Source organism: Pseudomonas sp. TTU2014-080ASC, assembly GCF_001446935.1.
Taxonomy (GTDB): Bacteria; Pseudomonadota; Gammaproteobacteria; order Pseudomonadales; family Pseudomonadaceae; genus Aquipseudomonas.
Window position 1 is genome coordinate 741,058 of sequence record NZ_LKKK01000011.1, and the last position, 57,671, is coordinate 798,728.

Consider the following 57,671-nt stretch of genomic DNA (forward strand, 5'->3'; position numbering starts at 1 on the left):
CACCTGAAGTTCCGCAAGGCCATGCAGGCTAAAGGCGTGGTCACCGAGTTCAAAGCGTTCTGGTATCCGTTCAGCAACTACCTGTGCCTTGCGTTTGTGGTCTTTATTCTGGGTGTGATGCTGCTGATTCCGGGGATCAATGTCTCGGTTTATGCCATCCCAGTCTGGCTCGCTCTGCTGTGGCTGTGCTTCACATTGAAGAACAAGTCGGCTGCCTGACAGCGCTAACAAAAAGCCCGGTGATGACCGGGCTTTTTGTATTTAAGGGCACAGCTTTTAGTTGGGACGATTCAACTGGTCTGCCCATTGCCTGAGCGGTATTTCCACCGATTGATCCCAGATTCGCTGCCACAACAGTTTCAGGCGGCTGTAGTCACCACGATCAACAGCAATCTGCGGGATTGCATCGGGAATCTTCCACTGGCCATTCTCAAACGTAGCAAAGGCGAAACGGAACGGGTGGTAGCCGGTCATGCCCAAACGGATGTCGGTGACAATCAATTGATCCGCAAGCCGGTCGTAACGCAGCCAATTGTCGGTAAACCAAGCCAGTCGCGTATGTGCCCCAGACTCCCTCAGCGCCTGTGCCAGCTGCGGGCTGTGGTGGATGCGCTCCAGTGTGGGCGGCTGTTGATCGAACCAGCTCACCAGCGCTTCGTGGTAATCCGCACCGTCTTTGACCACCACGCGCCAGAGCAGGCTATTGAATGGTGTTGGCGTACTGAACAGAGCTTCGGCCTGTATGCCCTGGCGTTGCAGTTCGGCATTGACCTGGTGTTCGGCCATGTATTTACCGGCAAAGGTCGTGGCCATATACACCGATGACAGCGCCAGCGCACAGCCACACAGGCGTACGCCTTTGCCACCTAAGCCGGCAAACAGACCGAACAGCACAGCCACCAGCAGCGGGATGCTGTACAGCGGATCGATGATGAAGATGTTCGACCAGGCCGTCGGGGTTGGCATTAACGGCCAGAACAGTTGCGTACCGTAGCTGGTGAAGCTGTCCAGAATCGGATGAGTAATCAGCACCAGCCAGAGTGTCCAGAACAGGCGCTGGGTCGAGTAGCCTGGTGAGCTGCGAAAGCGCCTGAACAGCCAAGCCAGCAACAATGCAAAACCGCTGAGCACGAACAGGGAGTGACTGAAACCGCGGTGGTAAGTCATATCGGCGACGGCGTCGCCATAGTCGATCAGTACGTCCAGATCCGGCAGAGTGCCGAGCATTGCGCCGTACAGCAGTGCCTTACGTCCCTGCCAGCGACCCAACAATGCCCCCTGAATGGATGCACCGAGAACAGCCTGAGTAATTGAGTCCATGAAGAATCCCTGAATAACCAGGCGGCTAACTTATCTGACCCTGCAACGCCGTGCTTGGTGAAATTTCAAGGGAACATTTCAGCGCTCAGAACGATGCAATGATGCGCCCCAATACCGCCATTGCCTGTTCACTCCGGGCGCTCCAGGGATGGCCGGAGTTGAGGCGGGCGCAGTTACCAAAGCGGCGGGTGGCGGAGAAAATCGGCCCCGGTGCCAGGCTGATGCCTTGGGCGAGGGCCAGCTGGAACAGCTTGAGTGAATCCACCTGTTCAGGAAACTCAAACCACAGGAAGTAGCCACCGGCAGGGCGAGTGACTTTGGTTTGCGCCGGGAAATGTCGAGCAGCGGAGGCCAGCATCGAGGCCTGCTGCGCCTCTAGCTCGTGGCGCAGTTTGCGCAGATGGCGGTCATAGCCGCCATGTTGCAGGTAATCGGCAATGGCGGCTTGTGCCGGAACTGAGGGTGAAATCGTCGTCATTAGCTTCAGTCGGGTGACATGCTCGGCATAGCGTCCGGCTGCCACCCAGCCAACCCGATAGCCCGGCGCGAGGCATTTGGAGAACGATCCGCAGTGCATCACCAGTCCGTCCCGGTCGAAGCTCTTTACCGGCTTGGGCGGCTGGTTGCCGAAGTACAGCTCAGCGTAAACATCGTCCTCAATCATTGGCACCTGATGCTGTTGCAGCAGGTCACATAGGGCGCGTTTTTTGTCGTCACTCATGCTTGCGCCTAACGGATTCTGCAAGCTGCTCATAAACCAACAGGCTTTGATTGGCAGGCGTTTCAGGCTGTCGGCCAAGCTATCCAAATCAATGCCTTCGCGAGGATGGACGGGTATCTCAACTGCTTTGAGCTTCAGTCGCTCCAATACTTGCAGGCAAGCGTAGAAAGCAGGCGCCTCAATGGCGACAAGATCCCCTGGTTCTGTAACGCATTGCAGGCAGAGGTTCAGCGCCTCCATTGCTCCGTTAGTGATCACCAACTCTTCCAGAGGCAACATGACTCCGCTGACCATATAGCGCAGGGCAATTTGTCTGCGCAGGTCAGGATTACCTTCGGTCATGTCGGCAATCACGGCTTGCGGCTGCATATCACGCAGGCTGTGGGCCATGGAGCGACCGAGGCGGGCGAGGGGGAATAAATCCGGGCTCGGAAAGGCTGAACCAAACGGCACGGTATCTGGGTCTTTCAGTGAGCCGAGCACGGAGAACACCAGCTCGCTGACATCTACATCGCTGGTTTGGGCTTGTTTACTGCTGATTTCAGGTTCATGCAGCGGCTGTTGTGCGTGTTCACGAACAAAGTAGCCAGAGCGCTCGCGGGCGACGATCAGCCCCCGGCTTTCCAGCAGGTAGTACGCCTGGAAAACCGTAGATGGGCTGACGCCGTAGGTGCGGCTGGCGTGGCGCACCGAGGGCACGCGCTCGCCGGCAGCCAGTACGCCTGTGCGGATCAGTTCGGCGATGTCGTCTGCAAACTTTTCGTAGCGTTTCATCTTGTCCTGATTGAGCGCTGCGGTGGGTAAGGTTGCGTACTTTACTGGCTGGCTGGCGGGCATGCGACCGAACTCAGCGATTACGAGGTGAAACGAAGGTGCTGTCGGCGCTGACGTGGATGCTCGCATCGTCTACGGCAACCAATTCAAAGGTCAGCGGCTCGGATGTGCTGGGTGCACGGGCACTAAGCATCGCAACGCTAACCGGTACATCCAGCATCTCCCCGGCTGCTACGGTAATCACTGGGTGCTCGTTGAGCTTAAGTTGTGCATCACTTGATACTGAGACCAGGTAATGCTGAGTGGTTTGCGACTTGTTGATGATCTTCAAGCGGTAGATGTTTTCGATCTGACCTACGCTATTTTCCCGGTACATGCTTCTGTCTTTATGGATATCCAGCGATACCAGTGATCGAGTCTGCAGAGCCCAGACCAGTGCTGCAATCATCAGCAACAACATGGCAGCGTAGCCGAGCAGTTGCGGGCGTAACCAATTGGTTTTACCGCCTGCCATAGCCTTGTCGGAGGTGTAGCGGACCAAACCGCGCTCATAACCCATTTTGTCCATGACGCTGTCGCAGGCGTCGATGCAGGCACCGCAACTGATGCAGTCAATTTGCAGGCCGTCGCGAATATCGATCCCGGTTGGGCAGACCTGCACGCAGAGGGTGCAGTCGATACAGTCACCCAGGCCCTCGGCACGGTAATCGGCACCTTTTTTTCGTGCGCCACGGCCTTCGCCACGCTTGCTGTCGTAGCTGACCAGTAGGGTGCTGTCGTCAAACATCACGCTCTGGAAACGGGAGTACGGGCACATGTGCACGCATACCTTTTCCCGAATAAAACCAGCGTTCATGTAGGTGGCAGCGGTGAAAAAGACGATCCAGAAAACACTGGTGGCGCCAGCTTCCAAGGTCAGTAAATCGGTGACTAGTGGTTTGATCGGGGTGAAGTAGCCGACAAACGTAAGGCCGGTGATAAAGCTGATCGCCAGCCATAGCGTGTGTTTACTCACGCGCCGAAGCACTTTATTTGCTGACCAAGGGGCAGCGTCCAGTTTGATGCGCTGGTTGCGCTCGCCCTCAGTAACTTTCTCGGCCCACATGAAAATCCAAGTCCAGACACTCTGAGGGCAGCTGTAGCCGCACCAGACGCGGCCGGCAACTTTAGTGATAAAAAACAGGCCAAAGGCGCAAATGATCAGTAGGGCAGAAAGCAGAATGAAGTCTTGTGGCCAGAAGGTTGCGCCAAAGATGTGAAACTGACTACCCAGCAAATCCCAGAGCACCGCCTGACGATCGCCCCAGTCCAGCCAGACGGTGCCGAAATACAGCAGCATCAGCGCCCCCGCTCCGTACAGCCGTAAGTTGCGGAACAGTCCGGTAAAACTGCGGGTGTGAATGGTGCCGCCTGCTTGTGATGGTGTCAGGCGAATGGGTTGGCGTGGGTCGATGGTTTCAACGATCTTCGCCGGAATGCGGTCGGTCACGGTGTGCGCCCCCTCTGGGCTGGTTCAGGCGGGGCGAATGATCGGCGCAGTGGTGTTCTGAAAACAGAAGCAGGTTTTCAAATAAAAACCGTATCAGATGATTTTAAGAGCGCTTCGTGTTTAATTTATATCGATATAAATCAATGGGTTATGTATTTATTAGCGGCTTTTAGTGTTGGGCAAACAGACTTTGCCTGTGCGCCTTTGTCGCGCCTTAAGGGGTAAAGCCTGCGAGCAGGGACTAGGCAGAGTATCCTTGCCATCCTTGTTCTGAGCCGATGTTTATCTATGTTGCTGATCTCCAATAGCGTCCACTTACCTGACGACGAAATCGAGCTAACCGCCATCCGGGCTCAGGGCGCTGGTGGTCAGAACGTCAACAAGGTCTCTAGTGCGGTGCATTTGCGCTTTGATAGTCAGGCCTCATCGCTGCCGCCTTTCTATAAGGAGCGCCTGCTGGTGTGGCGCGATAACCGTATCACCAGCGATGGAGTGATCATTATCAAGGCGCAGCAGTACCGGACCCAGGAGCAGAACCGCGCGGATGCGCTGGAGCGGCTGGTGGAGCTGATCAAGGCTGCGGCTAAAACTGAGAAAGCGCGCCGTCCAACCAAGCCTACGCTGGGCTCCAAAAAACGCCGCCTGGACGGTAAGAGCAAACGCGGGGAAATCAAAGCAGGTCGCGGTAAGGTTAGTTTCTAGGGCTGATTCCGCACACTTGAATTCAGGAAAGTCGCTCATCGACCTTTCATCCCGGGATGGACGCTAATGCCATTTGTTCGGTTAGGTTATGGACTCGGGTCATACCCGGTCCGTTACGCCGCGCCCGCACAGTTTGAGGCCGCTTGCTAAAGCGCCAGAGCAGGTTGCAGGGTCCTGGGGTTTTCAGGTCGACCCGTTGCGGGCCTGTATCGAGTGGTTCAGGGCTCCCAGTCGAATGTCTGCTGGCAGTGATACTGAGATAGGCCAGTTGTTTGGGGTGGATGATTTTGCTGCTGAATTCACTCCTGAGTTACGCCGGCAGGGTACGTGAAGGCGTGCTCAGCTCGGTCTTCCATGTGCGAAGGAGGCGTAGTGATGAAGCTAAATCCCTATCTGAACTTTGACGGCAACAGTGAAGAGGCTTTCACCTTTTATGCTCAGGTATTGGGCGGAAAGCTGGAATTGATGCGTTTTGCCGATAGTCCGGAGGCGAATAATTTTCCTGAGGAAATCCACCGGCGGGTTATGCACGTGTCGCTGACCTCAGGGGATATGGTGTTGATGGCATCCGATACATTTCCCGGTGAGCCCTACGAGGGGGTTAAGGGCTGCTCAATCTGCTTGCAGGTCGGCAATGTGCCCGAGGCAGAGCGCCTGTTTTCCGAGTTGTCGGCTGGCGGTCAGGTGGTGATGCCCTTGCAACAGACATTCTGGGCGACTCGCTTTGCGGTGTTGACGGATAAGTTTGGCATCTCCTGGCTGATCAACTGTGAAGTGGACAGCCAGACAGGTTAGCCAGGCTGGCTGCCGCCGTACGTGTTTGGGCTAGTAGCTGATCAAGGCGAGCAGCCCAGCGTACCTTTGACGCGTTCGAGTCTTATTCCTCGCAGACACTGGCAATAGCGCTGGCCAGTTGATCAATGTGTGCACTGTTAATACCGGTGATATTGGCGCGCCCGCGACCGACCATATAAATGCTGAACTCGTCTTGCAGGCGCTTTACTTGCGCAGCGCTCAAGCCGGTGTAGGAGAAAATACCTCGCTGACGGGTGATATGTTCGAAGAGCTGGCGCAGGTCATGCGCTGCAAGCGCCTCAACCAAATCGTGGCGTAAGCCGAAGATGCGCTGACGCATGCTTTCTAACTCCCTCGTCCACTCGGTGCGTAACGCCGGATTGCTCAGGATGTGTGTGACAACGGCTGCTCCGTGGGAGGGAGGGTTGGACCACAGATTGCGTGCGGCGACAGCCAGTTGGCTGCGAATCGCCTGAAGCTGTTCGCCAGTCGCCGCGCAGGCGATCAGTGCCCCGGTGCGTTCGCGGTACAAGCCGAAGTTTTTCGAGCAGGAGTGGGTGATCAGCAATTCTGGCAGCTGTTCAGCAAACAGGCGCCCAGCGAAAGCATCCTGCTCCAAACCTTCAGCAAACCCCTGATAGGCGAAGTCGAGCAGTGGTAACAGTTCACGGCGTTTGATCACCTCCAGCAGGCGCGTCCACTCTTGTGCTGTCAGGTCGAACCCGCTGGGGTTGTGGCAGCAGGCGTGCAGCAGCACGACGTCGCCTTTGGGGGCTTGGCTGAGGGTGGCGATCAGGCCATCCATGTCCACCTGGTTAGTGTCGCCAATATAGGTGTAATGCCTGACGGGGACGCCTGCGGCTGCAAACAACGTCTGGTGAATCGGCCAACTGGGGTCGCTGATCCAAATGCTGCGACCCGGCAGGTTGTGAGCGATAAAGTCAGCTGCCAGCCGCAGTGCGCCGGTGCCGCCCGGGGCTTGAGTGGCTGCTGCGCGCTGAGCCAGGAGTGGGCTGTCATCGCCCAGCACCAAGCGGGTGATCAGTTCATTAAACAGCGGATCACCATGGCTGCCGATGTAGCTTTTGCTGCGCTCGTGCTCCTGCAAGTGGCGTTCGGCAAGTTTGACGCTGTTGAGAATCGGCGTGTTGCCGTGCTCATCCTTATATACGCCCAGCGCCAGTTCCATTTTTCCCGGTGCCGGATCGTTGTGATACAGCTCTTGCAGGCCGAAGATCGGATCGCCGGGTACGGTTTTAACCCCTTGAAAGTGCATCACTTACGGCCCTCAGCTTGTGCCGCCAGTTCGTCGGTACGAGCGGCCATGATGAAGTCGTTACGGTGTAGTCCGCGCATCTCGTGGCTCCACCAGGTAACCGTGACTTTGCCCCATTCGGTCAGCAGCGCTGGATGATGGCCGACCTCTTCGGCAATGACGGCCACGGCGTTGGTGAAGGCCAGGGCGTGACGGAAGGTCCTGAACAGAAACACGCGTTCAAGCTCCATGTGGTCGCCGCGCACTTCAATGTTCCAGTCAGGAATGTGGCGGATTAGCTCGGCCAGCTCTTCTGGGGAGACTTTAGGGGCGTCAGCGCGGCAGGCTTCGCATTGGGCTTGGGCAAGGCTCATGAATGTTCTCCTTATGAATAACAGGGCAGTGGGATCAGGCCGCCTTGGGCGCGAATTTAGGCGGGTGAAGCCCAAGCTGTCGGGCTTGTTGCAGTAACGCCATGATGTCTTCTTGAGCAAGCTGATACAGGCGTTTCATCTCTGGCAAGACGAAGTAGAGCGGCTGCAGGATGTCGATTCGATAAGGTGTGCGCATGGCTTCGACGGCATCAAACGGCAGGTGTTGAGGCTCGTGGCTTAGGCAGTATTGTGTCTCTTTGGGTGAGGACAGAATGCCTCCGCCATAGATTCTGCGGCCTTGTGGTGTGTCGATCAGGCCAAACTCAATCGTCATCCAGTACAGGCGAGCCAAATACACGCGCTCCTCTTTACTGGCTTTGAGCCCCAGTTTGCCGTAGGTGTGGGTGAATTTGGCAAACCACGGATTAGTCAGCAACGGGCAGTGACCGAAAATCTCATGAAAAATGTCCGGTTCCTGTAGGTAATCCAGATCCTCGGGCGTGCGGATAAAGGTCGCGACGGGAAATTGCTTTGTGGCCAGCAGTTCAAAAAATGTCTGAAACGGAATTAGGGCTGGGACCCGGGCTACGCTCCAGCCCGTTTTAGCCTGTAGCACACGATTAATTTCGCCAAGTTGCGGAATGCGTTGGTGGGGCAGGTTGAGTTGTTCGATTCCATCTAAGTACTCAGCGCAAGCGCGACCCTGAATCACCGATAGCTGCCGGGTGATTAGGGTGTGCCATACCTCATGCTCGGCTTCGGGATAGTGAATAAAGCCATCCGCATCAGGCTCGCGGGCCAGATAGTGGGTAGTCGACATCGTCGCCTCCAAACGGCGTTTTGTTGTTGTGATGTCATCAGTGATACGCCTTCATAGGCTGCAATGGGCATGAAGTCGACCTTTCCAAGGGAGAATGTAAGGAGTTATTTGTAACGTAAACCTTACGCGGTGGTGGGAATGGCCTCCCGTTTAGATCTTCTTCCGGCTCTTCGTCACATATTCTTGACGGGCAATTGAGCCGAGTTCATCGTTATGCAGCGTGCGGCCCATAACAAATTCAAAAGAGCCTTTTCCATGCGTATCAAGATTCATTGCCAAAACCGGATTGGTATCCTTCGCGACATTCTCGAACTGCTGGTGAGCTACGGCGTAAACGTGGCCCGTGGTGAAGTCGGCGGCGAGCAGGGCAATGCGATTTACATGCATTGCCCGAACATGATCAACATGCAATTACAGTCTCTGCGCCCTCAGATTGAGAACATTGCCGGTGTGTTTGGCGTGAAGCGCGTAGGCTTGATGCCCAGCGAGCGCAAGCATCTGGAACTCAACGCGTTGCTGGGGGCTCTGGATTTTCCTGTGCTGTCCGTGGACATGGGCGGCAGCATCGTGGCAGCCAACCGCAGTGCTGCTCAGCTCCTGGGCGTGCGGGTGGATGAAGTGCCGGGAATTGCCCTGTCGCGCTACACCGAAGATTTTGATCTGCCCGAACTGGTTCGGGCTAACAAGGCGCGTATCAACGGGGTGCGGGTGAAAATCAAAGGTGATGTCTTTCTGGTCGATATCGCGCCTCTGCAGACCGAGCATGAAGACAGTGAGGCCCTTGCCGGGGCCGTACTGACCCTGCATCGGGCGGACCGTGTCGGTGAGCGTATCTATCAGGTGCGTAAGCAGGAGTTGCGCGGTTTTGACAGCATCTTCCAAAGTTCGAAGGGCATGGCAGCGGTAGTGCGGGAGGCGCGGCGAATGGCACCGCTGGACGCCCCTCTATTAATAGAGGGCGAAACCGGAACGGGTAAAGAGCTGCTCGCTCGTGCCTGCCACTTGGCCAGTCCACGCGGGCAATCGCCGTTTATGGCGCTCAACTGCGCGGGTTTGCCGGAGTCCATGGCGGAAACTGAACTATTCGGTTACGGCCCAGGTGCATTCGAAGGTGCGCGCCCCGAAGGCAAGCTGGGTCTGCTGGAGCTCACCGCTGGCGGCACGCTGTTTCTGGATGGTGTCGGGGAGATGAGCCCGCGTCTGCAGGCCAAACTGCTGCGCTTTCTGCAGGATGGCTGCTTCCGGCGGGTGGGTAGTGATGAGGAGGTCTATCTGGATGTGCGGGTCATCTGTGCCACCCAAGTCGATCTATCCGAGTTGTGTAGCCGGGGGGAATTCCGTCAGGACCTTTACCACCGCCTGAACGTGCTCAGTCTGCATATTCCGCCTCTGCGCGAATGTTTGGACGGGCTATTACCGTTAATCGAGCACTTTCTTGATCAGGCCTGCCGACAAATTGGCTGCCCGCTGCCAAAGCTGCATCCGGCGGTGCTGGAAAAGCTCAGCCACTACCATTGGCCGGGCAATATCCGTCAGCTGGAGAATGCATTGTTTCAGGCTGTGTCGCTTTGTGAGGGTGGAACCGTTAAGTCTGAGCACATTCGCTTGCCTGATTACGGCGCGCCGCAACCTTTGGGCACATTCTCATTGGATGGAAGCCTGGAAGCTATCGTCGGTCGATTCGAAAAGGCCGTTTTGGAGAGCCTGTTCCATGAGCACCCCAGCAGTCGACTGCTAGGTAAACGGCTAGGTGTTTCGCATACAACCATCGCCAACAAACTGCGGCAATACGGCGTTACCCGGGATTAGGTGAAGACTAAAGTGCAAGGATGCGCACAAAATCACGCTAAATGGGGCTGTGAGGCTCAACAGAAGTTGAGCTTGACTCCCGATTAATACCCCGTCTATAGCCCTGAAAGGCGCGATTTACCTGATCCTGATCGGCTTGTCATTGTTCACCATTGAATGACGCCTGTTACAGGGTGACTTCTTGAAAATCAGCCACTAGAATGCATGCCCTTGATTATTGGGGTCGATTAACGGCCGGCTTATGTCTGTGCAACGAGGATTATCCATGCAAGTTTCCGTTGAAAGTACTTCTTCCCTCGAACGCCGCATGACTGTAGGTGTACCTGTTGAGCGCGTTGAGACAGAAGTCAACAAGCGTCTGCAACAGACTGCCCGTCGTGCAAAAGTTCCTGGCTTCCGTCCTGGTAAAGTGCCGATGAGCGTTATTCGTCAGCGCTATGAAGACTCCGCTCGCCAGGAAGTTCTGGGCGACCTGATTCAGTCCACCTTCTACGAAGCCGTTGTTGAGCAGAAGCTGAACCCGGCTGGCGCGCCTTCGGTTGAGCCGAAGACCTTCGAGAAGGGCAAGGACCTGGAGTACGTTGCTACTTTTGAAGTGTTCCCGGAAGTGAAGGTTGAAGGCCTTGACTCCATTGCTATCGAGCGTCTGCAGGCCGACGTGGCCGACTCTGATGTCGATAACATGCTGGAAATTCTGCGCAAGCAGAACACCCGTTTTGAAGCTGTTGAGCGTGCTGCCGAAAACGGCGACCAGCTGAACATCGACTTCGTTGGCAAACTGGACGGTGAAGCGTTCGCCGGTGGTTCCGCCAAGGGTACTCAGTTGGTTCTGGGCTCCGGTCGCATGATCCCAGGCTTTGAAGAAGCCCTGGTTGGCGTTAAGGCGGGCGAAGAGCGCGTCATCAACCCAACTTTCCCGGCTGACTACCAGAACCTGGACCTGGCAGGCAAAACTGCTGAGTTCACTGTTACTGTTAACAGTGTTTCCGCACCTCAACTGCCAGAACTGAACGACGAGTTCTTTGCGCTGTTCGGCGTGAAAGAAGGTGGCGTTGAAGGCTTCCGTGCCGAGGTTCGTAAGAACATGGAGCGCGAGCTGCGTCAGGCCATCAAGTCCAAGGTGAAAAATCAGGTAATGGACGGCCTGCTGGCTGCCAACCCGATCGACACTCCGAAGGCGTTGATCTCCAATGAAGTAAACCGTCTGCGCGTGCAGGCCGTTCAGCAGTTCGGCGGCAACATCAAGCCGGATCAACTGCCAGCCGAGCTGTTCGAAGAGCAAGCCAAGCGCCGTGTATCTCTGGGCCTGCTGGTTGCTGAAGTAGTTAAGCAGTTCGAGCTGAAGCCAGACGACGCCCGCGTTCGCGAGATGATCGAAGAAATGGCTTCCGCTTATCAGGAGCCTGAGCAAGTTGTAGCTTGGTACTACAAAAACGACCAGCAACTGAACGAAGTGCGTTCTGTTGTGCTGGAAGAACAAGTTGTAGATACTGTTTTGCAGAAGGCTAAAGTGACTGATAAAGCAGTCTCTTACGAAGAAGCAGTGAAGCCGGCCGAAGCGCCAAAAGCTGACTGATTTCTTTAGCTTGTCAGAGCACGCATAAGCCAGCCTTCGTGCTGGCTTATGCGCATTTGATGTATGACTACTTAGGGAGCGAGTGCCGAATGTACCGCAATCCAATTTTCCCGCAGGTACCAGAAGTCCAGGCCGCTGGTGGCTTGGTACCCATGGTGGTTGAGCAGTCAGCCCGCGGTGAGCGCGCTTACGACATTTACTCGCGCTTGCTGAAAGAACGCGTCATTTTCCTCGTTGGTCAGGTTGAAGATTACATGGCCAACTTGATTTGCGCTCAGCTCCTGTTCCTTGAAGCCGAGAACCCGGACAAGGATATCCATCTCTATATCAACTCTCCGGGTGGTTCTGTCACTGCAGGTATGGCGATCTATGACACCATGCAGTTCATCAAGGCAGACGTTTCGACCACATGCATCGGTCAGGCCTGCAGCATGGGCGCTTTCTTGCTGTCCGGTGGTGCCAAAGGCAAGCGTTTTTGCCTCCCGAATTCCCGTGTGATGATTCACCAGCCGCTGGGCGGCTTTCAGGGGCAGGCATCTGACATCGATATTCACGCCCGTGAAATCTTGTTTATCCGTCAGCGTCTGAATGAGCTGCTGGCTCAGCATACTGGTCAAACACTCGAGACTATCGAGCGTGACACCAACCGTGACAACTTCATGAGCGCCACTCGTGCGCTGGAATATGGAATTGTCGATGCCGTTCATGAAAAGCGGCAAATGCCGGTTTAACTCCGGTGTAAGGCGGTAAAAGCCGGGCTTATTCAAGTGTGAGTGGTTTACACCCTTGAAAATGCCCGGATTTAGCCCCATCTTGTGTTTTAAGCCTACCGCATTGGATTGAACGAATGACTGACACCCGCAACGGCGAGGATAACGGCAAGCTGCTTTATTGCTCCTTCTGTGGCAAGAGCCAACATGAAGTGCGCAAATTGATCGCGGGCCCCTCAGTTTTTATCTGCGATGAGTGTGTTGACCTGTGCAATGACATCATCCGCGAGGAGGTGCAGGAGGCACAGACCGAGAGCAATGCTCATAAATTGCCCGCACCTAAGGAAATCAGCAGCATCCTTGATCAGTATGTAATTGGTCAGGAGCGCGCCAAGAAGATTCTGGCTGTCGCTGTTTATAACCATTACAAGCGCCTGAATCAGCGCGACAAGAAAGATGAAGTGGAGCTCGGCAAGAGCAACATTCTTCTGATTGGTCCGACTGGTTCCGGTAAGACGTTGCTGGCAGAGACTCTGGCTCGTCTGCTCAATGTGCCGTTCACCATTGCTGACGCAACCACCCTGACTGAAGCCGGTTACGTGGGTGAGGATGTTGAAAACATCATCCAAAAGTTGCTGCAGAAGTGTGATTACGATGTGGAGAAGGCCCAGATGGGTATCGTCTACATCGACGAAATCGACAAGATTTCCCGCAAGTCTGACAATCCGTCGATCACCCGTGACGTGTCCGGTGAGGGCGTGCAGCAGGCTTTGCTGAAACTGATCGAAGGCACTGTTGCCTCTGTTCCGCCACAAGGTGGGCGCAAGCATCCGCAGCAGGAGTTCCTGCAAGTGGATACGCGCAATATCCTGTTTATCTGTGGTGGCGCGTTTGCGGGCCTGGAGAAGGTCATTCAGGGGCGTTCCGCGAAAGGTGGCATTGGCTTCGGCGCAGAAGTTCGTAGCAAGGAAGAGGGTAAGAAGGTTGGCGAATCTCTCCGCGCCGTAGAACCGGATGATTTGGTTAAATTCGGTCTGATCCCTGAGTTTGTTGGTCGACTGCCGGTAATCGCCACCCTCGATGAGCTGGATGAGGCTGCCTTGGTGCAGATTCTTACCGAACCGAAGAATGCGCTGACTAAGCAGTACGGCAAGCTGTTCGAGATGGAAGGTGTGGAGCTGGAGTTCCGCCCGGATGCGCTGAATTCAGTTGCCCGTAAGGCACTTGAGCGCAAAACTGGTGCCCGTGGCCTGCGTTCCATCCTTGAGGGCGTGCTGCTGGATACCATGTACGAGATTCCGTCTCAGACAGGTGTAAGCAAGGTTGTTATCGATGAAAGCGTAATCGATGGCACATCCGAGCCTATCCGCATTTACGAAAGCAGCGAGTTGCCAGCCAAGGCGTCCCCGGACGCCTGATAGGCTCGTAGCTGTGAGTTAAAGGGGCCTTCGGGCCCCTTTTTCTTTTCCAAGGCAAAGCTTGTTTTTTGCGTAGGCAGCCCCCATCTTAAAGGTAAGGGTAGTCCCAATCGTTTACGGCCATATGGCCGCCGTAGAGCCGAAATCATGAAAACAACCTTTGAATTGCCTCTGTTGCCACTGCGTGACGTCGTTGTTTATCCGCACATGGTTATTCCGTTATTTGTCGGGCGCGAGAAGTCTATTGAGGCTCTAGAGGCTGCGATGGTGGGAGAGAAGCAGATCCTGCTGCTGGCTCAGAAGAATCCTGCTGACGATGATCCGGCTGAAGACGGTCTGTACCGTGTGGGCACGGTCGCAACTGTTCTGCAGCTGCTCAAATTACCGGATGGTACTGTCAAGGTGCTGGTTGAAGGTGAGCAGCGGGGCGAGATTGCGCGCTTCATTGAGGCTGAAACCCATTGCCGGGCAGAAGTGCAATTAATCGATGAAGCTGACGTTGCAGAGCGTGAGGCGGAGGTCTTCACGCGCACACTGCTTAGCCAGTTCGAGCAATATGTTCAGTTAGGCAAAAAGGTACCGGCTGAAGTTCTGGCGTCCCTCAACGGCATTGAGGAGCCAAGTCGTCTGGTCGACACCATGGCTGCGCATATGGTGCTGAAGATTGAGCAGAAGCAGGAAATTCTCGAGATCACGGATCTGAGCGCTCGTGTTGAACACGTTCTGGCCCTGCTCGATGCGGAAATCGATCTGCTGCAGGTCGAAAAGCGTATCCGTGGTCGTGTCAAGAAGCAGATGGAGCGCAGCCAGCGTGAGTACTACTTGAATGAGCAAATGAAAGCCATTCAGAAGGAGCTCGGCGATGGTGAAGAAGGTCACAACGAAGTCGACGAGCTGAGAAAGCGTATCGACAACGCAGGTATGACTGAAGAGGCATTGAACAAGGCTAATGCCGAGCTGAATAAGCTCAAGCAAATGTCTCCGATGTCAGCTGAGGCCACTGTCGTACGTTCTTACATTGACTGGCTCGTTAACGTGCCATGGAAAGCTCAGAGCAAGGTGCGTCTGGATCTGGCACGCGCTGAGGCGGTGCTGGATGCCGACCACTACGGTCTGGAAGAGGTCAAGGAACGTATTCTTGAGTATCTCGCTGTACAGAAACGTGTGAAGAAGCTTAAGGGGCCTGTGCTGTGTCTCGTAGGGCCGCCTGGTGTTGGTAAGACTTCACTCGCGGAATCTATCGCAACGGCGACCAATCGTAAGTTTGTACGTATGGCTTTGGGTGGCGTGCGTGACGAAGCAGAAATTCGAGGTCACCGTCGCACCTATATTGGTTCAATGCCGGGTCGCCTGATCCAGAAAATGACCAAGGTTGGAGTGCGTAACCCTCTGTTTTTGCTCGATGAAATCGACAAAATGGGCCAGGACATGCGGGGCGATCCTGCATCGGCGCTACTTGAGGTTCTCGACCCGGAACAGAACCACAACTTCAACGACCACTACCTTGAAGTTGACTACGATTTGTCCGACGTGATGTTCCTCTGCACTTCGAACTCGATGAACATCCCAGGTCCGCTGCTCGACCGGATGGAGGTTATTCGGCTGCCTGGTTACACCGAGGCCGAGAAAATTAACATCGCCACGAAATATCTGGTGCCAAAACAGATTCAGGCTAATGGTCTGAAAACCTCTGAGCTGGCGTTCGAGGAAGACGCTATTCGCGACATCATTCGTTATTACACGCGTGAGGCAGGGGTGCGTGGTCTTGAGCGTCAAATTGCCAAGGTATGCCGCAAGGTCGTGAAAGAAAATACGGGGAAAAAACGCTTCAGCGTAAGCGTTGTTGCGGACGCACTCGAGCACTACCTGGGCGTGCGCAAACACCGCTACGGACTTGCCGAGCAGCAGGATCAGATCGGTCAGGTGACAGGTTTGGCCTGGACTCAGGTCGGTGGTGAGCTGCTGACTATTGAGGCTGTAGTAGTACCGGGCAAAGGCCAGTTAATCAAAACTGGCTCCTTGGGTGACGTGATGCTTGAGTCGATCACTGCTGCTCAAACTGTGGTGCGAAGTCGCGCCAAAAGTTTGGGAATTCCAGTCGACTTCTACGAAAAACAGGACCTGCACATTCACATGCCGGAAGGCGCTACACCGAAGGATGGCCCCAGCGCTGGCATTGGTATGTGCACCGCATTGGTGTCGGCTTTGACCCAGATTCCGGTACGTGCAGATGTGGCGATGACCGGAGAGATCACCCTGCGCGGGCAGGTGCTGGCGATCGGTGGGCTCAAGGAAAAACTGCTGGCAGCACACCGTGGCGGAATCAAGACGGTGATCATTCCTGAGGAAAATGTGCGTGATCTGAAGGAGATTCCCGAGAATATTAAGCAAGACCTGCAGATTAAACCGGTTAAATGGATTGACGAGGTCCTGCAAATTGCGCTGCAATACGCCCCGGAGCCTTTACCTGATGCGGCTCCGATCGTTGCAAAGGATGATAAACGCGAGTCTGATTCCAAGGAGCGAATTAGCACGCATTAGGCCGGGGTGCTTCCTTGACACTTTTTTAAAGCCCTTGTTATAAAGCGGCTCAACGGTGTCAGCAGGCTCTCTAGCACTAGCTTCGCTTACATTCAAAAGCAAGAAATAAACTCAACAGATATTAAGGGGACTTAAGAGTGAACAAGTCGGAACTGATCGATGCTATCGCAGCATCTGCTGATATCCCGAAAGCTGTTGCCGGCCGTGCGCTGGACGCAGTGATTGAATCCGTTACTGGCGCTCTGAAGGCTGGTGACTCCGTTGTGCTGGTAGGCTTCGGTACTTTCGCTGTTAAAGAGCGCGCTGCCCGCACTGGCCGTAACCCGCAGACTGGTAAGCCAATCAGCATCGCTGCAGCTAAGATCCCTGGCTTCAAAGCTGGTAAGGCCCTGAAAGACGCTGTTAACTAAGCGTTTTCGGTTTGCCCGAGGATCGCATAGCAGATCCTTGGGTTAGCGAATCGATTAGTGGCTGGTATTCGGGATAGATGTACGAGACAGTCAGATAGCCAATTCGCTACGCCAGTTACGAGAAGGCGCATCTACTGATGCGCCTTTCTTCTATCCAGACTTTACCCACACTGCGCGATTGCATTTTTCTACAGTCGTTCTGGGGGACGCATGCTGCAGAACATCAGGGACAATTCACAAGGTTGGATTGCCAAAACCATTATCGGTCTCATTGTCGTGTTGCTTGCACTGACAGGTGTTGAGGCGATGTTTACCGGTCCTAATAACGGTAAATCGGTAGCCGAGGTGGATGGCCAGGAAATCAGCGCCAACGCCCTCACTCAAGCTGTAGAGATGCAGCGCCGCCAGCTGCTTCAGCAGCTCGGCAGGGATTTTGACCCTGCGATGCTGGATGAGAAGCTGCTGCGTGAGGCATCACTTAACGGGCTGATCGAGCGGACATTGCTGCTCAACAGCGCCAAGGATTCCAAATTTGCATTTTCTGAACCGGCTCTGGATCAGGTTATTCTGAGCACGCCTGAATTTCTGATTGACGGTAAATTCAGCCCTGAGCGTTTCGATCAGGTGATTGCACGCCTGGGTTACAGCCGTATGCAGTTCCGCCAGATGCTGGAAGAGGAAATGCTGATCGGCCAGCTGCGTGCTGGTATTGGCAACAGCGGTTTTGTGACTGATGCCCAGATCAAGGCTTTTGCTGCACTTGAGAAGCAAACTCGTGATTTCGCGACGCTGACACTGAAGGCTGACCGTGATGCGGTCACTCTGAGCGATGACGATATCAAAGCTTACTACGATGCCCAGGCCAGCGAGTTCATGACGCCTGAGCAAGTCGTGCTGGAGTATGTGGAGCTCAAGAAGGACGCTTTCTTTGACCAGGTTGAAGTCAATGATGACGACTTGCAGAGTGCTTACCAGAGTGAGATTGCAGGCCTGAGTGAACAGCGTCGCGCTGCGCATATTCTTGTTGAGGTGTCTGACAACACCTCTGATGAGCAAGCCAAAGCCAAGATCGAAGAGATTCAGAAGCGTGTGCAGGGGGGCGAAGACTTCGCCAAGCTGGCTAAAGAGCTGTCTGATGACAAAGGTTCAGCCACTGAAGGTGGTGACTTGGGCTTTGCCAGTAAAGGCGTGTATGACCAGGCATTCGAAGATGCTCTTTATGCTCTGAAAGAGAATGAAGTATCTGCTCCGGTTCGCTCTGAATTCGGCTGGCACCTGGTTAAGCTACTGGCCGTGCAGGCTCCGGAAGTCCCGACCTTCGCCAGTCTGGAAGACAAACTCAAGCGCGACCTGAAAACCCGCGAGGTTGAGCAGCGTTTTGTTGAGGTCTCCAAGACACTTGAAGACTCTGCTTTTGAGTCCTCTGATCTGGCGCAGCCAGCTCAGGAACTTGGCCTCAAAGTACTTACCAGTGAGCCGTTTGGTCGCCAGGGTGGTGCTGAAGGCATTACTGCAAACCGTCAGGTAGTGCAGGCTGCATTCAGTGATGAAGTGCTTGAGGATGGTAGCAACAGTGGTGTGATTGAACTGGATCCGAACACTGTTGTTGTGGTTCGGGTAAAAGAGCATCTTAAGCCGCAGCAACTGCCGCTGGAGCAGGTTTCTGACAGTATTCGTGCGCAGCTGGTAAAGGTTCGTGCCGCTGAGGCTGTAAAGGCTAAAGGCGAAGAGCAGCTGAAAGCACTGCGCAGCGGCAAGACTCCGGTCGAGCAGGCTCAGCAGGGTGAGGCTTGGCAGGTTGTGGAGGCCGCCACTCGCAGTCAGGAAGGTGTTGAGCCAGTTGTACTGCAGGCACTGTTCCGCATGAGCAAGCCTGAAGCAAACGATAAACCGACATTCTCCGGCATCAGCCTGAATAACGGTGATTATGTGATCATCCGTCTCAATGGCGTAAGCCAACCGGATGCTGCGCTTAGCGATGAAGAGAAAGCCATGTATGGCCGCTTCTTGGCTTCGCGTGTCGGTCAGCTCGATTTCGATGCTTTCCGTAAGCAATTGGAAGCTGATGCTAAGATCGAGCGGTTCTAATCGCTCTGTATAAAATAGGCCGCTATATGCGGCCTTTTTTATTTCCGTGAGTCTGTTGTGATTTCGCCAGAGGGGTTTCCGCAGTTGCGCAGACAAACAAAAACGCCCGGTGCGATGCAGCGGGCGTTTTTGTATACGGCAGTTACAAAGCGTGATCAGCTCACTCTTCGATGTTGCCCATTGCTGTGGTGTTGAAGCCACCGTCAACGTACATGATTTCGCCGCTGACGCCGGATGCCAGGTCGGAGCAGAGGAAGGCTGCGGCATTGCCGACTTCTTCAATGGTCACGTTACGGCGCAGCGGAGTCTGCTTCTCGTTGGCTGCCAACATCTTGCGGAAGCTCTTGATGCCGGAGGCAGCCAGGGTGCGGATTGGACCTGCCGACACAGCGTTAACGCGGGTGCCTTCTGGGCCGAGGCTGCCGGCCAGGTAACGGACACCGGCTTCCAGGCTGGCTTTAGCCATGCCCATGACGTTGTAGTTAGGCATAGTGCGCTCTGCGCCCAGATAGGACAGAGTCAGCAGGCTGCCATTGCGGCCTTTCATCATTTCACGGCCCGCTTTGGCCAGAGCTACAAAGCTGTAGGCGCTGATGTCGTGGGCGATGCGGAAGCCTTCACGGGTGGTGACGTCGGTGAAGTCGCCATCCAGTTGGTCGCCCGGGGCGAAACCAACGGAGTGAACGATGCAGTCCAGGCCGTCCCACTTCTTGCTCAGGGCTTCAAAGACTGCAGTGATGTCGTCGTCATTGGCAACGTCGCACGGGAAGCACAGTTCTGGGCTGGAGCCCCAGCCTGCGGCGAATTCTTCCACGCGGCCTTTGAGCTTGTCGTTCTGATAGGTGAAGGCCAGTTCGGCGCCTTCACGGTGCATCGCTGCGGCGATACCTGAGGCGATGGACAGCTTGCTGGCGACACCAACGATCAGAACGCGCTTGCCGGTTAGAAAACCCATGTGTGTGATTCCTCTTCCTGTCTACAAGGATTAATTAGCTGGGGCCAAGAAGGCCGCTTCCAGTAACTGTTGTGTATAGATGTTCTGTGGCGCTGCGAAGACACTTTCTGCTGGTCCCTGTTCGACAACTTTACCCTGTTTGACCACCATCACTTGGTGGCTGAGGGCTTTTACTACGGCCAGGTCGTGGCTGATGAACAGGTAAGTCAGATTGTATTTAATCTGCAGGTTGCGCAGCAGTTCGACCACTTGGCGCTGTACTGTGCGATCCAGTGCGGAGGTTGGCTCATCCAGCAAAATTAGCGCTGGTTTGAGCACTAGAGCTCGGGCGATGGCTATGCGTTGGCGTTGTCCACCAGAGAACTCGTGGGGGTAGCGGTGCCGGGTTTCAGGATCGAGGCCTACTTCTTTCAATGCCTCAATGATGGCGGCTTCCTGCTCATCTTCGCTGCCAATCTGGTGGATACGGAGGCCTTCTCCAATGATTTGGCCTACAGACATGCGTGGGCTCAGACTGCCGAAGGGGTCCTGAAAGACTACTTGCATTTGACGTCTGAGCGGGCGCACATCGGCCTGTGAGAGGTGTTCGATCGGCGCACCGTTGAAGCGTATGCTGCCTTTACTGCTGATCAGGCGCAGGATGGCTAGCCCCAGTGTAGATTTACCTGAGCCGCTCTCGCCGACAATCCCCAGCGTGTGCCCTTGTGGCAAGCTGAAGTTGATGCCATCGACTGCTTTGACATGGTCAACAGTGCGGCGTAGCAAGCCTTTTTTGATTGGGAACCAGATTCTCAGGTTGTCGACTTCAAGTAGGGGGCTTCCAGCTGGCTGATCGGCAGCGGTTCCGCTTGGTTCGGCATCCAGCAGCAGTTTGGTGTAAGGATGCTGTGGCGCGGTGAACAGCGTCTCGCATTCAGCCTGTTCGACGATTTCACCTTGTTTCATCACGCACACACGATTGGCAATGCGCCGGACCAGGTTTAAGTCGTGGCTGATCAGCAAAATAGCCATACCCAAGCGGGTTTGCAGGTCTTTGAGCAGGCCGAGAATTTTTAATTGAACGGTCACGTCCAGGGCTGTTGTCGGCTCGTCTGCAATCAGTAGTTCTGGCTCGTTAGCCAGTGCCATGGCAATCATTACGCGCTGCCGCTGGCCACCTGAAAGCTCATGCGGGTAAGACTTAAGGCGCTTTTTCGGTTCAGGAATGCCGACTAGTTCCAGTAACTCCAGCGTGCGCTTGGTCGCTGCTTGTTTGCGCAGGCCTTTGTGTAGGTAGAGCACTTCGTTGATCTGCTTTTCAATGGTGTGCAGCGGATTGAGCGAGGTCATCGGCTCTTGAAACACCATGGCGATGCGGTTACCGCGGATGCTGCGCATTTGCCCTTCGTTAAGGGTTAGCAGGTCTTTTTGCCGGTAGTGGATGCTGCCGCTGGGGTGCTGGGCAAGCGGGTAGGGCAGCAGGCGCAGAATCGAGTGGGCGGTGACGGATTTACCTGAGCCGCTTTCGCCGACTAAGGCGACTGTTTCACCGCGTCGGATAGAAAAATTGACACCTTTGACGACGCGCTGCTTATTTTCGCCGTGGCTGAATTCGACGGCCAGATCCTTGATTTCGATCAGATTGCTGGATTCGGTCATCTTATTTCCTTGGGTCAAAGGCATCACGAGCGGCCTCGCCGATAAACACCAGCAGGCTCAGCATCAGGGCCAGAATGACAAATGCACTCATGCCCAGCCACGGCGCCTGCAGGTTGGATTTGCCTTGGGCGACCAATTCGCCCAGCGACGGTGCTCCAGGCGGCAGGCCGAAGCCCAGGAAGTCCAAGGCGGTCAGGGTGCCGATGGCGCTGGTGAGGATGAACGGCATAAAAGTCAGCGTCGAGACCATGGCATTGGGCAGGATGTGGCGGAACATGATGGCGTTGTTCTGCATCCCCAAGGCCCGTGCAGCGCGCACATATTCGAGGTTACGCCCGCGCAGGAACTCGGCACGCACCAGATCGACCAGGCTCATCCACGAAAACAGCAGCATGATACCCAGCAACCACCAGAAGTTGGGCTGCACGAAACTGGCCAGAATGATCAGCAGATAGAGCACTGGCAGGCCTGACCAGATTTCCAGAAACCGCTGACCGATCAGGTCAATCCAGCCTCCGTAGAAGCCCTGCAAGGCACCGGCAATCACGCCGATGATGGAGCTGATGATGGTCAGGGTCAGGGCAAATAGTACGGAGATGCGGAAGCCATAGATGACCCGCGCCAAGACATCACGGCCTTGATCATCGGTGCCCAGCCAGTTTTCAGCGGAAGGCGGGGCCGGGGCCGGTACTTGCAGGTCGTAGTTGATGCTGGAATAGCTGTAGCGAATCGGCGGCCAGATCATCCAGCCTTGCTTTTCCTTGATCAGCTCTTGGAAGTACGGGCTTTTGTAGTTGGGTTGAAGGGGGAATTCACCGCCAAACGTGGTTTCGGGGTAACGCTTAAATACCGGGAAATACAGTTCGCTGTCGTAGCTGACAACCAGCGGTTTGTCGTTAGCGATCAGTTCCGCACCCAGGGTGATGACGAACAAGGTCAGGAAGATCCACAGCGACCACCAGCCTCGTTTGTGGGCCTTGAACAGTTGCAGGCGACGTTGCGCAATTGGAGACAATTTCATCTGCTTACTCCCGGCTCTCAAAGTCGATACGGGGGTCGATCAGGGTGTAGGTAATGTCGCCAATCAATTTCACCACCAGGCCAAGTAGCGTGAAGATAAACAGGGTGCCGAACACCACCGGATAGTCCCGGTTGATAGCCGCTTCAAAACTCATCAGCCCCATACCGTCGAGGGAGAAGATCACCTCAATCAGCAAGGAGCCGGTAAAGAAAATGCCCATAAAGGCAGCAGGGAAACCGGCAATGACAATCAGCATGGCGTTGCGGAACACATGGCCATATAGCACGCGGTTCTTGGTCAAGCCCTTAGCCCTGGCAGTGACGACATATTGTTTGCTGATCTCGTCGAGAAAGCTGTTCTTGGTCAGCAGGGTGAGGGTGGCGAAGTTACCGATTACCAAGGCGGTAACCGGCAGCGCCAAGTGCCAGAAATAATCCAGAATCTTGCCGCTTAGGCTGAGCTCCTCAAAGTTGTTCGAGGTCAAACCGCGTAGTGGGAACCAGTCCCAATAGCTGCCACCGGCAAACAGCACGATCAGCAAGATGGCAAACAGGAAGGCGGGAATGGCGTAGCCGATGATAATGGCCGAGCTGGTCCAGACGTCGAAGGCACTGCCGTTACGTGTGGCCTTGGCGATACCCAACGGGATTGATACCAGATACATGATCAAGGTGCTCCAGAGCCCGAGGGATATGGAGACCGGCATTTTTTCGATGATCAGGTCGATCACCTCCGCGTCGCGGAAGAAACTGGAGCCAAAATCCAGCTGGGCGTAGCTTTTGAGCATCAGCCAGAAGCGTTCCGGGGCTGACTTATCAAAGCCGTACATCTGCTCGATTTCTTTAATCAGGTCTGGGTCCAGACCTTGGGCTCCCCGATAATTTGAACCGGCAACCGAAACTTCAGCGCCACCCCCGGCAACACGACTGGTGGCGCCATCGAAGCCTTCCAGCTTGGCGATCATTTGCTCTACCGGGCCGCCGGGCGCGGCCTGGATGATGATGAAATTGATCAGCAGAATGCCGAACAGGGTCGGAATGATCAGCAGCAAGCGCCGCAGTATATAAGCCAGCATGTTATTGCTCCGAACCGGAAGTCACAGGTTCGGCCGCAGCTGCCTTGGGTAGATCACGGGCCCACCAGGTGTACAGGCCAATGTCGTACTTGGGGCTGGTCGCCGGGTGTTCGAAATGATTCCAATACGCGACGCGCCAGGTTTTGATGTGCCAGTTCGGTACCACGTAATAGCCCCACAGCAGTACACGGTCCAGCGCCCGTGAGCGGGTGATCAGATCCTGCCGGGAGTTCGCCTGGATCAGCGCAGTAACCAGTGAGTCGATAGCCGGGTCTTTGAGGCCGATCAGGTTACGGCTCCCCGGGTTGTCGGCGCTGCTGGAATGCCAGTATTCACGCTGCTCATTACCCGGCGAAGAGGATTGTGGGAAGTTGCCGACAATCATGTCGTAATCACGCGAGCGCAGGCGGTTGATGTACTGGGAAACGTCGACCCGGCGGATCACCATGTCGATGCCCAGGTCTGCCAAGTTGCGCTTATAGGGCAGCAGGATGCGTTCGAATTCGGTCTGCGCCAGCAAAAACTCAAAGCTGACCGGTGTGCCGGCAGCGTCCAGCATCTGATCGCCTTCTACACGCCATCCCGCTTCCTGGAGCAATTGGTAGGCCCGGCGTTGTTGTTCTCGGATGATGCCATTGCCGTCGGTGACAGTTGGCGCATATACCTCGGTAAACACGCTGGGCGGGACTTGCTCACGCAGCGGTTCAAGCAGCTCCAGTTCTGCTTCCGAAGGCAGGCCTTCAGCACCTAGTTCCGAGTTCTCAAAATAGCTGTGGGTTCGGGTATAGGCACTATTGAACAGTTGGCGGTTAGCCCATTCGAAATCAAACAGCAAGGAGAAGGCTTCGCGAACCCGGCGGTCGTTGAATATCGGGCGTCGCGTGTTGAAGATAAACCCCTGCATACCCACCGGGTTGAAGTTGGGGATCTCTTCCTTGATTAATTGACCATTGGCGACGGCCGCTACGTTGTAAGCGGTGGCCCAGTTTTTCGCGCTGTTTTCCTGCCAGAAGTCGAAATGTCCGGCCTTGAGAGCCTCAAGGGCTACGGTGTTGTCGCGGTAATAGTCGAATTGCAGGGTATCGAAATTGTAGAAGCCACGGTTGACGGGCAGGTCTTGGCCCCACCAGTCTTTGACCCGCTCATAGCGGATGGAACGCCCAGCCTGCACCTTGGCGACTTTGTAAGGGCCGCTGCCGAGCGGAATTTCAAGATTGGCTTTGCTGAAGTCGCGATCCTGCCACCAGTGTTTGGGGAGAACCGGCAGTTGCCCGACAATCAGAGGCAGCTCACGGTTGCCAGCATGTTTAAAGATGAATTTGACGCTCTTCGGGGATTCAACTTCGGCCCTTTCAACCTCGGCATAGTAGCCACGGTACATGGGGGTGCCTTTGCTCATGAGGAGGTCGAAGGTGAACTTCACATCCTCGGCTGTAATGGGCTGGCCGTCATGAAAGCGAGCTTTTGGGTTCAGATAAAACCGTACCCAGGAGTTGTCGTCAGCTTTCTCGATTTTCTCTGCCAGCAGGCCATAAACCGTAAAGGGTTCGTCCATGCTGTGGGTGGTCAGGGTGTCGTAAATAAGGTTGATCCCTTCGGCGGAGACACCTTTGCTGATGAACGGGTTGAAACTGTCAAAACTACCGAACCCAGCCTGGCGCAGTGTGCCGCCTTTGGGGGCGTCTGGGTTGGTGTAATCGAAGTGCTTGAAGTTAGCCGGATATTTGGCGGGCTCGCCATACAGCGTCAGGGCATGTTGTGGCGCTGCAAAAGTCAGGCTGGCGGCGCTCAGCAGGACAACACCACTGATGTGAGCAAGTGCGCGCAAGGCAGCGTGGGTCATTCAGCTTTCTCCATGGGCTTGAGCCACCAACTACGCAGGCCCAGCGTGTAGGGTGGTGTGGTGTGGAATGCAAAACGGTTTCGATAAGCCAGCCGATGGTAATCGATATACCAGTTCGGGATGCTGTAATGCTGCCACAACAATACCCGGTCTAGCGCACGGGCGGCTGCAACTTGTTGATCGCGGCTCTGAGCTGCCAGTAGTTGGGCGATTAGCTCATCAACTACAGGGTGAGCCACACCTGCATAGTTACGCCCGCCCTTGACCATGGTCTGGGAAGAATGGAAGTACAGGGATTGCTCTATTCCCGGGCTGTTGGTTTGCGGCAGCGTGGTCAGAATCATGTCGAAATCGTATTGGTCCAGACGCTGCTTGTACTGGGCGCGATCTACCGTGCGCAAATTGGCCTGGATGCCGATACTCGCCAGGTTCTTGGTATAGGACTGGAGAATGCGCTCCAGATTTGGGTTAACCAGTAGGATCTCAAACTGCAGGGGCTTGCCTTTGCTATTAGTAATGCGTTGGCCGGAAGGCTTCCAGCCCGCTTCGGCCAATAGGCTGAGCGCGCGCCGCAGTGTTTCACGGGGGATGCCTCTTCCATCTGTGTGCGGGACGCTAAAGGGTTCTGTAAATAGGCGGGCCTGGAGTTTCTTACGGTGCGGAGACAGTAGGAGCCACTCAGCCCCAATCGGCGTGTCTGTCGCTGAGAATTCACTGTTAGGGAAGTAGCTTTTCGCCCGTGTGTAGGAGCTGTTGAAGAGAGCTCGGTTGGCCCATTCGAAGTCGAACATCAATCCCAAAGCTTCGCGCACTTTGCGCTCAGCGAAGATATCCCGGCGGGTGTTCATAAACAGCGCCTGAGTCTGGGTCGGTATCTTGTGAGGGATTTCCGCACGGATCACTTCGCCTCTGGCCAGTGCCGGGAAGCGGTAGGCCGTGGCCCAATTTTTTGCCTGCTGTTCGATGTAGATATCAAACTCGCCAGCTTTGAAGGCTTCAAACGCGACATTGCTGTCGCGGTAGAACTCGACCTCTACACGGTCAAAGTTGTACTTCCCGCGATTCACAGGCAAATCACTTCCCCACCAGTCTTTGACGCGCTCGAACACTAGGCTGCGGCCAGGGCTGACGTGGGTGATCCGGTACGGCCCATTGCCCAGCGGCGGCTCGAAGGTGGTCGCTTTGAAGTCGCGGTCTTTCCAGTAGTGTTGCGGCAGTACTGGCAACTCGCCCAGACGCAGAATCTGCAGGGAGCTGTTCGGTTGCTTAAGGATAAAACGGATGCTCAAGCGGTTGAGGATGTCTACCCGTTTAACCTCCTGCAAATTGGCGCGGTACAGCGGATGGCCTTCCTTGAGCAGCAGGCGGTAGGAGAACGCCACGTCGTAGGCGGTGATGGGCTTGCCGTCGTGGAAGCGGGCTTGCGGGCGGATATTGAACACCACCCAGCTGCGATCATCACTGTACTCAACAGACTCTGCTACCAGTCCGTAGCTCGAAGCGGGTTCATCTCCAGATGGATCGTAAGCACCGGTTCCCACCATCAGCGGGGCATTCAGCTCGTTTACTCCATACTGAAGAAAATTAGCCGTGCTGATCGGGCTGGAGCCTTTGATGGTGTAAGGGTTGAGCGTGTCAAAGGTGCCTGACGCCATCATACGCAACGTGCCGCCTTTTGGGGCTTTAGGGTTAACCCAATCGAAATGCGAGAAACTGGCGGGGTACTTCAGGTCACCGAACTGAGCGTAACCATGACTTTTATAGACCTCTGCCCAGGCGCTTTGCGTGATAACGATGATCAGTAGGGAAATCAGTGAGAGCAGGGCACGCATTCAATAAAGTATCCGATCCGTGGCGTCTGGAAGGCAGCTGAGAGGCCACATTAACAGCTTGTTCCGGCACGAAAAAGAGTACTTGAACAAGAGTGCCATTAATCATGTTTAGGCCAGGGTTATTCTTGTACTGCCCTGGTGTGCAGGGGCTGCGACAAAAGAATTCAGCCCCGGCCATTAGCGGACTGAAGCGAAATCCAAGTTGCGGTTAGATCTGACCTGTCACATCACAACAGGTTCTGTAATCAGTTGGCTGTATACAGGGTCAGTGTCTGGCCAGGCCTGAGGGATTTACCCGCCCTTGGATTCCAGTCTTGCAGACTGCTCATAGGCACTTTGAAGCGCCGTGCGATCTCGTACAGCGAGTCCCCGGACTGAACGCGATAGTAGGTGATATTTTGCCGGGGCTGGCCGCCAGTGCTGCTGCGCGTAGCTGTCTGGGATTGTGCGGCTGCGGCCTGAATGTTCAGGACCTGGCCGACTTTAAGGCTGTTGCCTGAGAGACGGTTCCAGCGCTGAATGTCACTGACCCGGACATTGTGGCGTTGGGCGATTTGCCACAGGTTGTCGCCACTCTTGACCCGGTAGGTGCGCGTCGCCGGAGTCTGGGCCACCGCCTGCCGTTCACTGCGTTGCTGATAAAGCGGCTCTTGGCTAGCTGCTGTTGCCTGGGCTGGAATGTTGAGGATCTGGCCAACGCTCAGGTTATTACCCGAAAGCTTATTAATGTCGCGCAGTGTGTTGACAGTGATTTGGTTGCGATTGGCAATGCTGTGCAGGCTGTCGCCTGGCTTGACCCGGTATTCCTGCCAATTGACCGCTTCAGCCTTGAGCAACGATAGGCTGGCACTAAATTGCTCGGCTTTGTCTGCCGGTACCAGCAGGTGCTGCGGACCGTCGTGAGTGATGCCCTTCTTGTAGGCCGGGTTCAGTAGTTCGAGTTCGCTTTCGTCGAGGTTGGCGATCTGCGCTACGCGGGCAAGATCCATGCGCTGGTTGAAGGCGACCTTCTCGAAATAAGGCTCGTTAGCGATTGGGGCCAAGCTTACGCCGTAGGCCTGAGGAGTCATGATCACCTGGGACAAGGCGAGCAGTTTAGGCACGTAGTTCTGTGTTTCAGTGGGCAGCGACAGGTTCCAGTAATCCGTTGGCAGCCCAAGCTTTTCGTTGCGCTCAATAGCTCGGCTAACTCGGCCTTCACCGGCGTTATAAGCTGCCAGGGCAAGCAGCCAGTCACCGTTGAACATCTCTTTGAGGCGGCTCAGGTAATCAATGGCAGCCTGCGTTGACGCCATCACATCCCGGCGACCGTCGTACCAGTTGGTTTGGCGCAGGTTGAAGTTGCGTCCAGTGGACGGAATGAATTGCCATAGCCCAACAGCATGGGCGCGGGAATAGGCCAGCGGGTTGTAGGCGCTTTCAATCATCGGCAGCAATGCCAATTCGGTTGGCATGTTGTGCTGCTCTAGGCGCTCTACGATGTAATGAATGTAGGGGCTGCTGCTATTAGCGGCTTTTTCAACGAAGGAAGAGTTACTGACAAACCACAGACGCTGCTGCTCAATGCGCGGGTTAAGGGTGATGTTGTCCTGAAGTTGATAGCCGCCGCGCACACGGTCCCAGATATCTTTGGGCTGGCTGCTGGCACTGCTGGCAGTTTCACTCAACCATTCGGGGGTGCGCTGCAGGCCGACAGCCAGGTCGGTATTACGACCGGTGTCGGCACTTTGCTGTTGTGTCTGACAGCCGGCCAGCACGATGCACATCATCACTACAAAGTGCCGTGCACTTTGTGCGAATACCTTAAAAATCAAGGAGTTGCTATGTGAAGATGACATTGGCTGAGGTGTATTTCCCGTAAAAAAATTCGGGCGATTCTAGGAATCGGTCCAGCCGTGGTCAAGTTTTAACCAGTGTTGTGCGACATAATGTTCATTTCAGAACGTGTCCTTCCAGCTGCGCAACGCGGCAAATACGGCGACGGAATCCTTGAGTGCTGTGTCGCAGTGACGCACCGCTGAAGCAATCACTTCAGGTGTTTCACAGCGTAGAAATGGATTGGTGCTTTTCTCTAGGCCGATTGTAGACGGAAGGCTGATGCATCCTTCTTGGCGCCATTGCGTAACCTCTTCAAAACGCTGTTGTAAACGGCTATTACCGGGCTCTACTGCGACCGCAAAGCGCAGATTGCTGAGGGTGTATTCGTGGGTGCAATAGACGTGGGTCTGCTCAGGCAATTCAGCAAAACGGCTCAGGGAGGCATACATTTGCGCTGGTGTGCCTTCGAACAGGCGACCACAGCCAGCGGCAAACAGGGTGTCGCCGCAGAACAACCAGTGCTGTTCAGGTTGCACATAAGCAATATGGCCAATGGTGTGACCCGGTACGGCCATGACTGAAAAACTCAGGCCCAGAACCTCTAACTGATCACCGTCATTCAGAGCCACATCCCGGGCTGGAATCCTTTCATTGGCTGGGCCGCTAACGCGCGCGCCGGTTGCGGCTTTTAACGACTCAACGCCGCCGACATGGTCAGAGTGGTGGTGGGTGATCAGGATATCGCTGAGCTGCCAGCCCGGGTTTTCATCCAGCCAGGCCAATACTGGCGCAGCGTCACCTGGGTCGACAACCGCGCAGCGGCGGTTGGTCGGCTCTTGCAGAAGCCAGATATAGTTGTCATTGAAAGCGGGTAGTGCGTCGATTTTGATCATGGGATAGTCGCTAATCAGGTCGCAAAGGCGCATCTTAGGATTTGTGTGTCAGAGCGTCGAGCCCGCCAACGGCTTAGCATCAGGCCAGTATGGCGTGATCACGTGAAGGTGAGAGGGTATGTCCGGACATCCAATTGCCAGTGCTGATAAAGAATGGCTAAACCTAAACGCGGCCGCCCGTGCCTGGTTGGCGGGGCCGCATGGTCAGCTGTTGCTGACCCAGGAGCAGCCCTTGCTCGAGGAGGAGCTGGGCCGTCTGTTTGGCGGATTTCTCCTGCATTACGGGCCCGCGGCAGACAATCCGCCAGGCACTGGCATGATTCAGCGCACCGTGCGACTGGGGGCACCGTTCGCTGGTATCGATATTGTTTGTGACGAACATTCCTGGCCGGTCAGCGAGGGAGCAGCTGATGCGGTGTTGCTGCAGCATGGCTTAGATTTCAGCCTGATGCCTCATGGATTGTTGCGCGAAGCGGCTCGCGGCGTCAGACCAGGAGGGCACTTGCTGATACTGGGAATCAACCCGCTCAGCCTGTGGGGCTTGGGTCACACCCTGAAAAGGGGGGATCTGCGTAAGGCACGCTGTATTTCCCCTGCACGAATCACCGACTGGCTGAATGTGCTGGGCTTTGTGCTGGAGAAACGCAGCTTCGGGTGCTATCGTCCGCCGCTTTCTTCGCCGGTGTGGCAGGAACGGCTGGCACCGCTCGAGCGTCTGGGACGTCGCTGGGGCTTGCCGGGAGCGGGGTTTTATCTGTTAGTGGCCCGCAAGCTTGTCCGTGGCGTCAGACCGAATAAAGTGGTCAATCGCCCACCACTGGGCAAGTTACTGCCTTTGCCGGTGGCACAAGTCAGCCGTTATCAACCCGGACAGCCGGACAACTATCAATCGCGGAATGACTGATACATGAGTGAACAGGTCCTTATCTACACTGACGGAGCCTGCAAGGGTAATCCGGGTGTTGGAGGCTGGGGCGCGCTGCTTATTTATAAGGGCGTGGAAAAGGAATTGTGGGGCGGCGAGCCGGACACCACCAATAACCGCATGGAAATGACCGCAGCGATTCGGGCGTTAGCCGAGCTCAAGCGCAGCTGCGACGTGTGTCTGGTGACTGACTCGCAATACCTGATGCAGGGTATTCAGGACTGGATGCCGAACTGGAAAAAACGTGGTTGGAAAACAGCAGCCAAGCAGCCTGTAAAGAATGCGGATTTGTGGCAGCAACTGGACGAGCAGGTGAATCGGCATAACGTCACCTGGCGTTGGGTGCGTGGGCACACCGGCGACTCGGGGAACGAGCGCGCCGATCAGTTAGCTAACCGCGGAGTCGATGATGTGAGAGGGTTGAAACATGCGTAGCGTGGTTCTGGATACTGAAACCACCGGTATGCCGGTGACCGATGGCCACCGGATTATTGAGATCGGCTGTGTCGAATTGATGGGGCGCCGCCTGACTGGTCGTCACTTCCACGTTTACCTGCAGCCTGATCGTGAAATCGACGAGGGCGCGATTGCAGTCCACGGGATCACCAACGAATTCGTACAGGACAAGCCGCGCTTTAAGGATGTAGCCGACGAATTCTTCGAGTTCATCAATGGTGCGCAGCTGATCATCCATAACGCGGCGTTCGACGTTGGCTTTATCAACAACGAATTTGCCCTGATGGAGCAGCACGACCGTGCTGATATCAGTGAGCATTGCTCGATCCTAGATACCCTGCTGATGGCCCGTGAGCGCCATCCTGGGCAGCGCAACAACCTCGATGCCCTGTGTAAGCGTTACGGCGTAGATAACTCCGGTCGTGAGCTGCACGGCGCATTGTTGGATGCCGAGATTCTTGCCGACGTCTATCTGGCCATGACTGGCGGGCAGACTAACCTTTCCTTGGCCGGTGATGGCAGTGAAAGCAATGGTGGTCGCCAGCAAGCTTCGCCAATCAAACGTTTGCCTGCTGATCGTCCGCGCACCCGGGTGATTACAGCCAGCCCGGAAGAGCTGGAGGCGCATCTGGCTCGCCTGGCGATCATTGAAAAGTCCGCAGGTGCACCCTCTCTGTGGGCGCAGATGGAGCAGGGCGAAGGCAACGCCTGAGTCGGTCTCCAGTTATCTGCTAGCGACCTTTTCTTATAAGGCGGCGTGAATGGGGTTCCGCGCAGGCGGTCAAGCCTCTAACCTGATGGGATAGGCAGACACGATCTGCCGCTCATCAGGGACGCCATAATGTATAAAGATCTCAAGTTCCCCATTCTGATTGTTCATCGCGACATCAAGGCCGACACAGTGGCCGGTGATCGCGTCCGCGCCATCGCTGCTGAGCTTGAGCAGGATGGCTTCAGCATCCTCTCAACTGCCAGCTCGGCAGAGGGACGGATTGTTGCCTCCACCCATCATGGCCTGGCCTGCATTCTGGTCGCAGCAGAAGGTGCGGGGGAGAACACCAGTCTGCTGCAGGACATGGTTGAACTGATACGAATTGCCCGCAGCCGTGCACCGCAGCTGCCCATCTTTGCTTTGGGCGAACAAGTTACCATCGAGAATGCACCCGCTGCTGCCATGGCTGATTTGAACCAGTTGCGCGGCATCCTCTATCTGTTTGAAGACACTGTGCCTTTTCTTGCGCGGCAGGTCGCCCGTGCCGCACGCAATTACCTGGACTGCCTGTTGCCCCCATTTTTCAAAGCGCTTGTGCAGCACACTGCGCAGTCAAACTATTCCTGGCATACACCTGGGCATGGCGGCGGTGTGGCCTATCGCAAGAGCCCGGTTGGACAGGCGTTTCACCAGTTTTTCGGGGAAAACACTCTACGCTCGGATTTATCCGTATCGGTCCCGGAGCTGGGCTCGCTGTTGGACCACACCGGGCCGCTGGCCGAGGCAGAAGCGCGGGCAGCGCGTAATTTCGGGGCTGACCACACCTATTTCGTCATTAACGGCACATCCACCGCCAACAAGATTGTCTGGCACAGCATGGTGGGGCGTGATGACCTGGTACTGGTGGACCGTAACTGCCACAAGTCGATTTTGCATTCGATCATCATGACTGGGGCTATTCCGTTGTACCTCTGCCCAGAGCGCAATGAGCTGGGCATCATCGGGCCGATTCCGCTTTCCGAGTTCAGCCGAGAATCAATTGAGGCAAAGATTGCTGCCAGCCCGCTGGCCCGCAACCGCAAGCCCAACCGCAGCGGGGCGCTGGTTAAGCTTGTAGTGGTCACCAACTCGACCTACGACGGGTTGTGCTACAACGCCGAGCTTATCAAGCAGACATTGGGCAACAGTGTTGAGGTTCTGCACTTTGATGAGGCGTGGTATGCCTACGCGGCATTCCATGAATTTTATGCCGGCCGTTATGGTATGGGAACCAGCCGTGCCGACGCTGCACCGCTGGTGTGTACCACGCACTCGACCCATAAACTACTGGCGGCGTTTAGCCAGGCGTCGATGATTCATGTTCAAGATGGCGGTGTACGCAAGCTCGATCATGAGCGCTTCAATGAAGCCTTTATGATGCACATTTCGACCTCGCCGCAGTACGGCATCATCGCCTCGCTGGATGTGGCTTCGGCCATGATGGAAGGTCCGGCAGGTCGCTCTCTGATTCAGGAAACATTCGATGAAGCCCTGAGCTTCCGCCGGGCACTGGCGAATTTGCGACAGAACCTGGAAGCCGGGGACTGGTGGTTCAGCATTTGGCAGCCACCTCAGGCAGAAGGCAGTGAAGGCGTTGTAACCGGCGACTGGCTGCTGGAGCCGCAGGCCGCATGGCATGGCTTTGGGGAGGTCGCTGAAGATTACGTCCTGCTGGACCCAATCAAGGTCACCCTGACCATGCCGGGCCTCACAGCAGACGGCAAATTGGCAGACAACGGGATTCCGGCGGCGGTTGTCAGCAAGTTCCTCTGGGAGCGTGGCCTGGTGGTGGAGAAAACCGGCCTGTACTCCTTCCTTGTGCTGTTCTCCATGGGTATCACCAAAGGTAAGTGGAGCACGCTGCTGACAGAGCTGCTGGAGTTCAAGCGCAGCTACGATGCCAACCTGCCACTGGCTCAAGTGCTGCCTTCTATTGCCCAGGCGGGCGGGCGGGTCTATCAGGATATGGGCCTGCGTGACCTGTGTGAGGCGTTGCATGGCTGCTACCGTGAAAACGCCACCGCTAAAGCGCTTAAGCGCATGTATACAGTGTTGCCAGAGGTGGTGCTGAAACCTGCTGATGCCTACGACCAACTGGTGCGTGGTGAGGTTGAAGCGGTGCCAATCGAGGCGCTTGAAGGGCGCATTGCTGCGGTGATGCTGGTGCCATATCCGCCCGGAATTCCTCTGATTATGCCGGGTGAGCGCTTTACCGCTGACACTCGCTCCATAATCGACTATTTGGAATTTGCCCGTACCTTCGATAACAGCTTTCCGGGATTCGATGCAGATGTGCATGGGCTGCAGAAAATCGATGGGCGCTATTGCGTTAACTGCATCAGAATTTGAAAAGAAGAGAGCCCTCACAATGCAGGCGTGCGGGCTTTGCCTCATCCTGTTTCGGGCTCACTGACAACGGCGGTAATAAAATTCTATCGGCTATGGCGTGTTATGCGTCACATTGAGCAGCATCGACATTTAGCTTCGGATTGTTATAGTTGAGAAGTTTTTAATATAAGAATGATCCCAGAACGCGCCTTGCGCATTTGAATGAGGAACTGCCGTGACCGACTACAAAGCCTTCAATGTCTCTTTGGCTGACAAGGTCGCTCATGTCGTGATTAACCGCCCGGAAAAGATCAACGCAATGAATGCGGATTTCTGGCGCGAAATTATCGATATCTTCCAATGGATTGATGACACGGACGAGGTCCGCGCGGTTGTCATCTCCGGGGCTGGTAAACACTTTTCCTCCGGCATCGACCTGATGATGCTGGCCTCTCTGGGCAGTCAGATGGGCAAGGATGTGGGGCGCAATGCAGAAAAGCTGCGGCGCAAAATCCTTGAACTGCAAGCGTCTTTCAATGCTGTCGACCAATGCCGCAAACCTGTACTGGCTGCTATTCACGGCTATTGCCTGGGCGGCGCGATCGACATGATCGCAGCCTGCGATATGCGTTATGCGACGCAGGACGCGCAGTTCTCAATTAAAGAAATCGATATCGGTATGGCGGCTGACGTTGGCACTCTGCAGCGCCTGCCGCGCATCATCGGTGACGGCATCATGCGTGAGCTGGCTTACACCGGACGAACCATCGATGGCATAGAGGCGCGCAGTATCGGCTTGGTCAACCGCACCTACGAAAGCAGCGAAGAGCTGCTGGCTGGGGTAATGGAGATTGCCCGGGAGATTGCATCTAAATCACCAATTGCGGTACGTGGCACCAAAGAAATGATCCGCTACATGCGCGATCATCGTGTGGATGACGGTCTTGAATATGTCGCAACCTGGAACGCAGCCATGCTGCAGTCCGTGGATCTTCGAGTCGCCATGACGGCTCAGATGAGCAAGCAAAAGCCAGAGTTCGAAGACTGATGCAAGGCTTGCAGGTTACGTCATTAATATTCGGTGGGGAGCGCTAGTTCATGGTTTCAGGGGCCACTTCGCTAAGTCTGGTACGAGATGAGTTGTTCACCACTATGGAAGAGGCGGAAACCTGCCTTGAACACTTCATCGTTGAGCGTGATAACGCCAGCCTGTTGCAGCAGGCTGTCGGCAATCTGCAGCAGGTGCGCGGCACACTCAACCTGATTGAGTTAACCGGTGCTGAGCTGCTTGCGCAGGAGGTCTTGAATCAGGCTGCGGATATTCCTGCTGGAGCCGGTGAAGAGCGCGATGCGCAACTGACTGCGTTGAGTAATGCGCTTCACGTACTGCGCCGTTATCTGGAAAACCTCGAGGCGCATCGCCAGGAAATCCCGGAGCTGCTGTTACCGGCGATCAATGAGTTACGCCACTCGGCCAATCAAACACCGCTGCCGGAAAGCTTCTTTTATACCGTCCGCCTCGACTCAGAGCGCCCGGCCGGCGTGCCGGCCAATCTAGATGCTCCCGTCAGAGCGGAAGCCATCAGACGGATGCGCCACCTGTTTCAGACCGGTTTGCTCGCCTATATTCGCGAAGCAGACCATCAGACCGGTCTAAAGCAGATGGCGCGCGCCCTGACGCGTCTGGACGGCTTATTTCGTAACCTACCGCAAGGTCGGCTTTATTGGGTTGCGGCTGCGGCAGCTGAAGCCCATGGTGATGCTCAGCTGATTCCGCGCCGGAGTCGCAAAGCACTGTTCGCTAAAGTCGAGCGAGAGCTCAAGGCTGTGCTGAATGAGCAGCATGAACCGCCTAAGACACTGCTTAAGGAACTGCTCTATCTGGTTGCCCTGGCAGACACTCAAGGGCCGCTGGCCGTGCAGGTTCGCGAGGCCTTCGGGCTAATGCCGCTGCCCTTTACTGACCATATGCTGGAAGAGGAATACCAGCGCTTGGTCGGGCCGGGCAAAGCAGTCTTGCAATCTCTGAGCTCTGCGATCCGGGAGGAGCTTAACAGCCTCAAAGATATGCTCGATCTGGTCGAGCGCGGCACCTTTGACAAAGATAGCCTGGGTACTCTGCATAGCCTGCTGGCCAAGCTGAGTAAGACCTTGGGCATGGTTGGTCTCAACTCGGCCGGCGCTGCGCTGAACGCGCAACTCTCAGTGGTCGCTGGCTGGACCAATGAGCAAGTGCCACAGAGTCAAGAGCTACACAAAATGGCCGACGCTCTGCTCTATGTTGAGGGCGTGGTGGCTGATTTTGAGCGTGGTGAACGGCGTGAAACGCGGGCCGCGGCACAGCCGGGTAATGAGGCGGACTCGTTTGCTCAGCATCAGCTTAACGAAGCTCGCATTGTTGTTCTTGACGAAGCCCAGGGCGGCTTGGCGCTAGCTAAGCGAGCAATTACCGCGTACTTGGAGTCAGCAGGTGACCGCGTTCATCTGGCTAATGTGCCGTTTAGTTTGCACGCTTTGCGTGGTGGCTTATGGTTCCTCGGTAAGGAGCGCGCCGCAGCATTGGTAGGGGCGTGCGCTGACTACATTCAGCACGCCATGTACGAGTCACCGCAAATGCCGTCTGAGCAAATGTTGGAGACGCTGGCTGACGCTTTGAGCAGCCTCGAGTACTACCTTGAAGGTGGTGCCGATGTGCCGGAAAACGGGCAACCCAATGTGCTGGATTTGGCCAGTGAGAGCGTACGTGCGCTAGGAATGACGCTGGAGGCGTGAAATGCCAGAGTGGCAGCCAAAAGTACTGGACGCCTCCACTTCGGGCGGTTGGGCGCTAGCTCACTGCAAGCAGCAGTTTCTGTCTGACAGCAATGGCGTCCTGTTCCCCCGTGAATGGCTGAAGAAGCAGGATCTGCCTGTGTTGGCTGAGCACGGCGTCGGCCATTTTGGCGATGATGCCATCTACCTTCTGGAGCTTGTAGACTGCATCGAGCTGCCAGGCTGTGTCTGGCAAGGTCTGCGTCGTTTCATGCTCGAAAGTGATGCCGAGACTTATAAGATGCTCGGCTATGCCTCGCAGATTGGTATTTGGGCACGTGAGCATCGCTACTGCGGGGGTTGTGGTGCACCAACGCAGCAGATTCCCGGTGAGCGGGCCATGTACTGCGCAGATTGCGGCATTCGCCATTACCCGCGGATTTCTCCCAGTATGATTGTGCTCCTGACCCGTGGCGATGAAGTGTTGCTGGCCCGATCACCGCGCTACGTGCCGGGTATGTACAGTACGCTGGCAGGATTTGTTGAACCGGGTGAGTCTGCCGAACAGTGTGTGCGCCGTGAGGTGCGTGAGGAAGTCGGCTTGGAAGTCTGCAACATCCGCTATATGGGCAGCCAGTGCTGGCCGTTTCCGCATTCGATGATGATTGGCTTTCATGCGGAGTATGCGGGCGGTGATATCGTGATTCAGGAAGACGAAATCGAAGACGCGCAGTGGTTTGATGTGCGTGAGCTGCCGCCATTGCCTGCTTCTAAGTCCATCGCCCGTTATCTGATCGACAGTTATGTCGCCACTCGCCTGGGTTTACCCCAGCCAGTGTTGCCAGACTAATCTCAACGTCAGCGCCAGCACGACCAGAATAAATACCGGGCGAATAAACTTTGCCCCACCGCCAATGGCGGTTCGTGCACCGAGGTAAGCGCCGAGCATCAGCGTCAGCCCCATGATCAGGCCGACTAGCCAGGCAACCTGACCGCTGAAGATAAAAACACTCAGGGCACAGGCGTTACTGACAAAGTTCATGCTGCGGGCCACACCGCTGGCTCTGACAAGATCAAGCGGATACATCAGCAGTGTGCTGACTGTCCAGAACGCACCTGTCCCGGGGCCCGCCACACCATCATAGAAACCCAGCGACAGCCCTTGCGGCCACTGCCGCTTGCGGGCGATGGGGGCGTCTGTGCTATGGATGGTTGTCGGTGTTTTAGCAAACAGCAGGTACAAGCCACAGGCGAATACTACGATCGGCAGCAACTGGTTGAGCCATTGCGAAGGCAGCCAGTGTGCGATCAGCGCGCCCAATAACGCACCAATCGCAGTTCCGGCCAGCGCGTTGCGCCAATGTGTCGGGTCAAACAGCTTGCGGCGGTAAAAAGTAAAAGCAGCCGTGGCTGAGCCGAATGTGGCGCACAGTTTGTTGGTGCCCAGTGCTAAATGCGGCGGAAGGCCGACGGTGAGTAGCGCGGGCAGGGTGAGTAGACCACCGCCACCAGCAATGGCATCGATAAAACCTGCTAAAAAGGCAACGCCGGCCAGGATCAGCAAGACGCTAAGTTCAAAACCAGGATCAAAAGACAAAAACATCTGCGGCGCTCAATCAGGAAGGGGCAGGCACGATAAGCGTGCCTGAGCGCTGATAATGCCGCAATGCGAGCCTCTGGCATACGGCCTGGGTGATGCCTGCCGAATTCAGGCAACGCTGCGTCGCATTAATAAAAAAGGGGCCGAAGCCCCTTTACTCTGCGTCTGCAGGTCAGGCCAGGATGCCGCCGTCGACATTGAGAGAGACGCCGGTTGTGTAGCTGGATGCATCGCTGGCCAGGTACAGCACGGCACCGGCCATTTCGCTTGGGTCGGCGACGCGCTTGAGCGGAATGCGCTGCAGGGCCATTTTCAGGATGGCTTCATTGCCGGTGAGAGCTGAGGCGAACTTGGTATCGGTCAAGCCGGGCAGCAGCGCGTTGCAGCGGATGCCGAACGGAGCGCATTCCTTGGCGAAAACCTTGGTCATGCTGATCACCGCCGCTTTGGTCACGGAGTAAATGCCCTGAAACTCGCCCGGCGTCACACCGTTGATGGACGCCACGTTGATGATGCTGCCGCCGCCATTGGCCTTCATCAGTTTGCCGGCAGCAATCGACATGAAGTAGTAGCCGCGAATGTTGACATCGACAGTCTTCTGGAAGGCTGACAAATCAGTGTCCAGCACATTGCAGAATTGCGGGTTGGTTGCGGCGTTGTTGACCAGGATATCGAGGCGACCGAACTGCTCTTTGATCTGCTCGAAGACGCTCTGGATCTGCTCCATTTCGCCGATGTGGCAGGCGATAGCAGTGGCTTTACCACCTTCAGCGATAATTGCATCTGCAACGGCCTGGCAGCCTTCGATCTTGCGGCTGGAGACGATCACGTGAGCCCCTTGCTGAGCCAGCAGACGGGCAATGGCCTCGCCAATACCGCGGCTGGCACCGGAGACGAAGGCAATCTTGCCGTCGAGGTCAAACAGAGTTGTCTTGGACATAAGTCATTCCTTTAGCACGAGCGGGCGCAAGGCCGTTTACAGTTTTGATTGGCTGATGACCTTCAGGCTCATCTGTTCCAGCAGCTTGTTCATGGAGATGAACTGAGCAAAGCGCTTGTCCTTGGTTTGGCCATGGTAAAAGCGGTAGTAAATCTGCTGCACAATGCCGGCCAGACGGAACAGACCGTAGGTGTAGTAGTAGTCGAAGTTACTGATCTGGATTCCGGCTTTCTGGGCGTAATAGTCGACGAACTCCTGACGGGTCAGCATGCCAGGCGCGTTGCTGGGCTGGCGTCGCATCAGTTGCACAGGTGCTGGGTCAGTGGCTTCAATCCAGTAGGCGAGAGTATTGCCCAGGTCCATTAGCGGATCACCAATGGTAGTCATCTCCCAATCCAGTACGCCGATAATCTGGCTTGGATTTTCCGGGTCAAGAATGACGTTATCGAGGCGGTAGTCGTTATGCACGATGCCGGGCTTGTGGTGATCGGCTGGCATTTTGTCCTGCAGCCAGGCAATCACCGGTTCCCATAGCGGTGCATCCGGGGTTAGGGCTTTCTGGTAACGGTCGGTCCAGCCGCTGATCTGGCGTTGGACATAGCCTTCTGGCTTGCCCAGGTCGCCAAGTCCGCAGGACTGGTAGTCGACGTTATGAAGTTCGACAAACTTATCGACAAAGCTCTTGCACAAATCGCGGGTCTGCTCTGGGCTGAAGTTCAGCTCAGCGGGCATGTCGGAGCGGAGGATGATGCCGTTAACCCGCTGCATGACATAAAACTCGCAGCCCATGACCGACTCGTCGGTGCAGTGGACATAGGCTTTCGGGCAATAAGGAAAGCCAGCGTTGAGTTGGTTGAGAATGCGATATTCGCGGCCCATGTCGTGGGCTGACTTAGCTTTATGACCGAACGGGGGGCGGCGCAGAACCAGCTCTCTGTCTGGGTAAGTGAGCAGGTACGTCAGATTAGATGCGCCGCCGGGGAACTGGGTGATCCGAGGTTCGCCGCTAAGGCCTGCAATGTGGGCCTTGAGGTATTGGTCGATGACGGTGACATCAAGTTCTTCACCTTCACGAATTTGAGTGGACTGATCAGTAAGCACCATTCTTATACCTTCTACTTATGATGTGGCCCCAGGATGATTTCCTAATCTAATACTGCGCTGCTGGCCCCACAACCTTATGCAGGCTGATATAGATCAGCGTGTTGAGGCCTGATCAAACTGCCTGATTGAGCTTAAAGGCGAAAAAAAACCGGAGTCATAGACTCCGGTTTTGTTCACTGTTGGGTTTGATTAAACCGGGAACAGTTCGCTCAACTTCATAGCCAGCATCATGTCGCCTTCAGCGCGCAGTTTGCCAGCCATGAATGCTTGCATGCCGTCGGTGGTGCCGCTGGTGATGCCTTCCAGGGTTTCGGTGTCCAGGATCAGGGTCACGTTGGCGTTCGGGTTATCGCCTTGCTCAACAGCGCAGGTGCCGTCTTTAACGATCAGGGCGTAGTTCTCACCGTCTTCGATGTTGAATTGGAAAACCAGGTCCAGGCCTGCAGCAGCGCCGGCGTTGAACTTGGAGTGCATGGTTTGGATGATGTCAGCAACGCTCATGATGTTTTCCTTTTTTTAGATTAACTACGCTCATGGGGAGCAGGTCCGGACTCATCGATAGGTGATGAGTTCCGGGGCCTTCAACAGTTGCAAATGCGCGTGGCTGTTGAAGGAAGCCAAACTCACTTGCTTGCCGCGAAACTTCAGGCAACTCAGTGAGGTGTTCACAATTTGCCAGTTCAGCTCGAAAGCCTGGGCCGGCGTAATTCCGGTAATCAGATGCAGCAGGGCGGTAATTGTGCCGCCCGAGGTAAACACGGCGATGTTCTGGGAGTTGTCAGCCTGCTCCAGCAACCGATTGAGTCCGCTCTCAACTTGACTGACAAATCCTTCCCAGCTTTGCAGGCTGGTGGCGCTGTATTCGGCAGCCAGCCAGCGGTTAATCAGTTTGGAGAAAATCCTCTGAAACTCTTTGCGATTAGCGGCGCCGTTACGCATGACATCAAGTGCTTCAGGCTCTTCGCTAAGCATTTCAGGTAAAAGTGCCCGAATTACCGCTTCCGCATCAAATTCATTGAACGCTGGATCAATCTCCAAAGCGGGGGCTTGGCCAAACGCGCTGCGCAGCTGTTCGAGCGCAGAATTGCCAGTGTGCTGCTGGCGGCGTAAGTCGCCACTGATGCTGCGATCCAAGTGGATGCCCAGTTCAGCCAGGTGTGAGCCGAGGATTTCGGCCTGACGTACGCCGATGGGCGAAAGCACATCGTAGTCATCAGCGCCGAAAGAGGCTTGGCCATGTCTGATCAGGTATATACAGCCCACGCGTCCGTGTCCCGGTACGTCTTAAGTTCCGGCGAGGTTATGAGGAAGTGTTAGGCCTGTCAACGAAAAAACATACGCTTGTTTGAAATTCTCGTTTCATGAAGTTTATGACCCCTTTGCTGGCCGATGAAACCTAGCCTCGGTATGCTTGAAAGCATTGTGCGCTGTGATGACAGCGTGATGACGAGACAAGGGGACAGATGTGGAGTTTCTAGCGGAGTACATCGGCTTTCTGGCTAAAACCGTGACGGTCGTGGTGGCTATCCTGGTGGTGCTGGTGACCATTGCTGCTTTGCGCAGCAAGGGCCGCCAGAGTGTCGGGCAGTTGCAGGTGAGCAAGCTCAATGACTTCTTTAAGCAGCTGCAGGAGCGTGTAGAGCACGCTGTTCTGGATAAAGCTCAGCTTAAAGCTGCAGCTAAAGCTGAGGCTAAGGCCGCCAAGCTCGAGAAAAAGTCCGGCAGTACTAAGCCTCGCGTTTATGTGCTGGATTTTGACGGCGATATCAAAGCCTCGGCGACTGAAAGCCTGAGACATGAAATCACGGCTGTGCTGAGCATGGCCACCGCCGAAGACGAAGTGGTTGTACGCTTGGAAAGTGGCGGCGGCATGGTCCACAGCTACGGTCTGGCTGCCTCCCAGTTGGCGCGTATTCGTCAGGCTGGTGTGCCACTGACAGTCTGCATCGACAAGGTCGCGGCAAGTGGCGGTTATATGATGGCATGTATCGGTAACCGCATTATTTCTGCACCGTTTGCGGTACTGGGCTCAATTGGCGTGGTAGCACAGCTACCGAACATTCACCGCCTTCTTAAAAAGCACGACATTGATGTGGAGGTGCTGACTGCCGGTGAGTACAAGCGCACGCTTACAGTGTTGGGTGAGAACACCGAGAAAGGCCGTGAGAAGTTCCAGGAAGACTTGGAAACCACGCACGAGCTCTTCAAAGGCTTCGTGGCCCAATACCGGCCTCAGCTGGACATTGAGCAGATTGCTACAGGCGAGGTCTGGCTGGGCATTGCCGCACAGGGCAAGCATCTGGTCGATGAGCTTAAGACCAGCGATGAATACTTGGCAGATCGAGCGCGCTCGGCTGATTTGTATCATCTGCAGTTTGCACAGAAGAAAAGCCTTCAGGAGCGCATCGGAATGGCCGGCAGCGTTGCGCTGGACCAATTTGTATTGGGCTGGTTGAGCAGGCTCCAGCAGCGCTTCTGGTAAACAGACGATTAAGGAGGGGGAATGAGTACGTTCAAGGCATTACAGGCCCGCGCTACTGAGTCGGGTGGTTTCGAGCAAGTTATTGTATCGCGTGAAACTGAAGAGCTACCGGCTGGCGATCTGCTTATCCGGGTGCACTACTCCTCCCTTAACTTCAAGGATGCTTTGTCTGCGACGGGTAACCGTGGTGTGACGAAGAACTTTCCCCACACGCCGGGAATTGACGCGGCTGGTGTAGTGGAGGCTTCCACTGTGGCCGAGTTCAGTGTGGGGGATGAGGTAATCGTCACTGGCTATGACTTGGGGATGAATACGGCCGGTGGTTTTGGTCAGTACATCAGAGTCCCGGCGCCATGGGCGATAAAGAGGCCGAAGGGACTGTCACTGCGCGAGACTATGGTTCTGGGGACTGCCGGTATGACTGCGGCCTTATGCATCGAAAAACTGGAGCAAGCTGGTCTAACGCCGGATGCTGGCACCGTGCTGGTTACTGGTGCAACAGGAGGTGTCGGTAGTGTGGCAGTGGCTTTGCTAAACCAGCTTGGCTACCGGGTTGCTGCGGCTACTGGTAAGGCAGATCAGGAAGCCTTCTTGCGCCAACTGGGAGCACAGGAAATTGTCAGCCGTGCAGCGCTGGAAGAGGGAACCGATAAGCCGCTGCTAAAAGAACAGTGGGCTGCAGCGGTCGATTGCGTCGGTGGCGATATCCTGTTCAATGTCGTGAAATCACTGCGCTACGGTAGCAGCGTTGCATGCTGTGGGCTGACAGCTGGAACGAGCTTTAAGGGAAGTGTGCTGCCATTTATTTTGAGGGGCGTGAATTTACTGGGGGTCGATTCTGTAGAGTTGTCGCTGGTTGCCAAGGCCTCCATGTGGGACAAGCTCTCTCTGCAATGGAAAGTCGACCTTGAGTCGCTGGTAACTGAAGTTAGTTTGGCGCAATTGCCTGAATCCATTGACCGCATTCTGGCTGGTAAGCAGGTCGGGCGAGTGCTGGTGGATCTCTCCTGATACGGTAGATGGCCCTGCTGGCGTGGGGCTATGTACGCTAAGGCTATTCATAATCTAGAGCGAGGCTGGGAAGGCGATCTCTTGATCGTCCTTTGGCTGGCTCTGTGTTCTTCAAGTTAGTCTGTATTCCTCTAGTTGTAGCCAGTTTTAACTTTTCTGATGGAAACAAAACGCCCGGTACGATGGCCGGGCGTTGAGGGATCTTGCGATCTATCTGAACAGGTTCTGTTGCCTGTCTCAGGGAGACAACCTCAACCTCGGCCGCAGCGTTGGTTGAGGTGAGCCAGCTCTTAGTGGAACTGGTTCATGGTGTTGTCTTTACCGCTTGCTTTCAGAGCAGCTTCACCAGCGAAGTACTCTTTATGGTTGTCACCGATGTCGGAGCCAGCCATGTTCTGGTGCTTAACGCAGGCGATACCCTGGCGGATTTCCTGACGCTGAACGCCTTTCACGTAGGCCAGCATGCCTTGATCTGCGAAGTAACCTTTGGCCAGGTTGTCGGTGGACAGCGCGGCAGTGTGGTAAGTCGGCAGAGTGATCAGGTGGTGGAAGATACCGGCGTGAGCGGAACCATCGCGCTGGAAGGTACGGATCTTCTCGTCAGCAATCTTGGCCAATTCAGTTTCATCGTACTCAACGCTCATCAGCTTGGTGCGGTCGTAGGCAGAAACGTCTTTGCCTTCAGCAACGAATGCATCGAACACTTGCTGACGGAAGTTCAGAGTCCAGTTGAAGGACGGGCTGTTGTTGTAAACCAGCTTGGCATTCGGAATCACTTCGCGGATGCGGTCAACCATGCCTTTGATCTGGCCAACGTGTGGTTTCTCGGTTTCGATCCACAGCAGGTCAGCACCGTTTTGCAGGCTGGTGATGCAGTCCAGTACGCAGCGGTCTTCGCCAGTGCCAGCGCGGAACTGGAACAGGTTGGACGGCAGGCGCTTCGGACGCAGCAGTTTGCCTTCGCGCTTGATTACGACGTCGCCGTTGCCCAGTTCGGCTTCGGAGATTTCTTCGCAATCCAGGAAGCTGTTGTACAGGTCGCCCAGGTCGCCCGGCTCGTTGGTTACAGCAATTTGCTTGGTCAGGCCAGCACCCAGGGAGTCGGTACGGGCAACGATCACGCCGTTGTCGATACCCAGCTCCAGGAACGCGTAGCGAACTGCAGCGATCTTGGCCAGGAAGTCAGCGTGCGGAACAGTTACTTTACCGTCTTGGTGGCCGCACTGCTTCTCGTCAGAAACCTGGTTTTCGATTTGGATGCAGCAAGCGCCTGCTTCAATCATGCGCTTAGCCAGCAGGTAGGTGGCTTCCGGGTTACCGAAACCAGCGTCGATGTCAGCGATGATCGGTACGATGTGAGTTTCGTAGTTGTCGATCTGGTTCTGGATTTCAGCTGCTTTGGCGGTGTCGCCAGCTTCGCGGGCTGCGTCCAGGGCAGTGAACAGCAGGTCCAGCTCACGGGCGTCAGCCTGACGCAGGAAGGTGTACAGCTCTTCGATCAGGTCGGAAACTGCAGTTTTTTCGTGCATGGACTGATCCGGCAGCGGGCCGAAGTCAGAACGCAGCGCTGCAACCATCCAGCCGGACAGGTACAGGTATTTTTTGTTGGTGGTCTTCAGGTGCTTCTTGATCGAGATCAGCTTCTGCTGACCGATGAAGCCGTGCCAGCAGCCCAGGGACTGGGTGTAGACAGAAGAATCGGCATCGTACTCTTCCATGTCTTTACGCATGATATCGGCGGTGTACTGAGCGATCTCCAGACCGGTCTTGAAGCGGTTCTGGGCGCGCATACGAGCCACGGATTCCGGGTTGATAGCGCTCCAGCTGCTGCCGAATTTCTCTTTCAGAGCGGCTACGGCCTTAATATCGTTTTGATAAGCTGACATGGTCAATCCTTCAAAGTGTGTGTTTGTTGAGCACCGGCTTTCCCACTTAACACCTGTGTTGCCGGGTTGTTGTTGCTCACTTCGCAGGACGTCGAGATGTCGACTTGAGACGGAGATGATCCGGGAGGAGGGTGGACGATATCAGCAGAAGATAGGCTTACAGGGTGCAGACGTTGTGGTCTGCTGCTGTCTGGCTCGTGGTTGCCGTCTAGCAATACTTCCTGATGTTTCTACTTCGGTTTTGCTGTCAAACGCTTCCCCGTCCCTCAGGACAACTTCGTTCCAGTCGCAATCTCATTGAACGGCCTTGTGAGCTTCACAACGCAGATCGCCTCGTACGGTAAGTGGAGTGCGATCCGGAGGGGCTTTTAAGCACCTCTGATTAGCGGGAGCGAGGCCATCATGCCTCTGGTAAAAGGGTTCGTCAATTATTTTGTAGTGTTTTTTTATCACTACTACAAAAGTTGAATAGCGACCCGTGGGTCACTGCTGATGCCGGTCAGTCCATGTGATGTCATGGAGGCTGTGAAGGGGCAGGGCCACAGGCTGTAGCCCTGAGCGCGCACGAAGTAGGGGATTACTGAAGTAGGTCGACTTTGACCCGTACGCTCATGTCGTCACGACCTTGCGTCGTGGAATAGCGACCAAAGTCGGATTGGTTACCGCTGCTTTGTTCGTTGACACCGCCGAGGCTAATCCATTCGCCCAAGCGGCCGCTGACACGGGTATCGGTACCCTGAATGGTGACGACACCGGGTTGGGATTGACTCATGCGGTCGTTGTTAGTGCTGATGTTCAGGTGCACCATCTCGCCACTGACACTGGCGGTCACGTACATGCCGCGTGTTACGTCGCGGTATTGGGTGTTGCGGTAGGTTTGACCGTAGCCGTCGTGGCCGTAGGTGGTTAAGGGTACGCTCTGACCAACCTGAATCAGCGCCGGATAGCCTTCGGTTGCCTGTATCTGCTGAGTGCCGCCGCTTCTGCTGCTGGTGGAGCGGTTGATGATTCTGACCTGGTCACGACCATGGATTTCGCCCTGGCCAATTTGAATCTGGCCATTACCAGCACTGATGCTGCCATCGGCTCTGATACCTCGATCTGTACCGTAGCCGGATTCGCTGGAGTCAACGGTGATCAGCAGGCGTTTGGGCTGGGTGTCTAGCTGATTCAAAAGGTCACGAATTTCACTGATCTTGGCAGGATCTGCATTGATGATCAGTTGATTGCCGTAGGCATTTGCCCGGCCTTCATGGCCTAGCGTGGACTGCAGAATTGGCAGGACGTCTTCGGCAGTTCTGTAGTTCAGAGGGATAACCTCTGTCGCAGCACTGAGTGGCAGGCTCAGGATGGCTGTGAGGGTGGGGATCAGATGGCGAAGCTTCATAGCAGAAAACTCCGTAAGTCCGGGTCGGTAATACTGGTGTCCCAGGCCTGGTCAAACTGGGCGCGGCGCTGGCGGCAGCGCTGCGCATCATTATACAGTGCGTAGCCGCTGGGCTCGCCGGTTTCGGGCATAAACAGCAGTCCGCAGTCATCGGTCAGCAGGAAGGCGACTTCTTCTGAAGCATAGTCCGGATGTAGTTTGCGGATGTGAATGCTGCTTGAGAGGCGTTTCGACAGGTTGAGCAGGCGATGGCCCTCTCTGACTGCTCGGCTGGAGTCCCGTAGCAAGATGCGCAGTTGATTGCGTGGGTTGGCCAGAAGGAAGCGAGTGCAGGCTTCCTGGACGCTGCTGTGGTGGTATAACCAGGGCTCTAGGTCGTGGCTGTAAACGCAGAGGTTGCGACGCGCTTGGAAAAGCATGGCGAGCGCGTGGGCGCGGGCTATTTCCGGGCGGCTGAAGCGTTCCAGCTTGTCGTGCTCACCTAAGATGAAAGGAGCGGGCTCGGGCTGTGGAACGTCAGGGGTTTCAGGTTCAGGATTGATGAACGAAAAACGCCCCGGGGATTGAAACTCGATGGCACGTAGCTCGCTGGGCTCGGGGCTATCGGGTAGATCACTCGGGGCGTCTTTGTTGTTCATCGCTGATCCTATGTACTGCTGCGTACCATGTCGACGTGAGGGATGCCTGCATCCAGATATTCGCCACTCACGATCTTGAAGCCGAGCTTTTCGTAGAAAGGCGTGGCATGCACCTGAGCGCTTAGCATTTGCTGATTAAGCCCGCGCTTTTCAGCTTCTGCAATCACTGCACTGATCAGGGCGGCTCCGACATTCAGGCCGCGCCAGTCTTTGAGCACGGAAACCCGACCAATGTGCCCGTCTGGCAAGAGGCGGGCAGTACCGATTGGATAGTCGCCGTCCTGTGCCAGGAAATGGATCGCTTCAGGATCTTCGGCGTCCCATTCTAGTTCGGGGGGCACGGCTTGTTCGGTGATGAATACAGTTTCGCGGATACGACGCAGCTCGGCATTGTCCTTGTGCCAATCGGCCAGGCGAATCTGCAGGTTATTCATCAGCAAACTCCAGGCTTCCTTGTTTGGTCAGTTCCAGCAGCAGGCAGCGTGCATTGTCATCGTCCAGCCAGTTGCTGAGGTTTTCGATGTGTAGTGCGTCGGCGGCGCAGACCAGCTTCAGCAGTTCGCGGAAGCTTTCCGGAAACAGGCGGCTCTGGCCACTGGCAAACAGCACAAGGTCTTCACCTACTTCGGACCAGGCCATGCGGGCGCTTGGGTTGCGAATGAGGATGGCGCCGTCTTGCAGGTTGGCCAGGAACTCCTCCTCTTCAATCTCGATGCCACTGATCAACTCAGGATAGCGCGGCTCAGTCATGAATTGGCCGAACCAAGTCATCAGCAGGCGTTCGTCGCTCATATGTTCGTTGAGCAGCTTTTTCAGCCGCTCCAGAGCGTCACGCTGGATTTGCGTCGGGTCTTCTGCTGGTTGCGCGTCAGCATCGCTGTAGCGCTCTTCATCGGGCAGGAACTGGCCGAGAAAGTCAGTGAAATGGGTCAGGACTTCAGCGGCGCTCGGTGCGCGGAAGCCTACGGAATACGTCATACAATCATCCTCAGCGGTGCCACAGTGGGCCAGAAGAGGCGGCAGGTACAGCATGTCGCCAGGTTCCAGAACCCATTCATCAGTCTTGGTAAATTCAGCAAGGATCTTCAGATCCGCATGTTTGAGCATCGGGCTATCCGAGTCGCACATCTGGCCAATCTGCCAGCGGCGCTTGCCGTAGCCCTGAAGCAGGAATACATCGTAGTTGTCGAAGTGGGGGCCAACGCTGCCGCCAGGGGCTGCGTAGCTGATCATGACGTCGTCAATGCGCCACTTCGGTAAGAACTTGAAGTCTTCAATCAGTTCGGCAACTTCAGGTACAAATTGGTCTACTGCCTGAACTAGCAAGGTCCAGTCTTTTTCCGGCAACTGGGAGAAAGCGTCTTCGGCGAAGGGGCCTCGGCGCAATTCCCAGGGATGCTCGCCATGTTCAAGCACGATGCGAGATTCGACTTCGTCTTCCAGTGCCAGTCCGGCCAGTTCGTCAGGCGAAATGGGACTTTCGAAGCCGGGAATGGCCTGGCGGACCAGCAGTGGTTTTTTCTGCCAGTAATCACGCATGAACTCGCGCGGTGTGAGGCCACCCAACAGTTGCAGCGGAGCATCAGGATTCATAGCTAAGCCTTTGAAGTAAATGAAAACCCATAAATGAAAACGCCCGGCTCAGCCGGGCGTTGAAAAGGCTGCAGCCTTAGATGCGCTTGGCCTGCGCAACAGCGTTGCCGATGTAGCTGGCGGGCGTCAGTTGCTTGAGTTCGGCTTTAGCGGCTTCAGGCATTTCCAGGCCGTCGATGAAGCTCAGCAGAGCCTCTGGGCTGATGCCTTTGCCACGAGTCAGCTCCTTGAGCTTCTCGTAGGGGTTTTCGATGGCGTAGCGGCGCATAACGGTCTGGATCGGCTCGGCGAGCACTTCCCAGCAGGCGTCGAGGTCTTCAGCAATGCGCTGAGCATTGAGCTCAAGCTTGCTGATGCCTTTGAGACTGGCCTCGTATGCGATAACACTGTGAGCTAGGCCTACGCCTAGGTTGCGCAGTACGGTGGAGTCGGTCAGGTCGCGCTGCCAGCGGGAAATTGGCAGTTTGCTGGCCAAGTGCTGCAGCAGGGCGTTGGCGATGCCGAGGTTGCCTTCGGAGTTTTCGAAGTCAATCGGGTTGACCTTGTGCGGCATGGTCGAGGAGCCGATTTCACCTGCGATGGTCTTCTGCTTGAAGTAGCCGAGGGAAATGTAGCCCCACACGTCGCGGTCGAAGTCGATCAGGATCGTGTTAAAGCGGGCGATGGCGTCAAACAGCTCGGCGATGTAGTCGTGCGGTTCGATCTGCGTGGTGTACGGGTTCCACTGCAGGCCCAGGTCCTGTTCGATGAATTCGCGGGCGTTGGCTTCCCAGTCGATCTGCGGATAGGCAGACAGGTGAGCGTTGTAGTTGCCGACCGCGCCGTTGATCTTGCCCAGCAGCGGAACGGCTGCAACCTGAGCGATCTGGCGCTCAAGACGGTAAACCACGTTGGCCAGCTCTTTGCCCAGAGTGGTTGGCGAAGCAGGCTGGCCGTGGGTACGGGACAGCATCGGCACATCAGCGAATTTGACTGCCAGATCACGGATGGCCTGGGCAGTCTGGCGCATCAGCGGCAACAGAACTTCATCACGGCCAGCGCGCAGCATCAGCGCGTGGGACAAGTTATTGATGTCCTCACTGGTGCAAGCGAAATGGATGAATTCGCTGACGGCATTGAGCTCAGGCAGTTTGGCAGCCTGCTCTTTGAGCAGGTATTCCACGGCTTTTACGTCGTGGTTAGTGGTGCGCTCGATTTCTTTAACGCGCTCAGCGTGCTCGATGGAGAAGTCGTCCACCAGTTGGTTGAGCACTGCCTGGGCTTCGGCAGAGAAAGGGGCAACCTCGGCAACGCCTGTGTGTGCGGCAAGGCGCTGAAGCCAGCGGACCTCTACCAGAACGCGGAAACGGATCAGACCGAATTCGCTGAAAATTGGGCGCAGAGCGCTGGTTTTGCCGGCATAGCGGCCATCAACAGGGGAAACCGCGGTGAGCGAGGAAAGCTGCATGGGAGGCGTTCTCGGACAATCGGCCATAGAAAAGGGCGCATATTGTACATGAATTCATAGCCCGTGGCCGGTTTGGCTTAAGCCGTTTGGCTGAGTTTGCTGCGACGAATTGACAGCAGGCTAGCGCTGAAAATGAGGCCGGCACCTATTAAAGATGTGATATCAGGTGTTTCACTCCAGCGCAGCCAGGCGATTACACCTGCAAACACGATGGCTACATACGACACCGGGCCGATCAAGCCGGGAGGGGCCAGGCTATAGGCTTTAGACATGATCAGTTGGCTGGTCGTAGCAAGCACACCGATTAGCAATAGCAGGCTCAGAGTGTGTGAATCTAGAGGCTGCCATGACCAGCTCAAGGGGACTGCGGATATCAAGGCGCTGAACAGGGCGAAATAGAAGACGATTCTGGAAACAGGTTCGGTGTCGCTCATCTCGCGGATCGAAACAAATGCGAAGGCTGCGAGCATGCTGGCGGCCAACCCGACCAGTGCCTGACTGTCGAAGATGGCTGAGGAGGGTTTGGCTACCAGCATCACTCCGAGAAAGCCGATCAGGCTTGTTACGACCATTCGCCGCGTTATCGGCTCTTTTAGCCACAGGTAAGCGAAGAGTGGGGTAAAGACCGGCGCTGCGTAGGTAAACAGCATGGCATCCGCCAGAGGCAGATTGGCCAGAGCATAAAAGAAGCAGTACATGCCGCCCAGGCCGAAGAATGTCCGCCACAGGTGCGACTTGAGGCGGCGGGTTTTCAAGGCTGCGAAGCCTTTGACCAAAACCAAGGGAATGAAAAACACGACGCCGACCAGATTCCGGGCGAAGACCACGGTTTCATTGTTGGCGCTGTCTGAGACCTCGCGTATGCCGACGCCCATCAGGGCAAACAGCAGGGCTGACAGTGCCAACAACGCTGCGCCCTTGCCGGGCCTGGTCGCGCGTGGGCTCATACTTAGCCGCGCAGTAGTGGGTAGAGTTCTTTCAGCAGTTTGTTGCGGCTGAACACCATCTGCCATCGGCTGCCGCCCAGTTGCCGCCACAGGCGTGCCGAGCGAATGCCGGCGAGCAGCAGGGCGCGGATCATTGCGGCATTGTGTGGTTGCTGTAGATGACGCATGTCACCCTGAACTTGGATGCGCTGGCGGAAGGTGCTGATGGTGTCCTGATAAAGACCACCGCAGTTGGCGATCACGTTCTCGTGGGCAGGCCCAAACATTTCCACCTGTTGCTTGACTTGATCAAGGCGAGTGCCCATTAGCTCCAGTAGATCACCGCGTTTGTTGAGTTGGCGCTCCAGCGTCAGCAGTGCCAGTGTGTAGCGCAGCGGCGCGCGTTGCAGGCTGGCTGGATCGCGCTCCAGTGCGCCGACTAGCGCCCGGTAGCCATCTCGCAGGTACAGATCATCGCCGCCGTAAACATCTAGGGTGCTTTCAGGGTCGCGGACCAGCAGGCTGTTGATCAGACAGGTGACGGCAGGCTCATTGACCTGACCGCTACGTGCCAGTTTGTCGACCATGTAAGCGGACTGAAATACAGCCCCGAGGGCTATCAGCTGATCGCGAATCTGGCTCATGCAGTTTGATTCCGGTCGTACCAAGGTTCAGCTGTTTCGATAACGCCTCCGCCCAGGCAAACGTCTCCGTCGTAGAACACCACGGACTGGCCGGGGGTGACGGCGCGCTGTGGCTCATCAAAGGTTGCGCGGTAGCCAGTCTGGGTTTTCTCAAGCGTGCAAGCCTGATCCTGCTGGCGGTAGCGAACTTTTGCGGTCAGCATTTTCGGGCTGCTGAGTTCTACGGGGTTGACCCAGTATATTTCCGAAGCCAGCAGTGAGCGGCTGAACAGCCAGGGGTGATCGTTGCCTTGGCCAACTATGAGTACATTGCGCTCCAAGTCTTTGTGCAGTACGTACCAAGGTTCGTCACTGGCGTCTTTCATGCCGCCAATCCCCAAGCCCTGACGTTGACCGATGGTGTGGTACATCAGGCCATGATGGCGGCCGATGATTTCACCTTTGGTGGTTTCGATATTGCCGGGCTGGGCAGGTAGGTACTGCTTGAGGAAGTCGCTGAAACGACGTTCTCCGATAAAGCAGATGCCGGTTGAGTCTTTCTTTTTTGCGGTGGCGAGTTGGTACATCTCCGCAATGGCGCGGACTTCCGGTTTTTCCAGTTCGCCAACCGGGAACAGGGTTTTGGCCAGCTGCTCGCCGCCAACTGCGTGCAGGAAGTAGCTTTGATCCTTGTTTGGGTCGAGGCCTTTGAGCAGCTGGGTCTGCCCGTCGATGTCGCGGCGGCGCACGTAGTGGCCGGTGGCGATCAGGTCGGCACCTAGCGATAAGGCGTAATCAAGGAAGGCTTTGAACTTGATTTCACGGTTGCAGAGGATGTCCGGGTTGGGGGTGCGTCCGGCTTTGTATTCGGCCAGAAAGTGTTCGAACACATTGTCCCAATACTCGGCTGCGAAGTTGGCGGTGTGTAGCTTGATGCCGATTTTGTCGCAGACCGCCTGAGCATCGGCCAAGTCATCCATGGCTGTGCAGTATTCGGTGCCGTCGTCTTCATCCCAGTTCTTCATGAACAGGCCTTCGACCTGATATCCCTGTTCCAGAAGGAGGAGGGCAGAAACGGACGAGTCGACTCCGCCGGACATGCCGACGATCACGCGTTGAGTGCTAGGTGCTTGCATAAAGGTCTGTGAGTGAAGCCTGAAAGCCGGTCAGTCTACCAGAAACCGTCGCGATGGCATCTGGCATGCGCTCAGTCGCGCACCAGCTCGAGAGGGCCAGTTGAGCCGCGTAGATAGTCATCGATGCAGCGGATGATCAACTCACTACGGCAGCGCTCGGCTTGGGTTACAAGTTCGTCTCGGCTGAGCCATAGGGTGCGGTTGATCCCTTCGTCCAGCTGCCGGTGCGGGTCATGCTGGAGGGCTTTGGCTGTAAAACAGACACGCTGGTAAGTCACGCCATTACTCGGTGCGGTATACAGGTAAATGCCGAGGAAACCAGTCAGTTCGACATCCCAGCCAGTTTCTTCGAGGGTCTCGCGAATGGCGGCTTGGCGCAGTGTTTCATTGGCTTCGAGGTGGCCGGCCGGCTGGTTGAGCACAAGGCGGCCTGCTTTTAGCTCTTCGACCAGAAGAAATGTGCCATCGCGTTCAACAACAGTGGCAACGGTAATGTGTGGGGTCCAGTCCATGTTTACTCTCGCAAGCAGGATTTCATATACAAAAACCCCGGCACTGGGCCGGGGCTTCTGCTGTATGGCTTAAGCGTTACTTCAGGGCTGCCAGTGCAGCATTGAAGGTGGCGCTCGGGCGCATTACCTGGCTGGTTTTCTCCGGGTTGGAGCGGTAGTAGCCGCCGATGTCGGCTGGTTTGCCTTGTACGGCAGCCAGTTCGGCAACGATGGTGGCTTCTTGCTCGGTCAGGGTCTTGGCCAGTGGAGTGAACTGAGCTTTCAGTTCGGCGTTTTCGTCCTGAGCGGCCAGAGCCTGTGCCCAGTACAGCGCCAAGTAGAAGTGGCTGCCACGGTTGTCCAGCTCGCCGACTTTGCGGGCTGGCGACTTGTTATTGTCGAGCAGCTTGCCGGTCGCTTCGTCCAGGGTCTTGCCGAGGATTTTGGCTTTGTCGTTGCCAGTTTTGATGCCTGTTTCTTCCAGGGATACAGCCAGGGCCAGGAATTCACCCAGTGAGTCCCAGCGCAGGTAGTTTTCTTCTACCAGCTGCTGAACGTGCTTAGGTGCGGAGCCGCCTGCGCCAGTTTCGTACATGCCGCCACCGGCCATCAGAGGCACGATAGAGAGCATTTTGGCGGAGGTGCCCAGTTCCATGATCGGGAACAGGTCGGTCAGGTAGTCGCGCAGTACGTTGCCGGTCACGGAAATGGTGTCCAGGCCACGGATCATACGCTCCATGGATACACGAATGGCTTCGTTGTAGCCCATCATGCGGATATCCAGACCTGTCAGGTCGTGATCTTTGAGATACAGCTCAACCTTCTTCTGCAGTTCGCGGTCGTGAGCGCGCTCTGGGTCCAGCCAGAAGATGGCCGGGGTGTTGGATTGACGGGCGCGGTTGACGGCCAGTTTCACCCAGTCACGGATCGGGGCATCTTTGGTCTGGCAAGCGCGCCAGATGTCGCCAGCCTCAACTTCGTGCTGCATCAGTACGGTGCCATCAGCCAGAACAACGCGCATGGTGCCGTCGGCACTCATTTCGAAGGTCTTGTCGTGAGAGCCGTACTCTTCGGCTTTCTGCGCCATCAGGCCAACGTTCGGTACGCTGCCCATGGTGGTTGGGTCAAATGCGCCGTTGGTTTTGCAGAAGTTGATCATTTCCTGGTAGATGCGGGCGTAAGTGCTTTCCGGCATTACCGCTTTGGTGTCTTTCTGCTTACCGTCTTTACCCCACATCTGGCCGGAGTTACGGATCATGGCCGGCATGGAGGCGTCAACGATAACGTCGCTCGGGATGTGCAGGTTGGTGATGCCTTTGACGGAGTCAACCATCGCCATTTCCGGGCGCTCGCTGTAGCAGGCGTGCAGGTCCTGGAGGATTTCTTCCTGCTGGGAGGCTGGCAGGACTTTGATCTTGTCGTAGACGCTGCTGATGCCGTTGTTCGGGTTCACGCCCAGCTCTTCAAAGAGCTTGCCGTGTTTCTCGAACGCGCTCTTGTAGTACACGCTTACTGCGTGACCAAACACGATCGGGTGAGAAACTTTCATCATGGTCGCCTTGACGTGCAGGGACCACATAACGCCAGTTTCTTTACAGTCTTGCAGGGTGCGCTCAAAGAAGTCGCGCAGTTTGCGGCAGCTCATGAACATGCTGTCGATAACTTCGCCTTCTTGCAGAGCCAGTTCTTTTTTGACTTCGACTTTGCCGTCTTTGCTGACGAACTCGATGCGAACGTCACCAGCTTTGTCCATGGTGATGGATTGTTCGCTGGAGAAGAAGTCGCCACCGCGCATGTAGTCGGCGTGGGATTGCGAAGCCATGCTCCACTTGCCCATTGAGTGTGGGTGCTTGCGGGCGTAGGCCTTTACCGCAGCCGGGGCGCGGCGATCAGAGTTACCTTCGCGCAGAACCGGGTTTACCGCGCTGCCCAGAATTTTAGCGTAACGGGCGCGAATTTCTTTTTCGGCGTCAGTCTGCGGGTCTTCGGGGAAGTTCGGGATGTCGTAACCCAGTGCTTGCAGCTCGGCGATGGCGCCTTTGAGCTGAGGTACGGAAGCGCTGATGTTAGGGAGTTTGATGATGTTGGCTTCTGGCTGGGTGGCCAGAACGGCCAGCTTGGCCAGGTCGTCTTCTACGCGTTTTTCGGCGGGCAGCTGGTCGGCAAATGCTGCCAGGATGCGGCCTGCAAGCGAAATGTCGCTGGTTTCTACGGAAATGTCTGCCGATGCGGCGAAGGCTTCAACAATTGGTAGAAGCGAGTAGGTGGCAAGGGCTGGAGCTTCGTCGGTGAAGGTGTAAACAATCTTCGAAGGGGTGGACATGTACGGTTAACTCTCTTCTTAGCTGTGCGTGCACAGAAACTCGACGGCGCTGGTAAGCACAGAGGTCTGCGGGTAGCAGTAACACACATCGAGGACTCGCCGCGGTGATGATGGATGCACCAGTAGAGGGTCGAGCATTTCGAACAGATGAACCATGATATTGGCCAGCTGTTACAAGAGGCCGGAGTCTCGTGCGAGACGGTGGCCCCTTATGACTTGTTAGTCATGAGCGGGAGTATACCACTGCGGTGGCATGTCGCAGAGTGTTCTTGTAAAAGAGATATGATTCTATGGTCGTAGGGGGCAGATTTCGCTACTCTCGGTGGCGAGATTGCTGTTTTTAACAACAACGAAAACGGAGTCCAGCATGGGATACCAAAAGATCCAGGTGCCTGCCACCGGTGACAAAATCACCGTTAATGATGATTCATCCCTGAATGTGCCCAACAATCCCATCATTCCTTATATCGAAGGTGATGGCATTGGTGTTGATATCAGTCCTGTCATGATTAGCGTCGTGGATGCTGCTGTTGAAAAGGCTTACGGTGGCCAGCGCAAAATCTCTTGGATGGAGGTGTACGCAGGTGAGAAGGCCACGCAGGTTTACGATGCAGACACGTGGCTGCCTCAGGAAACACTGGATGCAGTAAAAGATTACGTGGTGTCCATCAAGGGCCCGCTGACCACTCCGGTCGGTGGAGGAATCCGATCGTTGAACGTTGCGCTGCGTCAGCAGCTTGACCTCTATGTGTGTCTGCGCCCAGTGCGCTGGTTTGAAGGGGTCCCGAGCCCGGTCAAGAAACCGGGTGATGTCGATATGACAATCTTCCGCGAAAACTCTGAGGATATTTACGCGGGTATCGAGTGGAAGGCTGGCTCGCCTGAGGCTAATAAAGTCATTAAGTTCCTTAAAGAGGAAATGGGTGTTACCAAGATCCGTTTTGATGAGGATTGCGGTATCGGCGTCAAGCCAGTTTCGAAGGCTGGCACTAAGCG

The 57,671-nt window shown here is 55.7% G+C and carries 50 protein-coding genes (2 of these 50 only partly in view); 20 read left to right on the plus strand and 30 right to left on the minus strand.

The window, feature by feature from the left end:
• On the plus strand, window positions 1-219 hold the final stretch of the coding sequence (locus tag AO726_RS13860; RefSeq protein ID WP_058068649.1) for an amino acid permease. Its footprint begins 1,164 nt before the window's first position; only the last 219 of its 1,383 coding nucleotides appear in the window; its start codon lies off the left edge, out of view; the stop codon is at window positions 217-219.
• A gap of 57 nt (window positions 220-276) precedes the next feature.
• Here the strand turns inward: AO726_RS13860 and AO726_RS13865 are convergent, their stop codons facing one another.
• The 3 genes from AO726_RS13865 to ccoG all read right to left on the minus strand — a co-directional run bounded on the left by AO726_RS13865 (window position 277) and on the right by ccoG (window position 4,304).
• Window positions 277-1,320 (minus strand): metal-dependent hydrolase, encoded by a 1,044-nt coding sequence (locus tag AO726_RS13865; RefSeq protein ID WP_058068650.1) that lies wholly within the window; start codon window positions 1,318-1,320, stop codon window positions 277-279.
• Window positions 1,321-1,405: 85 nt separating this feature from the next.
• Window positions 1,406-2,815 carry a GntR family transcriptional regulator MpaR gene (gene mapR / locus AO726_RS13870; protein WP_058068843.1) on the minus strand — a complete coding sequence of 470 codons (1,410 nt, stop codon included), beginning with the start codon at window positions 2,813-2,815 and terminating at the stop codon, window positions 1,406-1,408.
• 73 nt (window positions 2,816-2,888) lie between these two features.
• Window positions 2,889-4,304 carry a cytochrome c oxidase accessory protein CcoG gene (gene ccoG, locus AO726_RS13875; RefSeq protein ID WP_058068651.1) on the minus strand — a complete coding sequence of 472 codons (1,416 nt, stop codon included), beginning with the start codon at window positions 4,302-4,304 and terminating at the stop codon, window positions 2,889-2,891.
• A gap of 288 nt (window positions 4,305-4,592) precedes the next feature.
• Between ccoG and arfB the strand changes: the two genes are divergently transcribed.
• Window positions 4,593-5,006: an alternative ribosome rescue aminoacyl-tRNA hydrolase ArfB gene (gene arfB / locus AO726_RS13880; protein WP_058068652.1), complete on the plus strand. Its 414-nt coding sequence runs from the start codon at window positions 4,593-4,595 to the stop codon at window positions 5,004-5,006.
• Window positions 5,007-5,381: 375 nt separating this feature from the next.
• Window positions 5,382-5,801: a VOC family protein gene (locus AO726_RS13885; RefSeq protein WP_058068653.1), complete on the plus strand. Its 420-nt coding sequence runs from the start codon at window positions 5,382-5,384 to the stop codon at window positions 5,799-5,801.
• An 82-nt stretch (window positions 5,802-5,883) separates the two neighbouring features.
• Here AO726_RS13885 and AO726_RS13890 read toward each other — a convergent pair whose 3' ends face one another.
• Genes AO726_RS13890 through phhA form a run of 3 tightly spaced genes read right to left on the minus strand, consistent with a single transcriptional unit; the run spans window position 5,884 to window position 8,283 of the window.
• The gene (locus AO726_RS13890) at window positions 5,884-7,077 is read right to left on the minus strand and encodes an amino acid aminotransferase (protein ID WP_058068654.1); all 1,194 of its coding nucleotides are present in this window, start codon (window positions 7,075-7,077) and stop codon (window positions 5,884-5,886) included.
• Entirely contained in the window at window positions 7,077-7,430 is a 354-nt protein-coding gene (locus tag AO726_RS13895; protein WP_058068655.1) for a 4a-hydroxytetrahydrobiopterin dehydratase, read from the minus strand. Before AO726_RS13895 ends, AO726_RS13890 begins: the two co-directional genes overlap by 1 nt.
• Window positions 7,431-7,464: 34 nt before the next feature.
• Window positions 7,465-8,283 (minus strand): phenylalanine 4-monooxygenase, encoded by an 819-nt coding sequence (gene phhA, locus AO726_RS13900; RefSeq protein WP_342633123.1) that lies wholly within the window; start codon window positions 8,281-8,283, stop codon window positions 7,465-7,467.
• A 222-nt stretch (window positions 8,284-8,505) separates the two neighbouring features.
• On the opposite strand from phhA, the gene AO726_RS13905 reads away from it, so the two are divergent.
• The 7 genes from AO726_RS13905 to AO726_RS13935 all read left to right on the plus strand — a co-directional run bounded on the left by AO726_RS13905 (window position 8,506) and on the right by AO726_RS13935 (window position 18,802).
• Entirely contained in the window at window positions 8,506-10,059 is a 1,554-nt protein-coding gene (locus AO726_RS13905) for a sigma-54-dependent transcriptional regulator (protein WP_058068844.1), read from the plus strand.
• Between the two features lie 265 nt (window positions 10,060-10,324).
• The gene (gene tig, locus AO726_RS13910; RefSeq protein ID WP_058068657.1) at window positions 10,325-11,635 is read left to right on the plus strand and encodes a trigger factor; all 1,311 of its coding nucleotides are present in this window, start codon (window positions 10,325-10,327) and stop codon (window positions 11,633-11,635) included.
• Window positions 11,636-11,724: 89 nt separating this feature from the next.
• A complete protein-coding gene (gene clpP, locus AO726_RS13915; RefSeq protein ID WP_058068658.1) occupies window positions 11,725-12,366 on the plus strand; it encodes an ATP-dependent Clp endopeptidase proteolytic subunit ClpP in 642 nt (213 codons plus the stop codon).
• Between the two features lie 116 nt (window positions 12,367-12,482).
• Window positions 12,483-13,763, plus strand: coding sequence for an ATP-dependent Clp protease ATP-binding subunit ClpX (gene clpX / locus AO726_RS13920; RefSeq protein WP_058068659.1), 1,281 nt, complete (start codon window positions 12,483-12,485; stop codon window positions 13,761-13,763).
• Window positions 13,764-13,910: 147 nt separating this feature from the next.
• Window positions 13,911-16,304 (plus strand): endopeptidase La, encoded by a 2,394-nt coding sequence (gene lon, locus AO726_RS13925; RefSeq protein ID WP_058068660.1) that lies wholly within the window; start codon window positions 13,911-13,913, stop codon window positions 16,302-16,304.
• A 137-nt stretch (window positions 16,305-16,441) separates the two neighbouring features.
• Window positions 16,442-16,714: a nucleoid-associated protein HU-beta gene (gene hupB / locus AO726_RS13930; RefSeq protein ID WP_003239952.1), complete on the plus strand. Its 273-nt coding sequence runs from the start codon at window positions 16,442-16,444 to the stop codon at window positions 16,712-16,714.
• A 210-nt stretch (window positions 16,715-16,924) separates the two neighbouring features.
• On the plus strand, window positions 16,925-18,802 hold the full coding sequence (locus tag AO726_RS13935; protein ID WP_058068661.1) for a SurA N-terminal domain-containing protein: 1,878 nt from the start codon (window positions 16,925-16,927) through the stop codon (window positions 18,800-18,802).
• Between the two features lie 160 nt (window positions 18,803-18,962).
• On the opposite strand, the gene fabI is transcribed toward AO726_RS13935, so the two are convergent.
• The 8 genes from fabI to gloB all read right to left on the minus strand — a co-directional run bounded on the left by fabI (window position 18,963) and on the right by gloB (window position 29,877).
• The gene (gene fabI / locus AO726_RS13940; protein WP_058068662.1) at window positions 18,963-19,757 is read right to left on the minus strand and encodes an enoyl-ACP reductase FabI; all 795 of its coding nucleotides are present in this window, start codon (window positions 19,755-19,757) and stop codon (window positions 18,963-18,965) included.
• Between the two features lie 30 nt (window positions 19,758-19,787).
• A complete protein-coding gene (locus tag AO726_RS13945) occupies window positions 19,788-21,395 on the minus strand; it encodes an ABC transporter ATP-binding protein (RefSeq protein WP_058068663.1) in 1,608 nt (535 codons plus the stop codon).
• A gap of 1 nt (window position 21,396) precedes the next feature.
• Window positions 21,397-22,416, minus strand: a complete 1,020-nt coding sequence (locus AO726_RS13950; protein ID WP_058068664.1) for an ABC transporter permease — start codon at window positions 22,414-22,416, stop codon at window positions 21,397-21,399.
• 4 nt (window positions 22,417-22,420) lie between these two features.
• Entirely contained in the window at window positions 22,421-23,491 is a 1,071-nt protein-coding gene (locus tag AO726_RS13955; RefSeq protein WP_058068665.1) for a microcin C ABC transporter permease YejB, read from the minus strand.
• A gap of 1 nt (window position 23,492) precedes the next feature.
• The gene (locus tag AO726_RS13960) at window positions 23,493-25,334 is read right to left on the minus strand and encodes an extracellular solute-binding protein (protein ID WP_058068666.1); all 1,842 of its coding nucleotides are present in this window, start codon (window positions 25,332-25,334) and stop codon (window positions 23,493-23,495) included.
• Entirely contained in the window at window positions 25,331-27,166 is a 1,836-nt protein-coding gene (locus AO726_RS13965) for an extracellular solute-binding protein (RefSeq protein WP_058068667.1), read from the minus strand. The genes AO726_RS13960 and AO726_RS13965 overlap by 4 nt, the downstream gene beginning before the upstream one ends.
• Window positions 27,167-27,411: 245 nt before the next feature.
• A complete protein-coding gene (locus tag AO726_RS13970) occupies window positions 27,412-29,004 on the minus strand; it encodes a lytic transglycosylase (protein WP_058068668.1) in 1,593 nt (530 codons plus the stop codon).
• Window positions 29,005-29,103: 99 nt separating this feature from the next.
• Window positions 29,104-29,877, minus strand: a complete 774-nt coding sequence (gene gloB, locus AO726_RS13975; protein ID WP_058068845.1) for a hydroxyacylglutathione hydrolase — start codon at window positions 29,875-29,877, stop codon at window positions 29,104-29,106.
• 118 nt (window positions 29,878-29,995) lie between these two features.
• On the opposite strand from gloB, the gene AO726_RS13980 reads away from it, so the two are divergent.
• The 7 genes from AO726_RS13980 (at window position 29,996) to nudC (ending at window position 37,938) form a co-directional block, all read left to right on the plus strand.
• Complete coding sequence (locus tag AO726_RS13980) at window positions 29,996-30,781, plus strand: class I SAM-dependent methyltransferase (protein WP_058068669.1); 786 nt, start codon at window positions 29,996-29,998, stop codon at window positions 30,779-30,781.
• Window positions 30,782-30,784: 3 nt separating this feature from the next.
• On the plus strand, window positions 30,785-31,237 hold the full coding sequence (gene rnhA, locus AO726_RS13985) for a ribonuclease HI (protein WP_058068670.1): 453 nt from the start codon (window positions 30,785-30,787) through the stop codon (window positions 31,235-31,237).
• Window positions 31,230-31,970 (plus strand): DNA polymerase III subunit epsilon, encoded by a 741-nt coding sequence (dnaQ, locus tag AO726_RS13990; protein WP_058068671.1) that lies wholly within the window; start codon window positions 31,230-31,232, stop codon window positions 31,968-31,970. The genes rnhA and dnaQ overlap by 8 nt, the downstream gene beginning before the upstream one ends.
• 129 nt (window positions 31,971-32,099) lie before the next feature.
• Complete coding sequence (locus tag AO726_RS13995; RefSeq protein WP_058068672.1) at window positions 32,100-34,358, plus strand: Orn/Lys/Arg family decarboxylase; 2,259 nt, start codon at window positions 32,100-32,102, stop codon at window positions 34,356-34,358.
• A 214-nt stretch (window positions 34,359-34,572) separates the two neighbouring features.
• Window positions 34,573-35,385 (plus strand): crotonase/enoyl-CoA hydratase family protein, encoded by an 813-nt coding sequence (locus tag AO726_RS14000; protein ID WP_058068673.1) that lies wholly within the window; start codon window positions 34,573-34,575, stop codon window positions 35,383-35,385.
• 50 nt (window positions 35,386-35,435) lie between these two features.
• Window positions 35,436-37,109, plus strand: a complete 1,674-nt coding sequence (locus AO726_RS14005) for a hypothetical protein (RefSeq protein ID WP_058068674.1) — start codon at window positions 35,436-35,438, stop codon at window positions 37,107-37,109.
• Between the two features lies 1 nt (window position 37,110).
• Window positions 37,111-37,938 carry an NAD(+) diphosphatase gene (nudC, locus tag AO726_RS14010; protein ID WP_058068675.1) on the plus strand — a complete coding sequence of 276 codons (828 nt, stop codon included), beginning with the start codon at window positions 37,111-37,113 and terminating at the stop codon, window positions 37,936-37,938.
• Here the strand turns inward: nudC and AO726_RS14015 are convergent.
• From AO726_RS14015 to AO726_RS14035, 5 genes are all read right to left on the minus strand, one after another.
• Window positions 37,912-38,691 carry a TSUP family transporter gene (locus tag AO726_RS14015; RefSeq protein ID WP_058068676.1) on the minus strand — a complete coding sequence of 260 codons (780 nt, stop codon included), beginning with the start codon at window positions 38,689-38,691 and terminating at the stop codon, window positions 37,912-37,914. The genes nudC and AO726_RS14015 overlap by 27 nt on opposite strands.
• Window positions 38,692-38,860: 169 nt before the next feature.
• On the minus strand, window positions 38,861-39,628 hold the full coding sequence (locus AO726_RS14020) for an SDR family oxidoreductase (protein ID WP_058068677.1): 768 nt from the start codon (window positions 39,626-39,628) through the stop codon (window positions 38,861-38,863).
• A gap of 36 nt (window positions 39,629-39,664) precedes the next feature.
• Window positions 39,665-40,732: a phosphotransferase family protein gene (locus AO726_RS14025; protein WP_058068678.1), complete on the minus strand. Its 1,068-nt coding sequence runs from the start codon at window positions 40,730-40,732 to the stop codon at window positions 39,665-39,667.
• 189 nt (window positions 40,733-40,921) lie between these two features.
• Window positions 40,922-41,236 (minus strand): SCP2 sterol-binding domain-containing protein, encoded by a 315-nt coding sequence (locus AO726_RS14030; protein ID WP_058068679.1) that lies wholly within the window; start codon window positions 41,234-41,236, stop codon window positions 40,922-40,924.
• A 48-nt stretch (window positions 41,237-41,284) separates the two neighbouring features.
• Window positions 41,285-41,995, minus strand: a complete 711-nt coding sequence (locus AO726_RS14035; RefSeq protein ID WP_058068680.1) for a histidine phosphatase family protein — start codon at window positions 41,993-41,995, stop codon at window positions 41,285-41,287.
• 202 nt (window positions 41,996-42,197) lie between these two features.
• Between AO726_RS14035 and sohB the strand changes: the two genes are divergently transcribed.
• Both sohB and AO726_RS14045 read left to right on the plus strand, forming a co-directional pair.
• Complete coding sequence (gene sohB, locus AO726_RS14040) at window positions 42,198-43,214, plus strand: protease SohB (RefSeq protein ID WP_058068681.1); 1,017 nt, start codon at window positions 42,198-42,200, stop codon at window positions 43,212-43,214.
• Between the two features lie 21 nt (window positions 43,215-43,235).
• Window positions 43,236-44,225 carry a YhdH/YhfP family quinone oxidoreductase gene (locus AO726_RS14045; protein WP_058068682.1) on the plus strand — a complete coding sequence of 330 codons (990 nt, stop codon included), beginning with the start codon at window positions 43,236-43,238 and terminating at the stop codon, window positions 44,223-44,225.
• Between the two features lie 290 nt (window positions 44,226-44,515).
• Here AO726_RS14045 and AO726_RS14050 read toward each other — a convergent pair whose 3' ends face one another.
• The 11 genes from AO726_RS14050 to AO726_RS14100 all read right to left on the minus strand — a co-directional run bounded on the left by AO726_RS14050 (window position 44,516) and on the right by AO726_RS14100 (window position 56,675).
• Complete coding sequence (locus AO726_RS14050) at window positions 44,516-46,111, minus strand: isocitrate lyase (protein ID WP_058068683.1); 1,596 nt, start codon at window positions 46,109-46,111, stop codon at window positions 44,516-44,518.
• 577 nt (window positions 46,112-46,688) lie between these two features.
• Window positions 46,689-47,498 carry a secretin N-terminal domain-containing protein gene (locus AO726_RS14055; RefSeq protein WP_058068684.1) on the minus strand — a complete coding sequence of 270 codons (810 nt, stop codon included), beginning with the start codon at window positions 47,496-47,498 and terminating at the stop codon, window positions 46,689-46,691.
• Window positions 47,495-48,136 (minus strand): DUF7931 domain-containing protein, encoded by a 642-nt coding sequence (locus AO726_RS14060; protein WP_058068685.1) that lies wholly within the window; start codon window positions 48,134-48,136, stop codon window positions 47,495-47,497. Before AO726_RS14060 ends, AO726_RS14055 begins: the two co-directional genes overlap by 4 nt.
• A gap of 8 nt (window positions 48,137-48,144) precedes the next feature.
• Window positions 48,145-48,570 carry a GNAT family N-acetyltransferase gene (locus AO726_RS14065; RefSeq protein WP_058068686.1) on the minus strand — a complete coding sequence of 142 codons (426 nt, stop codon included), beginning with the start codon at window positions 48,568-48,570 and terminating at the stop codon, window positions 48,145-48,147.
• The gene (locus tag AO726_RS14070; protein WP_058068687.1) at window positions 48,563-49,729 is read right to left on the minus strand and encodes a ribosomal protein uL16 3-hydroxylase; all 1,167 of its coding nucleotides are present in this window, start codon (window positions 49,727-49,729) and stop codon (window positions 48,563-48,565) included. Before AO726_RS14070 ends, AO726_RS14065 begins: the two co-directional genes overlap by 8 nt.
• A gap of 76 nt (window positions 49,730-49,805) precedes the next feature.
• Window positions 49,806-51,176 (minus strand): adenylosuccinate lyase, encoded by a 1,371-nt coding sequence (gene purB / locus AO726_RS14075; protein WP_058068688.1) that lies wholly within the window; start codon window positions 51,174-51,176, stop codon window positions 49,806-49,808.
• A gap of 77 nt (window positions 51,177-51,253) precedes the next feature.
• Window positions 51,254-52,123 (minus strand): DMT family transporter, encoded by an 870-nt coding sequence (locus AO726_RS14080; protein ID WP_058068689.1) that lies wholly within the window; start codon window positions 52,121-52,123, stop codon window positions 51,254-51,256.
• Window positions 52,124-52,125: 2 nt separating this feature from the next.
• A complete protein-coding gene (gene hflD / locus AO726_RS14085; protein ID WP_058068690.1) occupies window positions 52,126-52,746 on the minus strand; it encodes a high frequency lysogenization protein HflD in 621 nt (206 codons plus the stop codon).
• A complete protein-coding gene (gene mnmA, locus AO726_RS14090) occupies window positions 52,743-53,861 on the minus strand; it encodes a tRNA 2-thiouridine(34) synthase MnmA (protein WP_058068691.1) in 1,119 nt (372 codons plus the stop codon). Before mnmA ends, hflD begins: the two co-directional genes overlap by 4 nt.
• Window positions 53,862-53,932: 71 nt before the next feature.
• Window positions 53,933-54,373 carry an NUDIX hydrolase gene (locus AO726_RS14095; RefSeq protein ID WP_058068692.1) on the minus strand — a complete coding sequence of 147 codons (441 nt, stop codon included), beginning with the start codon at window positions 54,371-54,373 and terminating at the stop codon, window positions 53,933-53,935.
• 76 nt (window positions 54,374-54,449) lie between these two features.
• On the minus strand, window positions 54,450-56,675 hold the full coding sequence (locus tag AO726_RS14100) for an NADP-dependent isocitrate dehydrogenase (RefSeq protein ID WP_058068693.1): 2,226 nt from the start codon (window positions 56,673-56,675) through the stop codon (window positions 54,450-54,452).
• Window positions 56,676-57,042: 367 nt separating this feature from the next.
• Between AO726_RS14100 and icd the strand changes: the two genes are divergently transcribed.
• A protein-coding gene (icd, locus tag AO726_RS14105) for an NADP-dependent isocitrate dehydrogenase (protein WP_058068694.1) crosses the window boundary here: on the plus strand, window positions 57,043-57,671 show its 5' portion. 628 nt of this gene lie beyond the right edge of the window; the window shows 629 of its 1,257 coding nt (coding positions 1-629); its start codon is at window positions 57,043-57,045; its stop codon lies beyond the right edge, outside the window.

Bases quoted from the DNA above. Each gene is read 5' to 3' on its own strand.
- AO726_RS13905 (WP_058068844.1), top strand. From the start codon at position 8,506: ATGCGTATCAAGATTCATTGCCAAAACCGGATTGGTATCCTTCGCGAC.
- AO726_RS14100 (WP_058068693.1), bottom strand. From the start codon at position 56,675: ATGTCCACCCCTTCGAAGATTGTTTACACCTTCACCGACGAAGCTCCA.
- AO726_RS14060 (WP_058068685.1), bottom strand. From the start codon at position 48,136: ATGAACAACAAAGACGCCCCGAGTGATCTACCCGATAGCCCCGAGCCC.
- lon (WP_058068660.1), top strand. From the start codon at position 13,911: ATGAAAACAACCTTTGAATTGCCTCTGTTGCCACTGCGTGACGTCGTT.
- gloB (WP_058068845.1), bottom strand. From the start codon at position 29,877: ATGATCAAAATCGACGCACTACCCGCTTTCAATGACAACTATATCTGG.
- AO726_RS14050 (WP_058068683.1), bottom strand. From the start codon at position 46,111: ATGTCAGCTTATCAAAACGATATTAAGGCCGTAGCCGCTCTGAAAGAG.
- AO726_RS13995 (WP_058068672.1), top strand. From the start codon at position 32,100: ATGTATAAAGATCTCAAGTTCCCCATTCTGATTGTTCATCGCGACATC.
- AO726_RS13865 (WP_058068650.1), bottom strand. From the start codon at position 1,320: ATGGACTCAATTACTCAGGCTGTTCTCGGTGCATCCATTCAGGGGGCA.
- AO726_RS14020 (WP_058068677.1), bottom strand. From the start codon at position 39,628: ATGTCCAAGACAACTCTGTTTGACCTCGACGGCAAGATTGCCTTCGTC.
- AO726_RS13945 (WP_058068663.1), bottom strand. From the start codon at position 21,395: ATGACCGAATCCAGCAATCTGATCGAAATCAAGGATCTGGCCGTCGAA.
- AO726_RS13885 (WP_058068653.1), top strand. From the start codon at position 5,382: ATGAAGCTAAATCCCTATCTGAACTTTGACGGCAACAGTGAAGAGGCT.
- fabI (WP_058068662.1), bottom strand. From the start codon at position 19,757: ATGGGTTTTCTAACCGGCAAGCGCGTTCTGATCGTTGGTGTCGCCAGC.
- AO726_RS14015 (WP_058068676.1), bottom strand. From the start codon at position 38,691: ATGTTTTTGTCTTTTGATCCTGGTTTTGAACTTAGCGTCTTGCTGATC.
- AO726_RS14005 (WP_058068674.1), top strand. From the start codon at position 35,436: ATGGTTTCAGGGGCCACTTCGCTAAGTCTGGTACGAGATGAGTTGTTC.
- clpP (WP_058068658.1), top strand. From the start codon at position 11,725: ATGTACCGCAATCCAATTTTCCCGCAGGTACCAGAAGTCCAGGCCGCT.
- AO726_RS13960 (WP_058068666.1), bottom strand. From the start codon at position 25,334: ATGACCCACGCTGCCTTGCGCGCACTTGCTCACATCAGTGGTGTTGTC.
- mnmA (WP_058068691.1), bottom strand. From the start codon at position 53,861: ATGCAAGCACCTAGCACTCAACGCGTGATCGTCGGCATGTCCGGCGGA.
- hflD (WP_058068690.1), bottom strand. From the start codon at position 52,746: ATGAGCCAGATTCGCGATCAGCTGATAGCCCTCGGGGCTGTATTTCAG.
- AO726_RS13935 (WP_058068661.1), top strand. From the start codon at position 16,925: ATGCTGCAGAACATCAGGGACAATTCACAAGGTTGGATTGCCAAAACC.
- nudC (WP_058068675.1), top strand. From the start codon at position 37,111: ATGCCAGAGTGGCAGCCAAAAGTACTGGACGCCTCCACTTCGGGCGGT.
- AO726_RS14080 (WP_058068689.1), bottom strand. From the start codon at position 52,123: ATGAGCCCACGCGCGACCAGGCCCGGCAAGGGCGCAGCGTTGTTGGCA.
- arfB (WP_058068652.1), top strand. From the start codon at position 4,593: ATGTTGCTGATCTCCAATAGCGTCCACTTACCTGACGACGAAATCGAG.
- AO726_RS14025 (WP_058068678.1), bottom strand. From the start codon at position 40,732: ATGGTGCTTACTGATCAGTCCACTCAAATTCGTGAAGGTGAAGAACTT.
- AO726_RS14065 (WP_058068686.1), bottom strand. From the start codon at position 48,570: ATGAATAACCTGCAGATTCGCCTGGCCGATTGGCACAAGGACAATGCC.
- AO726_RS13890 (WP_058068654.1), bottom strand. From the start codon at position 7,077: ATGCACTTTCAAGGGGTTAAAACCGTACCCGGCGATCCGATCTTCGGC.
- AO726_RS14045 (WP_058068682.1), top strand. From the start codon at position 43,236: ATGAGTACGTTCAAGGCATTACAGGCCCGCGCTACTGAGTCGGGTGGT.
- rnhA (WP_058068670.1), top strand. From the start codon at position 30,785: ATGAGTGAACAGGTCCTTATCTACACTGACGGAGCCTGCAAGGGTAAT.
- AO726_RS14055 (WP_058068684.1), bottom strand. From the start codon at position 47,498: ATGAAGCTTCGCCATCTGATCCCCACCCTCACAGCCATCCTGAGCCTG.
- AO726_RS13895 (WP_058068655.1), bottom strand. From the start codon at position 7,430: ATGAGCCTTGCCCAAGCCCAATGCGAAGCCTGCCGCGCTGACGCCCCT.
- purB (WP_058068688.1), bottom strand. From the start codon at position 51,176: ATGCAGCTTTCCTCGCTCACCGCGGTTTCCCCTGTTGATGGCCGCTAT.
- AO726_RS13980 (WP_058068669.1), top strand. From the start codon at position 29,996: ATGTCCGGACATCCAATTGCCAGTGCTGATAAAGAATGGCTAAACCTA.
- dnaQ (WP_058068671.1), top strand. From the start codon at position 31,230: ATGCGTAGCGTGGTTCTGGATACTGAAACCACCGGTATGCCGGTGACC.
- clpX (WP_058068659.1), top strand. From the start codon at position 12,483: ATGACTGACACCCGCAACGGCGAGGATAACGGCAAGCTGCTTTATTGC.
- AO726_RS13970 (WP_058068668.1), bottom strand. From the start codon at position 29,004: ATGTCATCTTCACATAGCAACTCCTTGATTTTTAAGGTATTCGCACAA.
- AO726_RS14095 (WP_058068692.1), bottom strand. From the start codon at position 54,373: ATGGACTGGACCCCACACATTACCGTTGCCACTGTTGTTGAACGCGAT.
- AO726_RS13950 (WP_058068664.1), bottom strand. From the start codon at position 22,416: ATGAAATTGTCTCCAATTGCGCAACGTCGCCTGCAACTGTTCAAGGCC.
- AO726_RS13955 (WP_058068665.1), bottom strand. From the start codon at position 23,491: ATGCTGGCTTATATACTGCGGCGCTTGCTGCTGATCATTCCGACCCTG.
- mapR (WP_058068843.1), bottom strand. From the start codon at position 2,815: ATGAAACGCTACGAAAAGTTTGCAGACGACATCGCCGAACTGATCCGC.
- AO726_RS14070 (WP_058068687.1), bottom strand. From the start codon at position 49,729: ATGAATCCTGATGCTCCGCTGCAACTGTTGGGTGGCCTCACACCGCGC.
- AO726_RS13965 (WP_058068667.1), bottom strand. From the start codon at position 27,166: ATGCGTGCCCTGCTCTCACTGATTTCCCTACTGATCATCGTTATCACG.
- tig (WP_058068657.1), top strand. From the start codon at position 10,325: ATGCAAGTTTCCGTTGAAAGTACTTCTTCCCTCGAACGCCGCATGACT.